The 57671-nt window shown below is 22.9% G+C and carries 44 protein-coding genes, 13 tRNA genes, 1 other RNA gene and 1 pseudogene (1 of these 59 running past the window's edge); 16 read left to right on the top strand and 43 right to left on the bottom strand.

Going from position 1 to position 57671, the window contains the following annotated elements; all coding sequences use genetic code 11:
• A protein-coding gene (locus tag SMPYRVIR_RS00295; RefSeq protein ID WP_246980442.1) for a branched-chain amino acid aminotransferase crosses the window boundary here: on the top strand, positions 1-920 show its 3' portion. It extends 139 nt beyond the left edge of the window; 920 of the gene's 1059 nt are visible here — the last part of the coding sequence; its start codon lies beyond the left edge, outside the window; the stop codon is at positions 918-920.
• Here the strand turns inward: SMPYRVIR_RS00295 and mnmA are convergent, their stop codons facing one another.
• Genes mnmA through SMPYRVIR_RS00280 form a run of 3 tightly spaced genes read right to left on the bottom strand, consistent with a single transcriptional unit; the run spans position 921 to position 3828 of the window.
• Positions 921-2093 (bottom strand): tRNA 2-thiouridine(34) synthase MnmA, encoded by a 1173-nt coding sequence (mnmA, locus tag SMPYRVIR_RS00290; protein ID WP_246980440.1) that lies wholly within the window; start codon positions 2091-2093, stop codon positions 921-923.
• Positions 2094-2146: 53 nt separating this feature from the next.
• The gene (locus SMPYRVIR_RS00285; RefSeq protein WP_246980438.1) at positions 2147-3235 is read right to left on the bottom strand and encodes a DnaJ C-terminal domain-containing protein; all 1089 of its coding nucleotides are present in this window, start codon (positions 3233-3235) and stop codon (positions 2147-2149) included.
• Positions 3236-3243: 8 nt separating this feature from the next.
• A complete protein-coding gene (locus SMPYRVIR_RS00280) occupies positions 3244-3828 on the bottom strand; it encodes a nucleotide exchange factor GrpE (RefSeq protein ID WP_246980436.1) in 585 nt (194 codons plus the stop codon).
• A 721-nt stretch (positions 3829-4549) separates the two neighbouring features.
• On the opposite strand from SMPYRVIR_RS00280, the gene ileS reads away from it, so the two are divergent.
• Positions 4550-8044 (top strand): isoleucine--tRNA ligase, encoded by a 3495-nt coding sequence (gene ileS, locus SMPYRVIR_RS00275; protein ID WP_246980434.1) that lies wholly within the window; start codon positions 4550-4552, stop codon positions 8042-8044.
• A 24-nt stretch (positions 8045-8068) separates the two neighbouring features.
• Here the strand turns inward: ileS and SMPYRVIR_RS00270 are convergent.
• From SMPYRVIR_RS00270 to SMPYRVIR_RS00240, 7 genes are all read right to left on the bottom strand, one after another.
• Positions 8069-8143 (bottom strand) — tRNA-Asn (locus SMPYRVIR_RS00270).
• A 33-nt stretch (positions 8144-8176) separates the two neighbouring features.
• Complete coding sequence (gene lepA, locus SMPYRVIR_RS00265) at positions 8177-9973, bottom strand: translation elongation factor 4 (protein ID WP_246980432.1); 1797 nt, start codon at positions 9971-9973, stop codon at positions 8177-8179.
• Positions 9970-11061 carry a DNA polymerase III delta subunit-related protein gene (locus tag SMPYRVIR_RS00260; protein WP_246980430.1) on the bottom strand — a complete coding sequence of 364 codons (1092 nt, stop codon included), beginning with the start codon at positions 11059-11061 and terminating at the stop codon, positions 9970-9972. Before SMPYRVIR_RS00260 ends, lepA begins: the two co-directional genes overlap by 4 nt.
• 45 nt (positions 11062-11106) lie before the next feature.
• A complete protein-coding gene (gene glnS, locus SMPYRVIR_RS00255; protein ID WP_246980428.1) occupies positions 11107-12726 on the bottom strand; it encodes a glutamine--tRNA ligase in 1620 nt (539 codons plus the stop codon).
• Positions 12727-12729: 3 nt separating this feature from the next.
• Positions 12730-14577, bottom strand: a complete 1848-nt coding sequence (gene mnmG / locus SMPYRVIR_RS00250; RefSeq protein ID WP_246980426.1) for a tRNA uridine-5-carboxymethylaminomethyl(34) synthesis enzyme MnmG — start codon at positions 14575-14577, stop codon at positions 12730-12732.
• A complete protein-coding gene (gene ybeY, locus SMPYRVIR_RS00245) occupies positions 14558-14956 on the bottom strand; it encodes an rRNA maturation RNase YbeY (protein ID WP_246980424.1) in 399 nt (132 codons plus the stop codon). Before ybeY ends, mnmG begins: the two co-directional genes overlap by 20 nt.
• 35 nt (positions 14957-14991) lie before the next feature.
• Positions 14992-15062, bottom strand: a tRNA-Cys gene (locus SMPYRVIR_RS00240).
• A gap of 56 nt (positions 15063-15118) precedes the next feature.
• Here SMPYRVIR_RS00240 and SMPYRVIR_RS00235 point away from each other — a divergent pair.
• Positions 15119-15928, top strand: a complete 810-nt coding sequence (locus SMPYRVIR_RS00235; RefSeq protein WP_246980422.1) for a 50S ribosomal protein L25 — start codon at positions 15119-15121, stop codon at positions 15926-15928.
• A gap of 207 nt (positions 15929-16135) precedes the next feature.
• Here SMPYRVIR_RS00235 and gltX read toward each other — a convergent pair whose 3' ends face one another.
• The 10 genes from gltX to frr all read right to left on the bottom strand — a co-directional run bounded on the left by gltX (position 16136) and on the right by frr (position 21632).
• Complete coding sequence (gene gltX / locus SMPYRVIR_RS00230; RefSeq protein ID WP_246980420.1) at positions 16136-17641, bottom strand: glutamate--tRNA ligase; 1506 nt, start codon at positions 17639-17641, stop codon at positions 16136-16138.
• Entirely contained in the window at positions 17638-18093 is a 456-nt protein-coding gene (gene rplI / locus SMPYRVIR_RS00225; RefSeq protein WP_246980412.1) for a 50S ribosomal protein L9, read from the bottom strand. Before rplI ends, gltX begins: the two co-directional genes overlap by 4 nt.
• A gap of 4 nt (positions 18094-18097) precedes the next feature.
• A complete protein-coding gene (gene rpsR / locus SMPYRVIR_RS00220) occupies positions 18098-18367 on the bottom strand; it encodes a 30S ribosomal protein S18 (RefSeq protein WP_246980411.1) in 270 nt (89 codons plus the stop codon).
• Positions 18360-18716 (bottom strand): 30S ribosomal protein S6, encoded by a 357-nt coding sequence (gene rpsF, locus SMPYRVIR_RS00215; RefSeq protein WP_246980410.1) that lies wholly within the window; start codon positions 18714-18716, stop codon positions 18360-18362. Before rpsF ends, rpsR begins: the two co-directional genes overlap by 8 nt.
• 38 nt (positions 18717-18754) lie before the next feature.
• Positions 18755-19065: a transfer-messenger RNA gene (gene ssrA, locus SMPYRVIR_RS00210) on the bottom strand.
• A gap of 5 nt (positions 19066-19070) precedes the next feature.
• Entirely contained in the window at positions 19071-19328 is a 258-nt protein-coding gene (gene rpmA / locus SMPYRVIR_RS00205; RefSeq protein WP_246980409.1) for a 50S ribosomal protein L27, read from the bottom strand.
• A complete protein-coding gene (gene rplU / locus SMPYRVIR_RS00200; RefSeq protein ID WP_246980408.1) occupies positions 19318-19650 on the bottom strand; it encodes a 50S ribosomal protein L21 in 333 nt (110 codons plus the stop codon). Before rplU ends, rpmA begins: the two co-directional genes overlap by 11 nt.
• A 30-nt stretch (positions 19651-19680) precedes the next feature.
• Positions 19681-19755, bottom strand: a tRNA-Ile gene (locus tag SMPYRVIR_RS00195).
• A 23-nt stretch (positions 19756-19778) separates the two neighbouring features.
• Positions 19779-21098: an asparagine--tRNA ligase gene (gene asnS, locus SMPYRVIR_RS00190; RefSeq protein ID WP_246980407.1), complete on the bottom strand. Its 1320-nt coding sequence runs from the start codon at positions 21096-21098 to the stop codon at positions 19779-19781.
• On the bottom strand, positions 21099-21632 hold the full coding sequence (frr, locus tag SMPYRVIR_RS00185; protein ID WP_246980406.1) for a ribosome recycling factor: 534 nt from the start codon (positions 21630-21632) through the stop codon (positions 21099-21101).
• Between the two features lie 139 nt (positions 21633-21771).
• Between frr and trpS the strand changes: the two genes are divergently transcribed.
• The 3 genes from trpS (at position 21772) to SMPYRVIR_RS00170 (ending at position 23277) form a co-directional block, all read left to right on the top strand.
• Positions 21772-22728, top strand: coding sequence for a tryptophan--tRNA ligase (gene trpS, locus SMPYRVIR_RS00180; protein ID WP_246980404.1), 957 nt, complete (start codon positions 21772-21774; stop codon positions 22726-22728).
• Between the two features lie 378 nt (positions 22729-23106).
• Positions 23107-23190: transfer RNA gene (locus SMPYRVIR_RS00175), tRNA-Leu, on the top strand.
• Between the two features lie 4 nt (positions 23191-23194).
• Positions 23195-23277 (top strand) — tRNA-Leu (locus SMPYRVIR_RS00170).
• 188 nt (positions 23278-23465) lie between these two features.
• On the opposite strand, the gene SMPYRVIR_RS00165 is transcribed toward SMPYRVIR_RS00170, so the two are convergent.
• Both SMPYRVIR_RS00165 and SMPYRVIR_RS00160 read right to left on the bottom strand, forming a co-directional pair.
• Positions 23466-24095 (bottom strand): peroxiredoxin, encoded by a 630-nt coding sequence (locus SMPYRVIR_RS00165; RefSeq protein ID WP_246980402.1) that lies wholly within the window; start codon positions 24093-24095, stop codon positions 23466-23468.
• Between the two features lie 377 nt (positions 24096-24472).
• Positions 24473-25255, bottom strand: a complete 783-nt coding sequence (locus SMPYRVIR_RS00160; RefSeq protein WP_246980400.1) for a hypothetical protein — start codon at positions 25253-25255, stop codon at positions 24473-24475.
• 27 nt (positions 25256-25282) lie between these two features.
• On the opposite strand from SMPYRVIR_RS00160, the gene lipA reads away from it, so the two are divergent.
• From lipA to SMPYRVIR_RS00130, 6 genes are all read left to right on the top strand, one after another.
• Positions 25283-26131, top strand: a complete 849-nt coding sequence (gene lipA, locus SMPYRVIR_RS00155) for a lipoyl synthase (RefSeq protein WP_246980398.1) — start codon at positions 25283-25285, stop codon at positions 26129-26131.
• Between the two features lie 222 nt (positions 26132-26353).
• Positions 26354-27688, top strand: a complete 1335-nt coding sequence (gene der / locus SMPYRVIR_RS00150) for a ribosome biogenesis GTPase Der (RefSeq protein ID WP_246980396.1) — start codon at positions 26354-26356, stop codon at positions 27686-27688.
• 253 nt (positions 27689-27941) lie between these two features.
• Positions 27942-29195 carry a malic enzyme-like NAD(P)-binding protein gene (locus SMPYRVIR_RS00145; RefSeq protein ID WP_246980394.1) on the top strand — a complete coding sequence of 418 codons (1254 nt, stop codon included), beginning with the start codon at positions 27942-27944 and terminating at the stop codon, positions 29193-29195.
• 6 nt (positions 29196-29201) lie between these two features.
• Positions 29202-29282 (top strand) — tRNA-Ser (locus tag SMPYRVIR_RS00140).
• A gap of 9 nt (positions 29283-29291) precedes the next feature.
• Positions 29292-29366: transfer RNA gene (locus tag SMPYRVIR_RS00135), tRNA-Pro, on the top strand.
• Positions 29367-29370: 4 nt separating this feature from the next.
• Positions 29371-29443: transfer RNA gene (locus SMPYRVIR_RS00130), tRNA-Arg, on the top strand.
• Between the two features lie 59 nt (positions 29444-29502).
• Here SMPYRVIR_RS00130 and SMPYRVIR_RS00125 read toward each other — a convergent pair.
• The 3 genes and pseudogenes from SMPYRVIR_RS00125 to rplS all read right to left on the bottom strand — a co-directional run bounded on the left by SMPYRVIR_RS00125 (position 29503) and on the right by rplS (position 31682).
• On the bottom strand, positions 29503-30936 hold the full coding sequence (locus tag SMPYRVIR_RS00125; RefSeq protein ID WP_246980492.1) for a glycine--tRNA ligase: 1434 nt from the start codon (positions 30934-30936) through the stop codon (positions 29503-29505).
• Positions 30937-31269: 333 nt separating this feature from the next.
• Positions 31270-31317: pseudogene (locus tag SMPYRVIR_RS00910) on the bottom strand (ferredoxin); the annotation flags it as partial.
• Positions 31318-31328: 11 nt separating this feature from the next.
• Positions 31329-31682: a 50S ribosomal protein L19 gene (gene rplS / locus SMPYRVIR_RS00115; protein ID WP_246980392.1), complete on the bottom strand. Its 354-nt coding sequence runs from the start codon at positions 31680-31682 to the stop codon at positions 31329-31331.
• Positions 31683-31775: 93 nt separating this feature from the next.
• Here rplS and SMPYRVIR_RS00110 point away from each other — a divergent pair, with 93 nt between their 5' ends.
• On the top strand, positions 31776-33281 hold the full coding sequence (locus tag SMPYRVIR_RS00110; RefSeq protein WP_246980390.1) for a MiaB/RimO family radical SAM methylthiotransferase: 1506 nt from the start codon (positions 31776-31778) through the stop codon (positions 33279-33281).
• Here SMPYRVIR_RS00110 and htpG read toward each other — a convergent pair.
• The gene (gene htpG, locus SMPYRVIR_RS00105; RefSeq protein ID WP_246980388.1) at positions 33269-35071 is read right to left on the bottom strand and encodes a molecular chaperone HtpG; all 1803 of its coding nucleotides are present in this window, start codon (positions 35069-35071) and stop codon (positions 33269-33271) included. The genes SMPYRVIR_RS00110 and htpG overlap by 13 nt on opposite strands.
• Positions 35072-35214: 143 nt before the next feature.
• Positions 35215-35299, bottom strand: a tRNA-Ser gene (locus tag SMPYRVIR_RS00100).
• Between the two features lie 474 nt (positions 35300-35773).
• Between SMPYRVIR_RS00100 and proS the strand changes: the two genes are divergently transcribed.
• Positions 35774-37231, top strand: a complete 1458-nt coding sequence (gene proS / locus SMPYRVIR_RS00095; RefSeq protein WP_246980386.1) for a proline--tRNA ligase — start codon at positions 35774-35776, stop codon at positions 37229-37231.
• Here the strand turns inward: proS and SMPYRVIR_RS00090 are convergent.
• Positions 37228-38361, bottom strand: coding sequence for a cysteine desulfurase family protein (locus SMPYRVIR_RS00090; protein WP_246980384.1), 1134 nt, complete (start codon positions 38359-38361; stop codon positions 37228-37230). The two genes, proS and SMPYRVIR_RS00090, sit on opposite strands and share 4 nt — an antisense overlap.
• Positions 38336-39232 carry a tRNA lysidine(34) synthetase TilS gene (gene tilS / locus SMPYRVIR_RS00085; RefSeq protein ID WP_246980490.1) on the bottom strand — a complete coding sequence of 299 codons (897 nt, stop codon included), beginning with the start codon at positions 39230-39232 and terminating at the stop codon, positions 38336-38338. The genes SMPYRVIR_RS00090 and tilS overlap by 26 nt, the downstream gene beginning before the upstream one ends.
• A 158-nt stretch (positions 39233-39390) precedes the next feature.
• Here tilS and SMPYRVIR_RS00080 point away from each other — a divergent pair.
• Positions 39391-39463, top strand: a tRNA-Lys gene (locus SMPYRVIR_RS00080).
• A gap of 5 nt (positions 39464-39468) precedes the next feature.
• Here SMPYRVIR_RS00080 and SMPYRVIR_RS00075 read toward each other — a convergent pair.
• The 9 genes from SMPYRVIR_RS00075 to SMPYRVIR_RS00035 form a co-directional block, all read right to left on the bottom strand.
• Positions 39469-39542: transfer RNA gene (locus SMPYRVIR_RS00075), tRNA-Asp, on the bottom strand.
• Positions 39543-39603: 61 nt separating this feature from the next.
• Entirely contained in the window at positions 39604-43029 is a 3426-nt protein-coding gene (gene dnaE, locus SMPYRVIR_RS00070) for a DNA polymerase III subunit alpha (protein ID WP_246980382.1), read from the bottom strand.
• A 521-nt stretch (positions 43030-43550) separates the two neighbouring features.
• Positions 43551-43625 (bottom strand) — tRNA-Val (locus tag SMPYRVIR_RS00065).
• A complete protein-coding gene (gene mnmE / locus SMPYRVIR_RS00060) occupies positions 43626-44981 on the bottom strand; it encodes a tRNA uridine-5-carboxymethylaminomethyl(34) synthesis GTPase MnmE (protein ID WP_246980380.1) in 1356 nt (451 codons plus the stop codon).
• Positions 44982-45419: 438 nt separating this feature from the next.
• The gene (locus SMPYRVIR_RS00055; protein ID WP_246980379.1) at positions 45420-45998 is read right to left on the bottom strand and encodes a zinc-binding metallopeptidase family protein; all 579 of its coding nucleotides are present in this window, start codon (positions 45996-45998) and stop codon (positions 45420-45422) included.
• Positions 45999-46273: 275 nt separating this feature from the next.
• Positions 46274-47647 (bottom strand): replicative DNA helicase, encoded by a 1374-nt coding sequence (dnaB, locus tag SMPYRVIR_RS00050; protein WP_246980378.1) that lies wholly within the window; start codon positions 47645-47647, stop codon positions 46274-46276.
• Between the two features lie 123 nt (positions 47648-47770).
• A tRNA-Met gene (locus SMPYRVIR_RS00045) sits at positions 47771-47843 on the bottom strand.
• Between the two features lie 83 nt (positions 47844-47926).
• On the bottom strand, positions 47927-48688 hold the full coding sequence (gene rsmA, locus SMPYRVIR_RS00040) for a 16S rRNA (adenine(1518)-N(6)/adenine(1519)-N(6))-dimethyltransferase RsmA (RefSeq protein ID WP_246980377.1): 762 nt from the start codon (positions 48686-48688) through the stop codon (positions 47927-47929).
• 5 nt (positions 48689-48693) lie between these two features.
• Positions 48694-49755, bottom strand: a complete 1062-nt coding sequence (locus SMPYRVIR_RS00035) for a PCRF domain-containing protein (protein WP_246980370.1) — start codon at positions 49753-49755, stop codon at positions 48694-48696.
• A gap of 258 nt (positions 49756-50013) precedes the next feature.
• Here SMPYRVIR_RS00035 and rho point away from each other — a divergent pair, with 258 nt between their 5' ends.
• Positions 50014-51189 carry a transcription termination factor Rho gene (gene rho, locus SMPYRVIR_RS00030; RefSeq protein WP_317224498.1) on the top strand — a complete coding sequence of 392 codons (1176 nt, stop codon included), beginning with the start codon at positions 50014-50016 and terminating at the stop codon, positions 51187-51189.
• A gap of 52 nt (positions 51190-51241) precedes the next feature.
• Here the strand turns inward: rho and SMPYRVIR_RS00025 are convergent, their stop codons facing one another.
• From SMPYRVIR_RS00025 to lipB, 5 genes are all read right to left on the bottom strand, one after another.
• The gene (locus SMPYRVIR_RS00025) at positions 51242-52363 is read right to left on the bottom strand and encodes a 30S ribosomal protein S1 (protein WP_246980368.1); all 1122 of its coding nucleotides are present in this window, start codon (positions 52361-52363) and stop codon (positions 51242-51244) included.
• Between the two features lie 46 nt (positions 52364-52409).
• Positions 52410-53519, bottom strand: a complete 1110-nt coding sequence (dnaN, locus tag SMPYRVIR_RS00020; RefSeq protein WP_246980366.1) for a DNA polymerase III subunit beta — start codon at positions 53517-53519, stop codon at positions 52410-52412.
• Between the two features lie 368 nt (positions 53520-53887).
• Entirely contained in the window at positions 53888-54220 is a 333-nt protein-coding gene (gene rsfS, locus SMPYRVIR_RS00015) for a ribosome silencing factor (RefSeq protein ID WP_246980365.1), read from the bottom strand.
• A gap of 132 nt (positions 54221-54352) precedes the next feature.
• Positions 54353-56944: a valine--tRNA ligase gene (locus SMPYRVIR_RS00010; RefSeq protein ID WP_246980364.1), complete on the bottom strand. Its 2592-nt coding sequence runs from the start codon at positions 56942-56944 to the stop codon at positions 54353-54355.
• 34 nt (positions 56945-56978) lie between these two features.
• Positions 56979-57671 carry a lipoyl(octanoyl) transferase LipB gene (gene lipB / locus SMPYRVIR_RS00005; protein WP_246980363.1) on the bottom strand — a complete coding sequence of 231 codons (693 nt, stop codon included), beginning with the start codon at positions 57669-57671 and terminating at the stop codon, positions 56979-56981.

Raw genomic sequence — 57671 nt, 5'->3', positions numbered from 1 at the left:
CATTTAGTAATTTTAGTTTTTCTCCAATTACTTTAGTTTTTCATTATGGTCAAGCAATTTTTGAAGGGATGAAAGCCTTCAAAGATAAAGAAAAAAATGTTTTTTTATTTAGACCTTTAGAAAATTTTCATCGTTTTAATATTTCGGCTAAACGTTTGCAAATGCCAACTATTCCATATAATATCTTTTTTGAAGGATTAATTAATTTATTAAAATTGGATAAGGATTGGATTCCAATTAAATATGGATATTCATTATATATAAGACCATTTCTGATAGCAACAGATGGTCTATTATCAGCCAAACCAAGTTCAAATTATATGTTTTTAGTTATTTGTACCCCTGTAAATAATTATTATTCAAGACCATTAAAAGTTAAAATAGAACAAAAATACAGTAGATCTTCTAATGGTGGAATTGGCTTTATTAAAGCAGCAGGAAACTATGCAACTTCATTTTTTCCAACTCAAAAAGCAAAAGAAGAAGGTTATGATCAAATTTTATGGACTGATTCAGGGACACATTCCATTATTGAAGAATCTGGTACTATGAATGTTTTTTTTTATATTAAAAATTGTCTTATTACTGCACCAGCTGACGATAAAATTCTTAATGGAATAACTCGTAAAAGTATTATAGATATAGCAAAAAGAAATAAAATTAAAGTAGAGGAAAGATACTTAACTGTTGAAGAATTAAAATACTATTTAAAAAAAAAATTAGTTAATGAAATATTTGGGAGTGGTACTGCTGTAATAATTAATCCTTTAAAATTAATTAGTATACAAAACAGGAATTATATATTACCTTCTTTAAATAAGAAAAAAAGAATTTCTTATTTTTTTAAAAAATCTATCTTAGATATACAGCATAATTTATCCAATGATCCTTTTAAGTGGCGATTTAAAATCTCAACTTAATCAACTATACAAGCAAGAACAAATTAATTCATTTCTAAAATACAATACTATATATTGTCCTTCTGTTAGTGCTCGTTGAGGTGAATGAAAATAAATATATATCCCTTGTTTAATATTATATAAACTTGCCATTTGAAAGCTTTGTCTTGATCGTATCTTAGTTTTTACTTTAAAAGGATTGTTTTTATCAACTAAATTTTTATATTTTTTATAAATCCAATTAATATTTTCTTTTTTTATAAAAATTACTGAATTAAATAAGCCAGGATGGTTATTCCCTAGTCCGACATATAATATATTTTGTTTTAAATCTTTCTCTATAACAAATATTGGTTTACTTAAGCCTCCAATTTTGAGACCCTTTCTTTGTCCTTTTGTAAAATAATATACACCTTTATGATAGCCTATTATTTTTCCGTATTTAGGTCTATATTTTATTTTTTGTGATAAAATATATAATTTTTCAATAGTAGATAAACCATATAATATCTTTTTTTTATAAACTTTACATTTTTTATTTATAATTATAATTTTTCCTAATTTATTATTTATTTTTTTATTAATAACTGTAGCCAAATTAATTTTTCCTAAAAAACAAATTCCTTGAGAATCTTTTCTTTTAGCATTAATTAATTTAGCATATTCGGCTATTTTTCTAACCTTTTCTTTATTAAGTTTGCCAAGTGGAAATAATGATTTTTTTATTTGATTTTGATTTAAATTACATAAAAAATAAGATTGATCTTTTTTATTATCTAAAGCAGTAAATAGTTTATAAATGGTTTTTCCGGCTATACATGTTTTTTTTTTTCTTACGTAATGACCCGTAGCAATATAATCTGCTTTTAAAATTACTGATTTTTTTATAAAAATATTGAATTTTATTTTATTATTACATAAAACATCGGGGTTAGGGGTTTTCCCACCAATATATTCATTAATTGTATAATCAAAAATTAGTTTTTTATAATAATTAGTTATATCAAATATATAAAATGGTATCCCAAGCTGTTGAGATACCATAAGAGCTGATATACTTTCTTCTTCCCAATCACAGAAAGAATTTTTATAATTAAGATATATTCCTATTACTTCGTATCCCTTTTTCTTTAATATTAAGGCTGCAACACTTGAATCAACGCCTCCAGATAAACCAACAATTACTCTTTTCATATTTAATATTTAATCTTTAACATTTATTTTTTCTTTTATTTTACTCGTTTTACTCAAAAAAAATACTCTTTATTATTTTTAGTTTTTGGTATAAAATTAGGATCATTTTTAATTTGTTTTAAAAAAAGTCGTTGTTCACTATTTATTTTTTTAGGAATCCAAATATTTATATTGACAAATAAGTCTCCTCTTCCAAATCCTTTTATTTTTGGTAGTCCTTTTCCTTTTAATCTTAAAATTTTTCCTGGTTGAATTCCTGGTTCTATTTTCACTCTGGCTTTCCCAGTTATTGTAGGGATATATTCAAATGTTCCTAATATTGCTTTGGGGATTGATAAATACAAATCATATGATAAATTATCCCCATCTCTATTTAAGTTTTTATGTGGTATTTCTTCTACTATAACAATTAAATCACCTGGTACACCAATACCAAAAACTGGATCGTTCCCTTTACCTAATATTCTCAGGTGCATTTTATTCCTTGCACCAGCTGGAATTTTAATATTTATTAATTCTTCAACTTTCTTTAGACCTTGATTATTTACGCCTAGTGGAGTATTTTTTATTATTTTACCTAACCCTAAACATTGATTACAAGTTATACTAGTTTGTATTCTACCTAAAAAAGTACTAGTATATTTATTAATATTGCCTGTTCCTTCACAATAATCACAACTTTTAAAGTTTAAATTTTTGTAAAATTTAAGTCGTTTAACTTTTACTTTTGTTTTTACGCCTTTATAAATTTCCCATAAATCTAATTTAATTTTAATTCTTAAGTCTTCTCCTCTATTCCTATTTTCAGGATTTTCTTCTTCAAATTCTGTGAAACCACCACCTAATGTATCATTAAATATATCTCCAAAATTAGATAATATATCTTCTATATTTATATTATTACTTTTATTATGATATTCTTGATGATGTCCATATTGATCGTATGTATTTCTCTTATTTTTATCACTTAATACATTATAAGCTTCTGCAGCTTCTTTGAATTTTTCTTCAGCCTCTTTTTTATTTTCTCTATTTTTATCTGGATGATATTTTAATGCTAATTTTCTGTATGCTCTTTTTATTTGATCAAGAGTTGCATCTCTATTTACTCCAAGTATTTCATAATAATCTTTTTTATTCATTTATTTTTTTATTTTCCTACAATTACTTTAGTATATTTAATTATTTTGTTTTTAAAACTATATCCTGATTCTATTATGTGTAATATTTTTCCTTTCAATTCAGTTTTTTTTATAGTTTGTATTGATACGGCTTCATGAATATCTGTATTAAAAACATCTCCTTTTTTCGATTTGATTTTTTTTATCCCTTCTTTTTTTAAAAGGTTCCATAATTTTCTATTTATTATTTTTATTCCTTCCTTATCTTTCTTGCTATCTTTCTCTTTCTTGCTATCTTTCTCTTTCTTGCTATTAAAGCATCTATTAAAATCCTCTGCTAAACTTAGCAATTCTAATAATAAGTTTTTATTAGCATTTTCTATTATTAGCTTTTTGTTTTTTTCTATACGTTTTTTATAATTTTCAAATTCAGCAAGAATTCCTATTAATTTATTAATTTTCTTTTTTTTATAATTATTAAAGTTTAACATTAATTTTATGATTTTTTCTTTGTTTTTAATATTACTATGTTCAATATATTTAATTAGTTTTAATAAAAGTGATTTTTTTTTGTTGTTCTTTTTAATTTGATGATTCTTGTTATTCATTTGCATTTGTTTCTATTTTTTTGTTTTGTTTTGTTTTGTTTGTTTCAACTAAACTAAACTAAACTAAACTAAACTAAACTAAACTAAACTAAACTAAACTAAACTAAACTAAACTAAACTAAACTAAACTAAACTAAAGGAAAAAAACTAATTCCTAATTCCTAATTCCTAATTCCTAATTCCTAATTAATTAATTAATTAATTAATTAATTAATTAATTATTATAATAATTCTAATAATTAATTATAATAATTATAAGAATTCTAATAATTCTAATAATTATAAGAATTCTAATTCTACTTCTAATTATCTTTATCTTTCTTTAATTATCTTAGTCTAGACGTAAGTACAAGTACAAGTACAAAGTAAAGTACAAACATAAGTAAGTAAGTAAGTAGAATAGAAAGTAAAGTAGAATAAGTAAGTAGAATAAGATAAGATAAGTAAGTAGAATAAGTAAGTAGAATAAGTAAGTAGAATAAGTAAGTAGAATAAGTAAGTAAGTAGAAAGTAAAGTAGAAAGTAGAATAAGTAAGTAGAAGACAGAGACAGACTTAGAAGACTTAGAAGACAGACTTAGAAGACAGACTTAGAAGACAGACTTAGAAGACTTAGACTTAGACTTAGAAGACAGACTTAGAAGACTTAGACTTAGAAGACAGACTTAGAAGACAGACTTAGAAGACTTAGACTTAGAATAAGAAGAATATATAAATAAAAATAAAAAATGGCAAAAATATTCAGAGAATACAATAAGTTAAAAATGTATGAAATTTCAAACGAAATAAAAAAATTTTGGAAAGAAAAAAAAATCTTTAAAAAATGTTTATCCAAAAATTATAAAAAGAATATTGTATTTTATGAGGGACCACCATCAATAAATGGTAAACCAGGTTTACATCATTTATTTTCTAGAACTATTAAAGATATATTCTGTAGATATTTTACATTAAACAATAATAAAGTAAATAGAATAGCCGGTTGGGATACTCATGGGTTGCCAGTAGAATTAGTAGTAGAAAAGAAAATGGGGATATCAAAAAACGATATTAAAAAAAAAATTGGAATAAAAACATTTAATAAAAAATGTAAAAGTCTGGTAAACAAAAATGTTAAAAAATGGAATGAAATTAGTAAGAAAATTGGTTATTGGTTAGACTTCAAAAAGGCATATTTTACTTATGATACAAAATATATAGAAACAGTATGGTGGTTATTAAAAAAAATATATAATCAAAATAATCTTTATAAAGATTTTAAAATTCAACCTTATTCTCCAATTGCTGGAACTGGTTTAAGTACACATGAATTAAATTACCCAGGTTGTTATAAAAACAGAACAGATACTACAGTAATAGCTCAATTCCAAATTAAGAAAAACACTCTATCTTGTAAATTTGATGATATTAAAGATGATATATATATATTATCATGGACGACTACACCTTGGACACTACCATCTAATACTGCATTAGCAATAAGAAGAAATATAGAATATGTTTTAATAAATACTTATAATCCTTATACATTAAAAAAAATAAATATAATTCTTTCTAAGAAAACAATATCTAAAACTTTAGATAGTGGCTTTTTTTTTCTAAGAAATAGAAAGAAAAAAATTACTTTATTTAAAAAAAAGAATAATAAAATTCCATATAAAATTATTAAAACCTTTAAGGGGAAAGTACTTTTGGATACAAAGTATGAGCAACTTATTACTTGGAAAAAACCTTATGAAGGTTGTGAAAAAGCTTTTAAAATCATAGATGGAGACATAGATGGAGATTTCGTCAGTGAATCAGAAGGGACAGGAGTTGTGCATATTGCTCCGTGTTTTGGTGAAAAAGATTTTGAATTGGCTAAAAAAAACAAAATTCCTATGATGATGATAAAGGGGAAAAAAAATACTTTAATCCCTTTAGTAGATAATAAAGGTAAATTTATAAAAAATTTACATCCACTATTTAGTGGAAAATTTATTAAAAAAGAATATGAAAATAATAAAGAAAAATCATTATCAAACGATTTATCAACTGATTTTAAAATCGCTTTATATTTAAAAAAAGAAGAGAAAATTTTTCTAATTGGCAAGCATATCCATTCTTATCCACATTGTTGGAGAACTAAAGCCCCAATATTATATTATCCAATAAGTTCTTGGTTTATTAAAACCAGCAAATATAAAAACAAATTAATTAAATTAAATAAATTAATTAATTGGATACCAAAAAGTACAGGGATTAAACGATTCGAAAATTGGTTAAAAAATTTAAAAGATTGGAATATTTCTAGAAGTAGATATTGGGGAATTCCATTACCAATTTGGCGTTCAACTGCAAATAAAGAAGAAAAAATAATAGGCTCAATTGAAGAATTAATTAAGGAAATAGAGAAATCAATTGATGCTGGATATATGAAAAAAAATCCATTTGAAGATTTTAGAATTGGAAATATGAAAAGAAAAAATTATTCAAAAATAGATCTTCATAAACATACTTTAGATAAAGTTATCTTAGTCTCTAAAAAAAAAATACCACTAAAAAGAGAACCCGAAATTGTGGATGTTTGGTTTGATTCCGGGGCAATGCCTTATGCACAACTACATTATCCTTTTGAGAATAGAAAATTAATAGAAAATAAAATAAATATTCCAGCTGACTTTATTTGTGAAGGTGTAGATCAAACTAGAGGGTGGTTTTTTACTTTGCATATTCTTTCTACTCTAATTTCGAATTCTATTGCATTTAAAACGGCCATTTCCAATGGTTTAATTTTAGATAAATTAGGTAAAAAAATGTCTAAAAATCAGGGAAATACAATTGATCCAATAAAACTATTAAAAAAATATGGTTCTGATCCTATTAGATGGTATCTAATCTCTAATTCTAAATCCTGGGAAAATATTAAATTTGATGAAAAAGGAATAAAAAAGGTAACAAAAAAGTTTTTTGGTACTTTATTTAATTCATATTCTTTCTTTGCTTTATATGCAAATATAGATAATTTTTTCCCCAATGAAATAGAACTTAAAATAGAAAATCTAAAGTTATTAGAAAAATGGATAATTTCTAAATTAAATACTTTAATAAAAGATATATCAATCTATTATAAAAAATATAACATTTTTAAAGTAGCAAAAAAAATAGAAAAATTTGTAATTTTTGATTTAAGTAATTGGTATATTAGGCTTTCTAGAAGAAAGTTCTGGAAAAATGATTATAATGAAGATAAGATTAACGCTTATAAAACCCTTTATACTTGTTTAATTACTATATTTAAAATCTCTTCACCTATTGCCCCATTTTTTATGGAAAAATTTTATAATAATCTCAATATAAAAAAAAAAGAACCTTATGAAAGTGTACATCTAGTTAAATTTCCTCTTTATAGAAAGAAATTAGTAGATAAATCTCTAGAAAAGAGAATGAAATTAGCACAAAATATTACTTCAAAAATATTATTTCTTAGAAAAACAAATAATCTTAAAGTTCGACAAAAATTAACCAAAGCAATTATTCTACTTAAAAAAGAGTCTAATAATATCTTATTATCTAAAGATATCTTAAATTTAATTAAAAATGAAGTTAATGTAAATAAAATTAAAATAAAACAAAATCTTAATAAGATAGCAACAATTGATATAAAACCTAATTATAATTTATTAGGAAAAAAATATAAAAGAGATATTAATTTGATAAATTCTTATATAAAAACAAATAAGAATAAGTTAGAAATAAAAGAAAATATAGATATAAATATAAATAATAAAAGATTTAAGCTATCTATAAAAGAATTTATAATAGATTACAAACCCAAAAACTTCTGGAAATTAAGTATTAATCAAGATTTCATTGTTGGAATAGACTCACAACTCACGAAGAAATTAATTTTAGAAGGCTTATTAAGAGATTTAATAAAAGTAATTCAAAATTTGAGAAAGAAAAAAGGCTTTACTGTTACTCAGAGAATAGTCGTGTATATTAACAGTGAGGATGAGATGTTTTTAATAACTATAAAAAAATATTATAAAAATATAAGCACTGAGGCTTTAGTTAAAGAAGTAATCTTAAATAAAAGAAAGATAAATTTCTATTGTTATGTAAATAACAAAAAAGTTTACATAGCAATTAAAAAATATATTCCAGGTATTAGGTACCAGGTACCAGGTATTAGGTACCAGGTACCAGGTATTAGGTACCAGGTACCAGGTATTAGGTGGTAGGTATTAATTATACCAGGTATTATACTCCTCAGGTTGGATTTGAACCAACGACACCCTGATTAACAGTCAGGTGCTCTAACCAAACTGAGCTACTGAGGAAATATTTAATTTAAATATTAAATATTAATTTTTTTAATTTACTTTTTTAAAAATAGAAATATAAGTAGATTTAGGTAAAGAAAGATTTCCAATTATTCTCAATTTTTTTTTTCCGATTTTTTGTTTTTCCAAAAGCTTGCGTTTTCTAGAAATATCTCCACCATAACACTTGGATATTACATCTTTTCGAAAAGGTTTTATATTAATTCTACAAACAACCTTTTTTTCTATTGTGGCTTGTATTGGAATTTCAAACTGCTTTTTCGGAATTAATTTAGATAAATTATTACATATTTTTTTAGCAAAAGTCAATGCTTTTTTTCTTTCTATTAGCATTGAAAAAGCATCAATTAATTTTCTATTTATTAGAATATTGATTTTTACTAAATCAGACTTTTTATAATTAATGGATTCATAATTAAAAGAAGCATATCCCTTAGAAATACTCTTAAGTTTATCATAAAAATCCATTATTATTTCAGAGAAAGGTAATTCAAAGAGTAATTCAATTTTATTTGCAGTTAAATATCTTTGAAAAAGTAATTTCCCTCTTCTATTGAGGACTAATTCTATAACAGGACCTATAAATTCAGATTTTGTAATTATATTAGTTATCACATAGGGTTCTTCAAAAAACAAAATGTTTTTCTTATCTGGTAATGTACTCGGTGAAGTAATAAATTTTACTTCGTGATTTTTTAAAGTAATTTTATATTTTACATTAGGTATAGTCAGTATAACTTTTAAATTATATTCTTTTTCTAATCTTTCTTTTATAATTTCCATGTGTAATGAACCTAAAAAACCACATCTAAATCCTAACCCAAATGTAGAAGTAGTTTCAGGTCTAAAGAATAATGAAGAATCGTTTAAATATAATTTTTCTAAAGAATTCTTTAAAGATTTATACTGATTTGGTTTACTTGGATATATTCCAGCATATACCCTTGGTTGTTTTTTTTTAAATACTTTAATTAACTTAAAATTTGGATTTACTGCATCCGTTAATGTATCTCCTATTTTAATTTCAGATGGATTTTTTATTCCAGGTATTAAATAACCAACATTTCCAGTTGAAAGTATATTTTTAGAAATATTGGTATTTTTAAATACTCCAATTTCATTAGCATAATAATTTTTATTGTTAGACAAAAATTTAATTTTCTGTCCTTTATATATCTTACCATTTATTATTCTAAAGTATATTTGTACCCCACGAAAAGAATTGTATACTGAATCGAATATTAAGGCTTGTAATGGTTCATTTTTATTACCATTAGGAGCAGGTATTTTATTAATTAAACTATATAGAACCTTTTTTATACCAGTCCCTTTTTTTGCACTAATACACAGGATATCTTTCCAATTACATTTTAATAAATTTATAATCTCTTTTTTTAGATTATCTATATTAATAGTAGGTAAATCAATTTTATTAATTATCGGTATAATGATTTTTTGTTTTCTTACTGCTAAAGAAATTTTAGAAATAGTTTGTGCTTGTATTCCTTTAGTCGCATCAACTAATAATAACACTCCTTCACAAGCTGAAATAGATCTTTCAACTTCATATGAAAAATCTACATGACCTGGTGTATCTATTAAGTTAAGAATATATTTTTTATTTTCAGTAGTGTATTCCATTTGAATTGGATGACTCTTAATTGTTATTCCTCTTTTTCTTTCTATTTCAAGGTTATCTAAATATTGATTTTTTTTTAAAATATTTTGTCTCGATATAGTATGAGTATACTCTAATAATCTATCTGCTAGTGTACTTTTTCCATGATCAATATGAGCGAGAATACAAAAATTTCTAATAAATCTCATAGTTTATTAAATAATATTTTATTAATATTAAAAGACAAATATAAAAAATTAAATAAGAAGAAATAATATCTGTCAATACCTTTAATTACATCACTTATTAAGTAATTTATTATACTGACTTTTTTAGTATTTATGTATATACAAAATTGTTTCCAATTAAAATTTTTATAATTAAAAAATGGATTTCTGTAATTTTTATCATATTTATATCGATGTGCAATTCTAAAAATCTCTAAAGAAAACAAAAGAAAACTTTTTTTTTTGTCCCTATTCCAGGAATTAATTTGGGAACTCCATATCAATAATGAATCTATTTTATTTTTTAAATTGAATAACATTCTCATCCAAAATATAAAATTAATATTTAAAAAATTAATATTTAAAGTATTTTTTTTATTTTTTAAAATTTTAAAGATAGTATTAAGATTACCTTCTGAAACAGAAACTATATTTTGAGCTCGTTTTTTAGATAAGTTAAACTTTAGAATTAAATATTTTTCAATACTTTTATTATAAATTAGTTGGAATTTTATTATAAGTAACCTAGATTTTAGAGTTGGTAAAATTAAGTTTTCATTTTCTCCAATAAATAAAAAAAAAACTTGCTTTGGTGGTGAATCTAAAACATTTAATAATTTATTCGCTGCATTAATATTTAAGTGTTCTAACATCCAAAATATTACAACCTTATGAGAAAGTTCATAAGATTTTAAATTTATCATTTTTAAAGCCTCTTCAAGTTGCTCTAAGGAAATTTTGCAATCTTTATTTTCATAATGTATTTTTTTTTTCCAATCTAAGAAACTACCATAAGGTTGATTAACTAAAAAATTATGCCATTTATTATAAAAATAATCTGTTAACTTACTACTTTTAGGTAAATTCGGTAAAGGAAAAAGAAAATATATATCTGGATGTGTTAAAATATCAATTTTTAAAAGCTTTTTTATAAATTTTATTCCTAATTTAAACTTTCCACAGCCTTCAGGGCCAAGAAGTAAAATACCCGTTGGTAATCTATTAAATTTACAAAGATTATATAATTCCCCTTTTATTTTTTCGTGTTCAATAAAAGATTCAATATTCATTTTCTTTAATTCTTTAGGAGATAAGCTATAGAAAATTATAAAAATCTAATATTTTTTTTGTAACGAAACGATTTGATTAAATATTAAATTTTTACTACTACTTTCTTTATCAAGACAAAAATAACCACTTCGTATAAATTGATATTTATTTTCAGGTTTAGCATTTTTTAAATAAGGTTCTGCATAAGCTTTTGCTTGGAGTTTGGAATTTTCATTAACATAATTACTAAAATTTTTTACTTTGTTAGGAAATTTAATGTTAAATAATTTTCCATATAAATTTATGTTAATAGGGAAAGAATATTTTTTAGATACCCAATGTAAAGTTGCCTTATTATTTGTTTTCTTTATATTATTGTATAATTTGCACAATATATATTTGATATTACCATTATTATTTTTTATTATAGATTTAGCTTTTATTATAAACGCAGATTTTAATCTTACTTTTTGACCAATCGATAACCGAAAAAAGTTATCTGTTTTAGTTTCTAAAAAGTCTTTGCTTTCTATATATATTTCTCTAGAAAATGGAATTTTACGATATATATCAGAATTAGGGTTGGTTTTTTCTATTAACCATTTAGTTTTAGTTTTATTAAAATTTTCTATTATTAAAGTGAGAGGATTAAATACGACCATTACCCTATCAGCAATTTGATTTAAATGTTTCTTTAGATGAAATTCTAATAAAGAAATATCAATATTATTTTCTCTTTTGGAAATTCCTATTTCTTTTATAAAGTTACAAATAGATTTAGGAGTAAAACCTCTTCTTCGAAGCCCAGAAATTGTTGGTAATCTTGGGTCATCCCAATTATCCACCATTTTGTTTTTAATTAAAATTTGTATTTTTTTTTTACTCATTATAGAATAATTTAAATTTAATCTAGAATACTCATATTGTTTTGGCAAAATTACATTATTTTTATTTTTAATTTGAAGAATAAACCAGTTATATAATGGATTATTATGTTTAAATTCTAACGTACATAAAGAATGTGAGATTTTTTCTAAATAATCATTTTGCCCATGTGCCCAATCGTAAGTTGGATATATTACCCACTTATTTTTAGTTTTGTAGTGCTTTTTCTTTAGTATTCTATACATAATAGGATCTCTAAGTTTTAGATTAGGGGAATTCATATCTATTTTAGCTCGTAATACACATTCACCTTCGTTAAAAAAACCATCTTTCATTTTTTTAAATAATTTTAGATTTTCCTTTTTTGACCTATTTCTAAAAGGACTTTTTATCCCAACTTCATAAGAAGTTTTTCTTTGTTCTTTAATTTCCTTTTTGTTTTGGCTATCTACATAAGCTTTGCCTTTTAAGATTAATTTCTTAGCTAGTTTATAAAGCTCAAAAAAATAATCTGATGCATAAGTTTCTTTAACCCATTTAAACCCTAGCCATTTTATATCTTTTTTAATTGCTTTAATGAATTTTGATTCTTCTTTAATAGGATTAGTATCATCAAAACGCAATATAAAAGGACCTTTATATTTTTCAGCAAGGTAAAAATTTAGATATATTGATTTCACATGCCCTAAGTGTAAATACCCATTAGGTTCTGGAGGAAATCTAAAGGATAAATTTTCTTTCGGAAACCCTTTTTTAATATCTTTATCAATAATTTTTTCTAAAAAATGTTTTTGATACATATCTCACGATCTTATATAGAATAATAAATTATTTAAATCTGAGTGAGAAATTCCACTAATTTTTAAAGCTTCCCCAAGATTTTGAGGTTTAAAATTAAATAATTTTTCCCTTGCTTCTATAGATAAAGATTTAATCTTATCATAATTAAAATTTTTAGGAATTATTAAATTTTCTAATTTTAAAATTCTTTTAACATTTTCTTCTTCTTTTTTTAAATAGACTTTATATTTGAGAAGAATATAAAGTTTATTTAAAATATTATTAGATATTTTATTCTCTTTTATAAAGTTTTTAATTAATGAAATTTTAATTAGATCTTTAATTGGAACTTTTGGTAAAGAGAAAAAATGACTAATTTTTATATATTTTTTTTTAAAAGAATTTGTTTTTATTTTTCTAGAATTAATTCGATTATTAAAAAATTTAATACAGAGATTAATTTTTTTGTTTTGATTTCTTAATTTATATATAATATTATTAGAAATTAATCCTAATTTATAAGCTATAGGCATTAATCTTTGATCGGCGTTATCTTGTCTTAATAAAATTCTATATTCTGCTAGTGAAGTAAACATTCTGTATGGTTCTTGAGTTCCTTTATTTATTAAATCATCTATTAAAACGCCAATATAGGCTTCATTTCTTTTTAAGATTAAAGGTTTTTTTTGATGAATTTTTAAATGAGCATTGATTCCAGCCATTAAACCTTGTGCTGCTGCTTCCTCATATCCAGTAGTCCCATTAATTTGCCCTGCAAAAAAAAGGTTTTCAACTATTTTAGTTTCTAAATTTTTTTTTAATTGAATTGGATTGAAATAATCATACTCGATTGCATATCCAGGTTTTAAAATTATTGCTTTTTCGAAACCAGGTATTTTTAATAAGGCTTTTTTTTGTATCTCGATTGGTAAAGATGTTGAGAATCCATTTATATACATTTCTATAGAATGGTTACCATCAGGTTCGACAAATATTTGATGCCTAGTTTGATTTGGAAATCTATATATTTTTTCTTCAATAGATGGACAATATCTTGGACCTTTGCTTTTAACATTTCCATTATACAATGGAGAAAGGTGAATATTATTTATAATTAAGTCATGAATTTTATCATGGGTATAAGTAATATAACATTTCTTTTGTTTAAAATATTTTTCTTTTTTCTTAAAAGAAAAATATTCAATTGGAAGATCTCCATTTTGAATTATCATTTTATTATAATTTAATGATCTAGCATCAACTCTTGGAGAGGTACCAGTTTTAAGACGGCCAGAACAAAAGCCAAGGTTTGTAAGCTTTTTAGTTAATCCTAAAACGGCTTTTTCTGATAATCGTCCACCGTATGTTTTTTTGTTTCCAATATGAATTCTACCATTCAAAAAGGTTCCAGCAGCTAAAATTACGGAATTTCCAAATATCTTTTTACCTACTAAAGATTTAACACCGATTATTTTATTATTACGAATTATCAAGTCAATTATAGTATCTTGAATAATAGATAAATTACTAATTGTTTTTAAAGCCGATTTCCAATTTCTTGTAAATTTTCTTCTATCACATTGTGCTCTTGGGCTCCACATTGCCGGACCTTTAGATTTGTTTAACATTCTAAATTGTATCATACTTCTGTCAGTTATAATTCCTGATAGGCCACCTAATGCATCTATTTCCTTTATTATTTGCCCTTTGGCTATACCACCAATGGCTGGATTACAAGACATTTTAGCTATGTTATCTATATCAGAAGTAATTAACAATGTTTTGGAGCCTAATTTTGCACATATAGCAGCTGCTTCGGCCCCAGCATGTCCTGCCCCTACTACAATTACATCAAATCTTTTTGAGGACATAATGAGGACATAAATAAAACTTTTCTTTTTCAGCAATTTGCTTATTATTATCTTCGTAACCAATTAAATGTAATACTCCATGTATCATTACTCTTTTTAATTCCTCATAAAATGTTTTTTTAAAGACAATAGAGTTAAATTTTATCATATCAATATTTATATAAATTTCTCCTACTTTTTTTTTGTTGCGATCCGTCTTTTTTAATGTAATAACATCAGTCAATTTTGTTTTTTTGAAAACAAAAAAATTTAGAGTAGAAATATATTTATTATTGCAAAAAATATAAATAATTTTTATAAAATTACTTTTTTCATATCGTAATATTTTTTCTATTTTTTTTTTAAATGAAAACTTATAGTAAAAAGAAAAATATATCATCTCTCCCGTTAAATAAAAGGTACTAAGCAAATAAAAGGTACTAAGCAGAATCGAACTGCTGTGAAAGATTTTGCAGACCTTTACCTAACCACTCGGCCACAGTACCAATAACAATAATATAATTTCTTTTCTTTTTTCTAGATAGTAAATATTGTAGTTTAAATGAAAAGAATCATTTTAAAAGTAGAAAAAAGAGTAATTGTAAATAAAAAACATATAAAAAGTTTAAGAGAATCTGGTTACACGCCTGGAATAGTGTATGGGAAGAATAAAAACATTAAATTTGTTTTGGATACTTATTTAGTAGAAAAAATAATTAAAAATAACACATTAAGCCAATTTATAGTATCTATAAACAATAAAATCAATATTACTACTATATTAAAAGAAATCCAATATAACCCAATTACAGAAAAAATCCTGCATTTAGATTTTTTGGAATTAAACCCTAGAAAGTATATTACTTATGAAGTGCCTATTAGACCAATAGGGAAAGCCAAAGGAGTTTATAAAGGTGGGGAATATATATCGAAAATCCGAAAATTAAAAATTAAGGCTTTACCTAAGAATATGGTAGATCATATAGAGATTAATATTGACAATTTAGATATAGGAGAAAATTATTATGTAAAAAATATACCTCCAAAAAAAATAGTAATATTACATGACTCTAATACAGTTATCTCTACAGTTAAACAGATTATTGAAACTCCTCAATCAAAGACTCATACTCAGTCTCAGACTCAGACGTCTCAGAAGACGTCTCAGACTCAGTCTCAGTCAAATACTCAGTCAAAGACTCAGACTCAGTCAAAGACTCAGTCAAAGTCAAAGACTCAGTCAAAGACTCAGTCAAAGACTCAGTCAAAGACTCAGTCAAAGACTCAGTCAAAGACTAAGTCAAAGACTAAGTCAAAGACTAAGACTAAGAAGTCAAATACTAAGAAGTCAAAGACTAAGAAGTCAAAGTAAAGTCAGTAAAAGAAAGAAAGACTAAGACTATTCATATGAATATGGACCTTTTCATATGAATATGGACCTATGGGAATAAATCCCTAAAGACCTTTAAAGCAATATATTTTGTTCCTAACAAATATAGAATACAGTACTTTTCCTCATTAAACCAGGTATTAAATTATTATTTAATATTGTTCCTGATTATGAGATTAAAAAAAGGCATTAATTTAATAAAAAGATTAGATTTAGTATTCTTTTCATCAGAACATTTGTTTTTAATATTTTAATTATAAAATAAAGGTCTAACCCGACTAATTTTCCAACTAAACTTACTCGTAAGATTTTAAATAAATAAGAGATCTTAATCTTTTTGTTAATAGCTAATTTATAAAAGAAAGTTTTTAGTAATTTTAAATTATTTTTATCATTATTTTTTAACCATTCTATTATTAGAAATAAAATGTTTTTATTTATATTTTTATTTAATAAAACTTTACTTATATAAGTTTGATTTAAACTTGGTGTTTTAAAGAAATAAATTGACTTTTCTATGATTTGATAGACAAAAGTACATTGAGATCTAATTCGTAAAATAATTTTTTGTAGCTTTTGATCATTATTAAAATAAATTTTTTTCTCTTTCAAACTTCTTTTAACTAACCGAGTCAAATCAGAAACCGATTTGCATTGTAGGTGTCTATGATTAATCCATTTCATTTTTTCTTTATCAAATCTAGCCGAAGTAAAATTAATATCTTTTAATGAAAAGGTAGATATTAATTCTTTTAATGAAAAAATTTCTTTCTTTCCACCTGGATTCCAACCAAAAAAGGCTAACATATTAAGCAAAGCCTCTGGTAAATATCCTAATTCACGATACCCAAGAATAGTCGTTAATTTTATAGGATCTTTCCATTTTAGTGGCAAGATAGTAAAATTGAATTGGTTCGAATTTCTTTTACTTAATTTCCCTTTTCCAAAAGAATTTAAGATCAAAGGCAGATGCAAAAAATTAGGCATTTTCCAATTAAAAAAATTATACAACAATTGTAGTATTGGAAAAGAAGAAATCCATTCTTCTCCTTTAATGACATGTGAAATTTTCATAAGATGATCATCAATTACATTGGCTAAATGATAGGTAACATTGCCATCAGATTTTACTAATACCTTATCATCTAGTGAATTGGAATTTATGTAAATATTTCCACGTAATATATCCTTAACTTTAATCGTTGTGGAGTCTGGGACTTTTAATCTTATTGTAGCCTTTTTTTTCTTTATTTTTACTTGCTTAAAATAAAACTCATTCAATGAATTTTTTAGTTTACTTCTAGTTAAAGAATTATATATAAATAATTTTCCTTTTTCTTTATACTCATTTCTTATTTGTTTTAAATCCTCTTTTGTTTCAAAAGCATAATAAGCATATTTATTTTTCAATAAATATTTTATATATTTTTTGTATATATGTTTTCTTTTAGATTGACGATAAGGCCCATATTTTCCGTTGTCTGGACCTTCATCAGGAATAAGCCCACACCATTTAAGAGAATTTAAAATATGTTTTTCAGATTTTTTAATAAATCTTTCTTTATCTGTATCCTCAAATCTTAGTATAAAAGATCCTTTATTCTTCTTTGCAAATAAATAATTAAATAATGCAGTTCTTAAATTTCCTATATGTAATGGGCCAGTAGGACTGGGAGCAAAACGAACTCTTATCATTTATTTTGTTTAGGAATAATTATTATATTAAACTGCTTAAATATTTTTTTACTAAATTTAACTTCAAATTTAAATTTACCGATTTTATTAATTCCTTTTTTTTTAAAATTGATTTGATCAATATTAATATTAATTTTTTTTTCTAAAAAAATCTTAAAAATATCTTTTTTCGATAAAGTCTTATACAAAAAACCCGATTTACTGGCTTTTTTATAAAAGACCCAATTTAATTTTTTAATTTTAATAATTTCTTTATTAAAGTTATTAAGAATTTTTTTTTCATTATTTATATTTTTATTTAAAATATTAAAATATTTTTTTTTAAGTGAATCAGTAAATAAAATTGCTAATTTTTGAGGAAATAACAAATTTTTAGCGTACCCTGGTTTAACATCAACTATATCATATTTAATTCCTAATTCTTTAACATCTTTAATTAAAAGAATTTTCATATATTTATTTAAAATTATCAGTAGTAAAAGGCAATAAACCAATATGTCGACATCTTTTTATAGCAATTTTAAGTCTTCTCTGTTTTTTAGCAGTAGTACCAGTTGCTCTGCGTGAGCAAATCTCTCCTCTTTCATTTAAAAATTTTTTTAAAAGGTAAAAGTTTTTATAATCTATAAAATTAATTTTTTTATTTTGGAAATAACATTTTTTCTTCTTATGTTTACTTTCTATATTTAATGGCGTTAAATATTTAAGTTCCGTTTTTTTATTCATCTAATTTATTATTTAAAGTTATATTAAATTTTGACTCTAAATAATTTAGAGCTTTCTTATTAATTTTAAGAATTAAAAAACGAATTATATTTTCATCTTGATTTAATTTTTTTTCTAAGTTTTTTACTGAGCTTTTTAGGATCTTCCAATAAAATATATGATATATGCCAAATCTCTTTTTATTTATAATATATGCTAATTTTTTTTTCCCCCAGTTAATTTGATAAATTATTCTTCCTTCTCTTCTTAAGAGGTTTTCATAGGAAGAAATAATTTGTTTTTTTTCTTCTTCTGAAACCGTCGGAGAAATCACTATTAAGGTTTCATAAAATGCTGATTTTAAATCCATCTTTATCTTTATGGGACATTTTATCTTTATGGGACATTTTATGGAGCTGACGGGAATCGAACCCGTGTCCAAACAAGTAATATAATAAGAGTTCTACATATTTAGCTTATAAAGTTAGCTTATAAAGTTAGCTTATAAAGTAGTAAGTTCTAATTTTAGTTATAAGCCCTAAAATTAGACACAACAAAATTAGAACAAAATTAAATTAGAACAAAATTTTTAAGCTGCAAGCTTAAGAGAGTAATTTTTGCCATTTAGTTTTTTGTAAGGAATTTTTTACGTGATTACATTACATTTCACGATATGCTATCTTATTATATTTACTTGATGTCAAAACCAAATCAGCCCCTTCAGTTATTTATCTAACGATAAAACTGATATAAATTTTTTTATTCCTTTTTTTTTAAAAAAAACCTTTCCATAAATATAAGAATGTATAGAATAATCTTTGCTCATGTAAACATTTTGTAGAGGTAAAAATTTCGAACCACGTTGTTTTACAATTATATTTCCTGGTTTAACTATGTGGCCACCATATTTTTTTACCCCTAAGCGTTTACTTCGAGAATCACGTCCATTTCTCGAACTTCCAACTCCTTTTTTATGAGCCATGTATTCTTTTTTTTACTATCGAAATAATTTTTATTTTAGTCATCTTTTGGCGATGACCTTTTTTCAGTTTATACCCTTTTCTTCTTTTTTTTTTAAAAACAATAATTTTTTTTTCTTTCCTATGACTAATTACTTCTGCTAAAATGTAAATATTCTTCAAATATGGTCTTCCTATTTTAACCTTGCCATTATTCATAAATAATATAATTTTTTGGAACAAAATTTGTTGGCCTATTTTTTCTAATTTTAAAAAAGGTATATATAAATCTTTCTCTTTTATGGCCACAAACTGGTTACCTAAAGCTTCAAAACAAGCTTTCATAAAGTTCAGTAAAATTATTTCGACATTTCGTGGTCTCAGCTGGATTTGAACCAACGACTTCTTGATTATGAGTCAAGTGCTCTAACCAAACTGAGCTATGAGACCTATCAAAATTTCCCTAGTCTGAATTATGTATAAATATTTTTGGGAGATCTTGGAAATGGTATTACCTCTCTTATATTTTTCATATTTGTAATGAATTGAATTAGTCTATCAAAACCTAATCCAAAACCACTGTGTGGAACAGTTCCAAATTTTCGAGTATTAATATACCATTCTAGATCTTTTTTTTTTAATTTAAAATATTTAATTTGTGATAATAGTATTTTATATCTTTCTTCTCTTTGTGAACCCCCAATAATTTCACCAACAGATGGAAAAATAATATCCATTGCTGATACTGTTTTCTTGTCTTTATTTATTCTCATATAAAATGGTTTTAAATCAATTGGATAATCAAATATAATTATCGGGGAATTAAAATAATTTTCTACTAAAAATTTTTCATGTTCTGACTTTAAATCTTTTCCCCATTTAATTTTATACCCATTTTTACTTAGAATTTTAATGGCTTTTGAGTAAGTTATTCTTTTAAATTCTTTCTTTAATATTAAATTAATATTATTAAATATTTTATTTTCTTTATCCAAAAATAATAAATCCTCATAAGATAATTTAATAATATTTTTAAGTATATATTTAATAAAATGCTCAGCTAAATACATATTATGTTTTAAATTAAAAAAAGCTACTTCTGGTTCTACCATCCAAAATTCTGCCAAATGTCTAGGAGTATTTGAATTTTCGGCTCTAAAAATAGGGCCAAAAGTATAAATTTTTCCTAAACCTAATGCAGCAGATTCACCATGCAATTGTCCAGAAACTGTTAAAAATGCCTTTTCTCCAAAAAAATCTGACTTTAAAGTAGTTACCTTAAAAAGGTTACTATGCCCTTCTGTATCATAATTAGTAATTATAGGGGTTTGAATATTATAAAACCCCCTTTTATTGAAATATTTATGAATTAGGTAAGAGACATTATGTCTAACCCTCATTATTGTACTAAATAAATTAGTACGAAATCTTAAATAAGCTTGTTGTCTTAATTTATTAAAACTATGTTTTTTCGGTTGCAATATGGTCTTTTGAAAATCTTTCTTTTTGAATAAGCCATAGATTATTATGTTTTTTGCTAAAAGCTCAATAATTTGTTTATTGCCTTTGCTTAATACTATTTTGCCTTTTACTTTTAAAAAAGTCCCTCTATTAAGTTTTCGGTTTTCAGTTTTTACTATAATTTGTAAATTTCTTATGGTTGAACCATCGTTTATTATCACAAACTTTTTTAATTTATTTGATCTTATATGTTTTACCCACCCATTTACAACTATTTTTTTGTTTATTAAATTCGTATTTTTTTTTAAAATAGATCTTATCGTATTGCACATCTATATTTTAAGTATTTCTTTATTTTTATTTTCAAATATTTTTTCTATTTTATAAATAGATTCTTTAGTTGCTTCATGCACCTCATTTTTATATTTTTCAATTAAATCTTTTTCAGTAAACTCTTTCATTATTTTCTTATTATAAGCTTTTCTTATATTTCTTAAACTAATTTTAGCTTTTTCTAATTTTAGATTATTACTTTTAATTATTTCTTTCCTCCTTTCTTCTGTTAAACTTGGAATTACTAATTTTAGTAATTTCCCCTTATTAATTGGAATAATACCTAGGTTTGATTTAATTATACTTTTTTCGATTACAGACAATTTGTTTTTTTCCCATGGCTTAATTAATATAGTTTTTGAATTTATTACTTCTATGCTTGATAAATGATATAAAGGAACTTGATTTTTATAATATTCTACAGTAATATCGTCTAACATCTCTGTATTTGCTTTTCCTATTCTAATTTTAGAAAGTTTGTTTTTATAATAATATAAAATTTTATTCATTTTTTCTTTAATTTCTTTTTTCATTTCTCTTTTTTTATTTTCTATACTATACACTATACACTATACACTATACACTATACACTATACACTATACACTAATATTAGTTTTTTTTTTAACAAAACCATTATTTTATCTTATTAATTTTCTAATGTAAGAAAACCAATGTATAATTTTTTAACTGGTATTAAAAGTACTGGTCGTCCACATTTGGGTAATGTGATAGGAGTTATTTACCCTACTATATTTTTAACAAAGAATGAAAAGTTTAAAAATCAATTTATTTTAATTGCTAACCTTCATTCTATTACGAATTTAAAATATATTAAAAATAATAAAAAAAATGCCTACAAAATTTTAGCTGTTTGGTTAGCTTGTGGAATAGATTATAAAAAATTTCTTTTTTATCGACAATCTGATATTCCAGAAGTTACTGAATTATTATGGTTTTTTAGTATTATATATCCATATAATAGATTAAAATTAGTACATTCTTTTAAAGAAAATGTAAAAAAAAAAAAAACAATAAATACAGGAATATTAACATATCCAATTTTAATGGCTGCTGATATATTAATAAGTAAAGCAGAACTAGTATTAGTAGGAAAAGATCAACTACAGCACTTAGAAATAGCTAGAAAAATAGCAAAAAAAATAAATAATATAAAAAAAATATTTCCACTTCCTCAAGCAATAGTAATTGAAAATTTAATACCCGGTACAGATGGATCAAAAATGAGTAAAACTAAAAATAACATTATAGATCTTTTTGCCTCTAAAAAAGAAATAAAAAAACAAATACTGAAAATTAAGACACAAAAAAACTTTTCAACTAATAAAAAAGAACTATTAAAAGATAATTTATACAATATATATATAAGCTTAGCAGGGAAAGAAAAAAAAGAAAAAATAAAAAATAATTTTAAAATGGGATACGAACATGCAAAAGAAGAATTATATAGGTTGATAATCAATAAATTTAAAAGAGAACGTAATTTATATAAATACTACATAAAAAGAAAAAATAAGTTAGAAACAATTTTTAAAAAAGGGGCTAAAAAAATGAAACAAATAGTCAATTCTACTATTTCTGAAGTTAGAAAAGCTTTCGAATGTAATTAACTGATTGGTAAACAATTTCCCTTATTCTTTAAATTCTTAAATTCTAGTAATTAATTATTAAATTATAGTAATTCTTTAAAGTCATCATCTGAATTTACTTCATAAATGTAAATAAAGACTTTGTAAAAAGTAGTGATAGAAGAAAATACTGGACAATTTTCTAAAATAAATAAATTTATTATTAACGTAATTTAAATTAATAAAATTAAAGCTAGTCAATTTACAGTAGTTTAAATAGTAAATAAAATTAAATAATTAATTAATAACTAAAAATTTTTTATTAAAATGCCAAATGGCAAAAAAAGAAAAAGAAAAAAAATAGCAACACATAAAAGAAAAAAACAAAGCCGAAAAAATAGACATAAAAAGAAATAATTTGCGGATATGGTGAAATGGGTAGACACGCTAGACTTAGAATCTAGTATCTAAAAAGATATAAGGGTTCGAATCCCTTTATCCGCATATAGCCTGGATGGTGAAATGGGTAGACACGCTGAACTCAAAATTCAGTGATTAAAAATCTTGTGGGTTCAAATCCCACTCCAGGTATAATTAATTATTCCAATAATTAATTATATAATATAATATTCATTACAATACAATACAAATACAATACAATACAATAATTAATTATTCATTACAATAATTAATTATTCATTACAATAATATAATATAATATTCATTACAATACAATACAATAATTAATTAATTATTCATTACAATAATTAATTAATTAATTATTCATTCCAATAATTAATTATTCCATCTTTAGTAGGTTTAATACCTTTTTCTCCCGTCTTCCAGTTTGCAGGACAAACTTCACCATGTGTTTCAAAAAATTGCAAAGCATCTATTATTCTAATTACCTCGTCTACATTTCTTCCTAAAGGGAAATCATTTATCAATTGATGTCTTATAATTCCTTTTTTGTCTATTATAAATAAACCTCTATAGGCGATTAACTCACCTCCTTTAACTTTTAATTCAGCTTTTTTATTAATTTTCCAATTACCACTTAAAACACCATACGAATAAGAAATAGTTTTATTTATATCAGAAACTATAGTAAAATTTACTCCTTTAATTCCACCTTTTTTTTTCGAAATTTGTAACCAAGCTAAATGGGTATATTCAGAATCTATAGAAACGGCTATTAATTTAACATTTTTTCTGCAAAAAATATCCTTTTTTTCTTGAAACGAATGTAATTCAGTGGGACATACAAAAGTAAAATCTTTAGGATAAAAAAATAAAACTACGTACTTGCCTATAAAGTTTTCTAAAGTAAAATTATTTACTATTGAATTTCCATTTAAAACTGCTGTCGCCTTAAAATTTGGAGCTTTTTTTCCTATTAAAGTATTCATATATAATTAATACTATTTATAGTAATAGTAATAGTATACTATCTATCTATTACTATTACTATTAGTCTTAGTCTTAGTAGTCTTAGTATTACTATTAGTATACTATACTATCTATTATAATGTAATGTATTATCTATTATCTATTAGTATTAGTATTAGTATTAGTATACTATACTATCTATTATCTATTAGTATAATTAGTATTAGTATACTATACTATAGTATTCTATTTATTTATAGTATAGTATAGTATAGTATAGTATAGTATAGTATAGTATAGTATAGTATAGTATAGTATAGTATGAAACGTACATATAATCCATCCAAAATAAATAAGAAAAATTGGCTTTAGAGTTTTAAAAAGAAAAAAAAAAGTTCTAATAAAAATTAAATAATATTTTCTTCATATTATTATTTTCTTTATTAGCTAAATAAAAATCTATTAGTATTCTCCCACTAATTTCTTCAATAATTATTTTTTTTCTTTCTAATAATTCATAATATTTTTGTTGAGTAATTAATATATATGTACCAAATGGTATCTTTTTATAAACTGGGACTACTGCTATTCCACTTATAGAAATAATCTGTTTATATCTTTTTAATAAATTGTTATTAATCTTTTTTTTTATTTTCTTTTCAATTTCTTTTAAAAAGATAATCTTTTTATTAATTTTTTCTTTTTTTTGTTTATAATTTATAATTTTACTTTTAAATCTGAGTTCTTTAATCCTAATATATTTTTTAATTTGTTTGATTTTTATTGAATTAATAATCAAGTTATTCTTTTTCTTTAAATTTCTTCTTTTTTTTAAAAGAAAATTAATATAATTATATTCTATATCCATCTCCAACTTCTTTAGTTTTAGTTTTTGCTTTGGAAGTAATTTTTTTTGCTTTGGAAGTAATTTTAAAAGTTGTATAATTTTTTTTTTATATATATTTAATTTTGAATTACTTCTTAAAAGTTTTTTTTTATTTTTTAGTCTTTGTGTTAAAAAGAATAGATATCTTTTTTTTTGTTTTAAAAACAAAAGAAATCTTATAATAAAGACTGGAAATCTATTTATTATATAATTTAAATATTTCAAACGCAAATGAATTAATTGTAATCTATATATGTATTTTAATTGGGATTCAATCCTTGAATTAGTTTTCATTTTTCTTATTATGAGGTTTTATTTATTATGAATTTTAATAAAAATAAACCAATTTGGTTAAAAGTTAGATTACCGATTGGAGGAAAGTATGATAATATTAATAATTTACTAATAAAAGAAAGCTTAAATACAATTTGTAAAAGTAGTGATTGTCCTAATCTTGGAATTTGTTGGAAAAATGGAGTGTTAAGTTTTCTTTTATTAGGAAATATATGTACTAGATCTTGCAAATTTTGTGCGATAAAAACTGGAAAACCTAAAAAAATAAATGTGTTAGAACCTTATAAAATTGCAAAGACAGTAAAAAAAATGGAAATTAAACACGTTGTTTTGACTTCAGTTAATAGAGATGATTTAAAAGATATGGGAATAAAAATATGGATTAAAACAATAAGAGAAATTAAAAAAATCTCTAATTCGACTATAGAAGCCTTAATACCAGATTTTAAAGGGCATAAAAAAAAAATTGCACTAATAATTAAGGAACACCCAGAAATTATTTCTCATAATTTAGAAACTGTACCTAGATTAACAAAAAAAGTACGTATTCAGGCTAAATATGATAGAAGCTTATCTATTTTAAAATATATAAAAAAAAAAAGCGACATAAGAACTAAAACTGGTATTATGCTAGGATTAGGTGAAACAGAAGTAGAAGTAATAAATACTTTGAAAGCTATAAAAAAAGCCAATATTGATATATTAACAATAGGTCAATATCTAGCCCCTACTTCAAAACATTACCCAGTTCAAAGCTTTATTACGCCTCATAAATTTAAATACTACAAAAATCTAGCTTTAGAAATGGGCTTTTTATATGTTGAAAGCAATCCATTAGTTAGAAGTTCTTATAATGCCTATAAACATATTATTTAAATATTATCTAATTAAATTCTTTATTAAGTTTTAATTCAATAATATTCCTTTTTTTACTCAAATTACTGGGATACCTAAGAAAACATTATTTAAACCATATTCTAACAAAATAATATTATTAACTATATCCTTAGCAGCTATTAAACTTGCACAAGCACCACCAATATTCCCAGTACCTACAATCGGAATTTTAATTTAAATTATTAATTTTTTCAACTAGTCATGAAAAAAATAATTTCTATAGTAGGCCAGCCTAATGTAGGAAAATCTACCCTTTTTAATTATTTAGCAGGCTACCGTAAAGCAATTACTCATTATTCGAGTGGAGTTACCAGAGATAGGATATATTGTGATTGTAAATGGAAAGGTAATAAGTTTACTCTGATAGATTCTGGAGGATATGTAATTGGAAAGAAAGATTTACAAATTAAAATATGTGAGCAATTTTTATTTGCTATTGAAGAATCAACCGATGTAATATTTGTAATAGATATTTTATCTGGAATATTACCTATAGATTATAAGATATCTAATATCTTACAAAGATCAAAAAAAAAAGTTTTTCTAGCTGTTAATAAAATTGATCAATATAAATCAGATATTTATGAAATACAAGATATTTTAAAATTAGGATTTAATGATTATTTTTTTTTATCTGGTTCAACTGGACAAGGGGTTAACGAATTATTAAATTATATTTTTTCTAATAAAAAAGAAATATTAATTAAATTAAAAAATTACAATTTACCTAGGATTACTTTAGTAGGAAGGAAAAATGTAGGCAAGTCATCTTTAATTAATACCTTATTAAATAAAAATCAAAGCATAGTCTGTGATCTTCCAGGTACTACTAGGGATTGCATAGAAGTAATTTATAATAAATTTAATTTTAAATGTATTTTGATTGATACTGCTGGGATAATAAAAAAGAAAAGAAAAAAGGAAGATCTCGAATACTTTTCATTTCTTCGAACGACTCAAGCAATTTACAATTCTGACTTATGTTTTTTAATAATAGATACTAAAATAGGGTTTCAAAAACAAGATATAAAGATATTTAAAATTATTAAAAATACCTTTAAAGGTATTATTATATTAATTAATAAATGTGATCTTATTAAAAAAAAGAGTATTTTACAAAATTTAAAACAAAATATTATTAAAAAAATTTATCCATTTACAGATCTGCCAATATATTTCACATCTAATTTTTCCAAACAAAATATTATTAAAGCTTTTAATCAAGCAATAAGTATAATAAAAAAGCAAAAACAAAAAATAAATACAAGTTATTTTAATAAAATTATGCTTCCGATATTAAAAAAAAAAACAATAAATTTAAGTAATGGTAGAAATCTTTCTATAAAATATTGCGTACCAATTTTAAAAAAAGGTATTAAGAAATTCCTTTTTTTTAGCAATAATCCTAAACTTATTCCTAGGTCTTATAAAAGATTTCTAGAAAAAAAAATAAGGTCTAATTTTGATCTAATTGGAATCCCGATTCAAATTAAATTTAAAAACAAATATAAAGTAAAGAATCAAAGAATCAGTTAGGTATGTTCACTTTAACCGATATAAAATATAAAATATATTATATATAATTATATCATATTATTATATATATTATTATATTATATATTTTAATATTAATATAATATTATATTATATATTATATATTCTTATAAAGAGTTCTAAAAAATACATAAAAAATAATAATATCGTACCTAATTCAATATTTATTTCTTTTAAAAGAATAATTTAACTAACTATAAAATAAAGTTTATATTAATAAGTATATATACAAACAATGAAACAAAAAGCTTTATACTATCATAGTAAATATCCAGCTGGCAAAATTAAAATAATTCCAAGTAAAAAATTTTACTCACCTAAATATTTATCTTATGCTTATTCCCCTGGAGTAGCTGAACCATGTAAAGAAATAATTAAGAATAAAAACAAAGTATATAAATACACAAATAAAAAAAACTTAGTGGGAGTTATTACTAATGGGACTGCTGTATTAAGTTTAGGTGATATTGGACCAAAAGCATCTAAACCAGTTATGGAAGGTAAAGCATTATTATTTAAAATTTTTGCTGATATAGATGTTTTTGATTTAGAAATTAAGGAAAAAGACCCAAAAAAGTTTATTGAAATTGTAAAATCAATTTCCCCAACATTTGGTGGTATAAATTTAGAAGATATTAAATCTCCTGAAGCTTTCAAAATAGAAAAAGAATTAAAAAAAATAAATATTCCAGTAATGCATGATGACCAACATGGAACTGCCATAATTTCCGGTGCTGCATTAATTAATGCTTTAGAATTAGTAAATAAAAAAATAGAAAATATTAAAATGGTTATTAATGGAGCAGGAGCTGCAGCAATTTCTTGTGGCAGAATTTATAAGAAACTTGGGGTTAAACACATTTTTATGTGTGATAGTCACGGAGTACTAAATAATAGTAGAAAAAAATTGACAAAAGAAAAATTAGAATTTTGTGTTAAAACTTCTTATACCAAATTAGAAGAAATAATTATCAATTCTGATGTATTTATTGGTTTATCTGTTGGTAATATATTAACAAAAAAAATGTTAATGAGTATGTCGAGGAACCCTATAATATTTGCTTTAGCAAATCCAAATCCAGAAATTAAATACCACAAAGCTCTAAAAACACGTTCAGATATTATTATAGCAACTGGTAGAAGTGATTATCCAAATCAAGTAAATAATGCTTTATGTTTTCCTTATATCTTTAGAGGGGCTTTAGATGTTAAGGCGACCTCAATAAATGAAGAAATGAAATTAGCGGCTCTATATTCAATAGCTAAGATAGCTAAAGAACCTGTACCTAAAAAAGTAAGTCTTCTTTATAATGAAAAAAATATTAAATTTGGGAAAAATTATATAATTCCTAAACCATTTGATCCTCGACTTATGATAAACGTGTCAATTGCAGTAGCTAAAGCAGCAATTAAATCAGGTGTAGCTAAAAAGAAAATAAATAATTGGAAAAAATATTTGGCTGAATTAAAAAGTAGAATCATTATTTAATATTATGGAGAGTTGCCGGAGTGGTTAACGGAGCAGTTTGCTAAACTGTAGGTTTTTACCTCGTGAGTTCGAATCTCACACTCTCCGTACAATAAACGGGATGTGGCGTAGAAAGGTTATCGCACCTGGTTTGGGACCAGGAGGTCATAGGTTCGAATCCTATCATCCCGATATTGGTCACATAGCTCAATGGATAGAGCAACTGCCTTCTAAGCAGTAGGTTGCAGGTTCGACTCCTGCTGTGATCATATCTAAGTAACTGAAACAGTTGCTAAGTAACTGAAACAGTTGCTGTGATCATATCTATCTATCTAAGTAACTGAAACAGTTTTTTCATACTGGTTTCTTTTTTAATTTCCCTCTTTAAATCTTTAATTAATACCCTTTTTTGCAACATTTTATCTCTAAATCTCATAGTTACACATTTATCTTTTAAAGTTTTGAAATCTATTGTTACACAAATTGGAGTCCCTATAGCATCTTGTCTTCTATATCTCTTACCAATCGAATCCTTTTCTTCATATATTAAAATAAAATCTAATTTTAATTTTTTATAAATTTCTTTAGCTAAAGAAATTAACCTTTTGTCTTGAATTAAAGGAAAGATAGCAGCTTTAATTGGAGATAAAGCAGGATTAATTTTTAATATAATTCTTTCTTTTTTTGTGTCTTTAATTGTTTCCTTCTTTAAAGATGAAGAAAAAACTGCTAAAAAAATCCTATCTAATCCAACAGAAGTTTCTATTATATATGGAATAGAAAAATTGTTTTTTTCTTTATCAAAAACTCTAAATCTTTTTTTGCTATATTTTTCATGATTTTTAAGATCGAAATTTGTTCTTGAATGAATCCCTTCTAATTCTTTAAAACCAAAAGGAAATTTAAATTGAATATCATATGCCTTTTTAGCATAATGTGCTAATTGTTCATGTTCATAAAATCTATATTTTTTTTCACCTAATCCTAATGATAAATGCCATTTTAGACGGTTGTTTTTCCAGTATTCCAACCATTTCTTTTCCTGATTAGGAAAAATAAAAAATTGCATTTCCATTTGTTCAAATTCTCGCATTCTAAAAAGAAATTGTCTAGCTATTATTTCCTTTCTAAACACTTTTCCTATTTGAGCTATCCCAAATGGGATTTTCATTTTACTAGTATTTAGGACATTTAAAAAATTGGTAAAAATTCCTTGTGCTGTTTCTGGACGTAAATAAAAATTTTTCTTTTCATGTTCTTTTAATGGTATTTTGAACATTAAATTATACTCATATATTTTAGTCCATTTCCTTAAGTTTTTCTTACTCTTAATTTTATTTATTAATCTTAAGATTTTCTCTTTATCATTTTCTTTAAATTTTTTATATATATATTTTATAAGATTATTTTTTAGATTTTTTTCTTTATTTCTAATATTTTTTTCTTGGAAATAATTTTCGAGAAATAAATCAAGTCGGTAACTATATTTAGTATCTTCATTATATAAAAATATTTCTTTGAATTTATAAACATGACCGGAAGCTTTCCAGATATTAGGATGCATTAATATACTAGTATCCAATCCAATTATATTTTCATTAATTTGTATCATTGATTTCCACCAGTATTCTTTAATATTATTTTTTAAATATATTCCATATTGACCATAATCATAAATTGCATTTATGCCATCATAGATTTCACTACTAGGAAAAACAAAGCCATATTGTTTTGCATGTGATACAATTTCTTTAAAAGAAATTTTATTATTTTTCTTTTTTCTTTTTTCTTTTTTTATACTTTTATACTTTTTTATACAATTAACTGGACATACTGTCACACATTGAGGCTTTTCATATTTACCAATACATTCAGTACATTTCTCTGGTACTATAAAATACCTATTCTTCTTCTCTTTCTTCTCTTTACTTTCATAAATGGCATCATTATTGGCATTAATGGCATTATTAATGGCAATGGCATTATTAATGGCAATGGCATTATTAATGGCAATGGCATTATTAATGGCAATAGCATTATTAATGGCATTATTAATGGCATTATTATTAATAATGGCATTATTTGGACATTCTAATTCACAAGCTCCACAATTTATACATTCATTAGTAATTTGAAAAGCCATATTTTATTATTTTATATGCTTTTTATTTTAGCTTGTTTTCCTCTTAAGTTTCTCAAATAATAAATTTTTGATCTTCTAACTTTTCCAGAACTAATAATTTTAATGTTTTTAATAATAGGTGAATTTATGGGAAATATTCTTTCTACACCAATTGTTCCACTAAATTTTCTAATTGTAAATGTACTATTTGCTTGCTTTTTAATTATTATACCTTTAAAAGATTGTATTCTATTTTTATCACCTTCTTTAATTTCGTAATCTACATTTACTGTATCTCCTGCTTTAAAGACATATTTTTTTTTATATTTTCCTGATTTTACTGATAAATATTTATTAATATTAATATTAATATTAATATTTTTCATTATTTTTTTATTTTTTATTTGCTTCTTAATCTATTAATATTAATCTTAATATTAATATATTAAGATTACCTTTTTTCACTTACTTACTTAGAAATGGAAAAATTAAGATTCTCTTTCATTACTTACGGATGTAAACTAAATTATTCTGAATACTCTACAATAAAGAGAAATTTATTAAATTTAGGCTATCAATACGTATCTTGGGATACGTTTGCAAATATTTATATAATAAATACGTGTACTATTACTGAAAATGCAGAAAAAGATTTCTTTCTTTTAATTAGAAAGATTAAAAAAACAAATAAAAATGCATACATAATCCTATTGGGATGTTTTCCGCAGAAATTATATAAGACAGAGACAGAAAATATTTATAAGACAGAAAATAATACAGAAAATACAGAAAACATTTTAAAAAATGTTAATTTGATACTTGGAACTAAAGATAAATTTTATTTACCTTATTATTTAAAGTTAAAAAATAAAACTGCTCTTGCTCTTAATGCTAAGGCTAAGACTAACTCTACTAACTCTACTTCTTATTCTAACTCTAACTCTACTTATTATAACTCTACTTCTTATTCTAACTCTAACTCTACTTATTATAATTATAACTCTACTTATTATAATTATAATTATAACTCTACTTATTATAATTATAATTATAACTCTACTTATTATTATAATTCTTCAGTTTCATTGAATGAAACACGTACGAGATCTTTTCTAAAAATCCAAGATGGATGTGATTATAAATGTAGTTATTGTCCTATTCCAAATCTTCGAGGGAAATCTAGATCAGAAAATATTTATAATATTATAAAGACTATAAAAAAACTAGCTTTACTAAATATTAAAGAAATTGTTCTAACTGGTATAAATATTGGAAATTTTGTAAATTTTGGATTTAATAAAAAAAAATACGATTTGTTTTATTTGTTAAATAAAATTGAACAAAAAATAAATTACAAAATTCGTATAAGAATTTCTTCTATTGAACCTAATTTATTAAATAATCGAATAATAAATTTCATTTCAAAAAGTAAGATCTTTGTTCCTCATTTTCATTTACCACTACAATCAGGTAGTAATTATATCTTAAATAAGATGAAAAGAAGGTATAATGTAAAAATATATATTAAAAAGGTTAACAAAATATTAAATATTATACCTGAGGCTTGTGTAGGGACTGATATAATCGTAGGCTTTCCGGGCGAAAAAGAATCTAACTTTTTAGAAACTTATAATTTATTAAAAAGTTTAGAATTAGCTTATATTCAAGTTTTTCCATATTCAGAAAGAGAAAATACAGACGCATATTTTATGAAAGAAACTATCCCAAAAATTCTGCGTTACAAACGCAGTAAAATTATTAGATTACTTTCGAAACAAAAAAATAAAAATTATTGTTTAAAAAATCTTTTTAATCATTATAGAGTATTGTTTGAAAAAACAAATAAAAATGGGTATATTTTTGGTTTTACAGATACCTACATTAGGTCAAAAATTAAATGGAAACCTAATCTTATCAATAAATTTAAAGAAGTAAAACTTATTAAAATCGATAATTATAATAATATGGAATGTCAAATCTTATAGCAAGTACATATATTTTCTAATATTTTCTTTATTAAACGATTTTTGTTCTTTCTTTTTAAAAGATTATGACAAAGTAATATAAATTCTAGTGAGTCTCTTATTATTTTGTTTTTAATTTCCTTTTTTTTTTCTATCAATATTCTTTTTATAATTTTATTATTGGTATTTACAACTAAATTATAATTAGAATAGTTTTTTTCTTTTCTCATTAAATTCATTTCATTTATACGGCGTATAAATTCTGGTATATTTATTATAAAAGGTAGATAATTTTCATTTAGGTTTTCGAATTTAATTTTAAATTTTTTTTTGTCGATGGTTTTCCCTATTTCCTTTTTCAAGGTATTTTTTTCTTGCTGAGTAAGATTAGTACATTTTTTTTCCATAAAAAGATTATCTATATTTTGTGAATCCACTCGGACAAAAGAAAGATTATTAATATCCGTTTCTAGTTTTTGTATCAAATGAACTGTTAATTGACTATCTAGTAATAATACTTTATAACCTTTTTGTAAAACATTTTCTATATAAATATTTTGCTCATCTAAATTAGTAGCATAAAAGCAAATTATTTTATTTTCTTTTGATTTTTGCTTTTTCTTTATCTTTTCTAAGAATTCAGAAAATAAAAAATATTTTCCATTGATATCACTATATAATGCAAAAGCTTTAGATTTTTCATAAAATATTGGTTCACTTATCATACCATATTCTATAATTAGTTTTATATTTTTCCATTTTTTTTCAAAAGACTTTCTATCTTTTAAGAACATTTTCGTGAGTCGGTCTGCAATTTTCCGAGTAATATAATTAGAAATTTTTTTTAAAGTTATATTTGATTTTATATGTGATCTTGAAACATTAAGTGGAATGTCTGGAGAATCTATTACACCTTTTAAAAAAGTTAAAAAATCTGGAACTATACCTTCCAAATGTTCAGTAACAAAAACTTGATTTTGATATAAATGAATCTTATCTTTTTTAAGATCCATTGGATTAGTTAGTTGAGAAAAATACAAAATGCCTGTCAACTTAAAAGGATGTTCAATATTCAAATGTATCCACAATAATGGATCCTCTAAAATTTCTGGAAATAATTCTTTATAAAAAGATCTATATTCTTTCTCCTTAATTTCAAGAGATTTTTTTTTCCATAGAGGTTGTGTATTATTTATTATTTTATTATTAAATTTTATAGGAATTGGGATAAACCTACAATATTTTTTTAACAATTCAAGTATCTTATAATCTTCTAAAAATTCTTGGAATTTTTCATTTAGGTGTAATAAAATTACAGTACCTATTTTTTCTTTTTTTGCATCTCGTAATATAAAATTAGGTGTTCCATCACAAAGCCAATGGACTGGGTTAATTCCTTTTTGGTATGATTTGGTAAGTATTTCTACTTTATCTGAAACAAGAAAAGAAGAATAAAAACCTAAACCAAAATTACCTATAATTGCATCCTCAGTCTTATATTTTTTAAGAAATTCTTCGGCACTTGAGAAAGCTATTTGGTTAATATATTTCTTTACTTCTTCTCTTGTCATTCCTATCCCATTATCTTCTATTCTTAATATTTTATTATCTTTATCTACTTTTACTTCTATTTCTAGTTTATTAACTTGAATCTTTAATTTTCCTAAATTAGCTAAAGTTTTTATTTTAACACATGCATCAACTGCATTACTTATTAGTTCTCTTAAAAAGATTTCATTATATGAATATAAAAATTTTTTAATTATAGGGAATATATTTTCTGCTGTAACTTTTATTTTTCCTTTTTCCATATTTCTTTTTTGTTATGCTATTAAGCTTATAATACAATCTATATAATTAATCTATATAATTAATCTATATAATTAATCTATATAATTAATCTATATAATTAAACATCTATATAATTAAACAAAAACTAAAATACCCAAATAAACGGAGAGAGAGGGATTTGAACCCTCGGAGTATTAATACTCAACGATTTTCAAGACCGCCGCATTAAGCCACTCTGCCATCTCTCCCTTACTTCCTATTCCTATTATATACTTTATTATATACTTTACTTCTTAATTAGTTAGTTAGTTAGTTAGTTGGTTAGTTTTAGTTGTTAACTCAACTCAATTAGTTAATTAGTTTACTTTGAGTTGGTTAACTAAATTCAATTCAATTAGTTTCGTTTACTTTGAGTTGAGTAACTAAATTCAATTAGTTTCGTTTGAGTTGAGTAACTAAATTCAATTAGTTTCGTTTCCTTTGAGTTGAGTAACTAAATTCAATAACTAAGTTTAGTTAACTAAATTCAATTAGTTAACTAACTCATTTGTTAATTAATTAATCTAATCTATCTATATCTAGATCTAAGATATCAGATCTAAGCTATCAGATCTAAGATATCTATCTATCTATATCTAGATCTCCTCTATCATCTCTCTCTAGATCTCTATCATATCTAGATCTAGATCTAAATATAAATATAAATCTAATATATCTATATAATGGGCTTAAGGTCTAAAAATTGGTATAAAGATATAATTTTAACAGCTAATATAGCAGAAGATTCAGGTATAAGAGGCTGTATTATCTTTAAACCTTATGGTTTAGAGATATGGGAAAACATTAAAAAAAAATTAGATTATATTTTAAAAAAAACTGGACATAATAATTTTTATTTTCCATTATTAATTTTGAAGTCTGATATAAAAAAAGAATATAATCATATTAAAGGTTTTGCAAAAGAATGTGCAATTGTAACACATAGTCGTTTAAAATTTAAAAACAATCAATTGATTCTTGAAAAAGAATCAAAACTAAAAAATGAACTAATTATTAGACCTACTTCTGAGACAATAATCTGGGATTCTTTTAAAAGATGGATAATATCTTATAGAGATTTACCTATATTATTAAACCAATGGTCTAATACAATTCGTTGGGAAATACGACCTAGATTCTTTTTAAGAAACTCAGAGTTTTTTTTACAAGAAGGACATACAGCTCATTCAACTAAAAAAGAAGCTATAAGGCATTGTAAACAAATTTTGAATTTGTATAAATATTTTATTGAAGATATTTTATCAATTCCAGTAATAAAAGGTAGAAAAACAAATCTTGAAAAATTTGCTGGAGCAAAAACTACATACTGTTTAGAAGCTATTATGCCTGATGGTAAAGCCTTGCAAATCGCAACTTCTCATTTTTTAGGGAAAAATTTTTCAAGATCTTTTAACGTTAAATATATTAATAAAAAAGGAATATATAAACATGTTTGGGGGACATCATGGGGTATTTCTACTAGATTAATTGGAGCTGTCATTTTAACTCATTCAGATAAATATGGATTGATTATTCCACCTAAAATTGCTCCAATTCAAGTAGTTATTATACCTATCTATCAAAAAACTGATTCTTTTAAAATTTTAGAAATAATAGTTTCTAAATTAATGATTTTCTTAAAAAAAAAACAAATACCATTTAAATATGATAACCGCAAAAATTACAGACCCGGATGGAAATTTAATGAATACGATATTCAAGGAATCCCTATTAGGTTAACTATTGGAAAGAAAGAAATAGAAAAGGGCAATATTGAAGTTTTCAGAAGAGACACTAGAAAAAGAAAAAAATATAAGATAAGAAATATCAAAAATAAAATAATTATTTTATTAAAAAAAATACAAAAAAACCTTTTAAAAAAAGCTGTAAAAATACAAAAAGATTTTATTATAAAGGTTGATAATTATAAAGATTTTAAACAAATAATTAAGACTAAAGGTGGTATAGTATATTCACATTGGGATGGTTCTACCACCATTGAAAAAAAAATAAAAAAAGAAACGTCAGCCTCTATAATATGTATTCCAAGTAAATCTTATATTAAGAAGAAACAAAATGGAAGATGCATATATAGTAAAAATTCTTCTAAACAAAGAGTATTTTTTGCTAAATCTTATTAAAAAAAACTTAATAAGAGTTTTAAAAATTTTTTAATTTCTTTTTTTTTATTAAAAATTCCAAAAGAAATTCTTAAAAATGTAAGATCTTGTATATATATCTTTGTCTTTTTATACAAAGCTTTAAAAACATGTGAATATTCACTTGAAATACAGGCACTAGATTGAGATATTATAACTCCTTTTAAATCTAAATTAAGACTTATAAGATATTTTTTAGGAAAAGCTATACTAAGTATAGTATAGATACTTTGGTTTATATTTTTAGATAAACCATTAAAAATTAAGTTAGGAATATTATTCTGTAATTTTTTTATGCAATATTTTTTTATATTTTTAATATAATTTTTCTCATAATTTAAATTATTATAAGCTAATTTAAGTGCTTCTGTCATTCCAATTATTCCATATATGTTTTCAGTACCAGCTCTTCTATTTTTTTCTTGAAGTCCTCCAGTAATAAAAGATTTAATAGAAATATTTTGTTTTATATAAGCAAAACCAATTCCGTAAGGCCCATAAAATTTATGAGCACTTGCACTTGCAAAATGTATATTTAATTTATTAAGATTTAAATTTAAATGACCTATCGCTTGAATAGTATCGGAATGTAAATATGTATTAAACTCCCGACAAATTTCACTTACTTTTTTAATATTTAAAATATTTCCTATTTCATTATTAACATACATTAAACTGACTAATGTAATTTTAGTATTTTCTTTTAGTAATTTTCTTAAATGATTAAGATCTATTTCTCCCTTACTATTAAAAGTTACAAATTTAACAATAATGTCATATTGTAAATATAAATCATAAACTGTTTCTAAGACAGATTTATGTTCTAATAATGAAGTTATTATACATTGAACTCTCAAGTTTTTAACACAATTTCTTAAAATCAAGTTATTAGCTTCAGTCCCACTAGAAGTAAATATTATTTCTTCTGCTGAAATCTTTAAAATTTTTGCAATTTTAATTCTAGAATATTCAATATTATATTTATTATATACACCTAAACTATGATTAGAAGAAGGATTACCAAATCTTTTTAGAGTCTTTAAAAGACTAATATAAACTTCCTTTCGCAAAGGAGTCGTTGAGGCATTATCTAGAAATATTTTTCTTTTCATATTTTTTATTTCGATATAAAATTAATTGTTTATTTTTTTTTTTTATAGAAAAATAGGATTTTTTTGAATTTATTTTCTTCCCAGATTTAGAAATTATTATTTTCATCAAATTTCTAATATTATTAAAATAATAATCTTTTAAGATTTTATATAAATAAATTTTCATGGGATGAAGATTAAATAAGTTTTTTAAGCTTAAAGTTTTTTCTTTTATATTTTTTTTTAAAAAAATATATTTTTTAATAATATTTAGATGATTATTAATCATTAAACATTCATCTTTTAAAATATGAAAAGATTTTTTTATTCCCAAATAAGCTTCATTACTTAATAGTTTATTAAGTATTTTTCTTATTTTATTTCTTAGAAATTTTTCATTTATATTACTACTGTCTTCTATCCAACTTATTTTCTTGGTTTTTGCATAAGATAAAATCTCTGTTTTAGTAAAATCTAATAAAGGTCTTATTAAATATTTTTTCTTAAAACCTATTCCTTTTATCCCTTTTATCCCTGTACCTCTGATCAGATTAATAAATATTGTCTCTATTGAATCATTAAGATGATGACCTAAAGCAATATAATTAAAATAATTTGTTTTTAACATTCTTTTAAACCATAAATACCTTAATTTTCTAGCCAAAATTTGCTTAGATGACTTTTTTCTTATATTAAAACTTTTAGTATGTAAAAGTATTTTTTTTTTTTTACAAATTTTTTTTATTAAATTTTCTTCTTCTTCGGACTCTGCTCCTCTAAGTTTAAAATTACAATGTAGTACTTCTATTTTAAGATCTTTTATTCTAAGATCTTTTATTCTAAAAAAAAGATCTAATAAAACTAAACTATCGACTCCACCACTTACTGCTATATATATTTTTTTTTTTTTAAATCAATTTTGTCCTTAAGTTTTTTAAGGAAAATTTTAAAATTTAGCATTGCTATGTCTTAATATGAAGATTAGCCCTAATTTAGTATTTATAATATTAAATCTATATTCATAGATTTTTTATATTATCTTTTAATAAAGGCTTGATAGCTTAGTTGGTAGAGCATTACACTTTTAATGTAAGGGTCCTGGGTTCGAATCCCAGTCAAGTCATTTAACGGTCTGAACGGGTTTCGAACCCGTCACCTCATGCTTGACAAGCACATATTCTAACCTACTGAACTACCAGACCTAATATTTAGGTATTTTTATTATAATAATAATAATAATATTATTATATAGTCTTTAGAATATCAATTAATATTTTGTATTGATATTATTTTATAGAAATATTTTTGTAAATAATTCTTTTTAATGATTAAATCTATAATCAAAACCTTGTTTAATTTAATCTTCTTTTTATAAAAAGAATACTTTTTTCCAATTAACAAAAAGTTTACAAAATCTGATTGATCCTCAATTGTAAATAATAAATATTTTCTATTATTTATAGATTTCTTTATTTCTATATGAGAAACCATTCCACAAATAGTAAATTTAGTTTCACTTGGTTTTAGCTTTTTTATATTTATATTTATATTTAATTGTTTTAGCTTTTTTATATTTAAATCGGTAATTTTTTTTATCTTTTTTTTATATTTCTCTATGGGATGAGAAAATAGATAAAAACCTAAAACCTCTTTTTCATTATTTAGTTTTTCTAAATGATTCCATTTTCTACATTTTTTAAACTTAGGTTCTAATATATCTATATCACATATATTATTAAATAATGTACTTTTTCTATGTTTCTTTAACTTTTGGTATTTTATACCAAATTTTATTATTTTTTCAATCATATTACTATGATTTTTTTTATCTTTTACAAAATACTGTGCTCTATGAATTTCTTTGAAGACATCCAAGGCACCAGAAAGAACTAAATTTTCTAAGACTTTTTTGTTAACTAATCTTAAATTAACAGATTTTACAAGATTGAAAATTGAAGTAAATTTTTTTCTTTTTTTTCTATATTTTAAAATATTTTTTATAGAAGTCTTTCCTATTCCTTTAATCGCACCTAATCCATATCTTATGGATTTTTTTTTACTTACTCCAAATTTATAATTGCTTAAATTTATATTCGGTATTAAAATTTTGAATCCCATCCTTTTACACTCTTTTATTAATAAAGAAATTTCTTTTATATTTTGCATGTTATGACTTAAAACAGATGACATATATTCAACCGGGAAATGACTCTTCAAATAACCTGTTTGAAATGATAAAAAAGTATAACTTGCTGAATGAGATTTATTAAATGCATAAGATGCAAAATTTTCCCAAGCATCCCAAATATTATATAATATCTGTTTAAAATGACCTTTTTTAATTCCTCCTTCTATAAATCTAGCTTTCATTGAATCTAATAGATCTTTATTTTTTTTAGAAATTGCTTGTCTTAAGATATCAGCTTCAGCTTTATTAAAATTGGAAACTTTTTGTGTTATAAGCATTACTTGTTCTTGATAAATAATTATACCTTTAGTTTCCTTTAAATATTCTTCTAATTCTGCTAATTCATATATAACTGGTTGTATTCCGTTTTTTCTATCTATATAATTATATAAGTTTTTCAAGGGACCAGGACGATACAAAGCAGTCATTATTATTAAATCCTCAAAATTCCTTGGCTTTAATTTCTTTAAATTTTTTTGGATTCCTGATGATTCATATTGAAACACTGCTGTTGTTTTTCCACTTTTAAATAAGGATAAAGTTTTTTCATCTGTAAGAGGAATATTATTTATATCGTATATATTATATTTCTTTTTATTAATTATCTTTAAAGCATCTTTTATTATACTTAAAGTTTTTAACCCTAAGAAATCTATTTTTAATAGTCCTATTTTTTCTATTATTTTATTATCATACTGAGTTACTAAACAATTAGAATATTTAGAACAAATAATTGGTAAATATTCCCGAATATCATATTGAGTAATTAAAATACCACAAGCATGTATTCCAAATGTTCTTATATTTCCTTCTATTTTCATAGCTAGATCGAATATTTTTTTTAAACATTTATTTTTTTTAATTTCTTTTTTTATTAATAAAAGATTATTATACTCTCTATTATTTAATAGACTTATTAAGTCTTTATTTTTTGTTCGAAATAAAAATTCCAAACTAAAATTCGGCATTAATTTTGACAGGGTATTTATTTCTTGAAAAGGATAATTTAATACTCTTGCAGCATCTCTAAAAGCTGATTTTGCTCCTAAAGTTCCATAAGTTATTATTTGAGACACTTTAATTCCACTATATTTATTAATTAACCATTTAATTATTTGCTCTCTTCCTTTATCATCAAAATCTATATCAATATCAGGTAAAATTAAGCGACTTTTATTTAAAAATCTTTCAAAAAGTAAATTGTATTTAACTGGATGTACTCTAGTTATATCTAAGCAATAAGCCACTAAAGACCCAACTACAGAACCTCTTCCTGGACCAACCAATATTCCTATTTTTCTAGCTTTTTTTATAATATCTCTTACAATTAAAAAATATCCAGGATAATTTATTCTTTCTATAATTCTCAATTCAAAATCTAAACGAGTTTTTATTTTAGTAGTTACAACTTTTAATTTAGCTACTTTTAATTTAGCTACTTTTAATTTAGCTTTAACCTTTTTTAGAGTGAGTTCTTTTAAATATTTATTTTCAAAATATTCTATATTTTCTTTTAATGTATTATTATAATGATATTTAAGATTATGAAAATAATATTTTGGAAAATTTCTACTTTCTGCAATTTTAAAGCCTTCAATCTTTGTAAAAAGTTCATTCAAGTTTTTGAAACCTTCTGGAAAATTAGAAAATAAATCATACATTAATGATTTGGATTTTACATAATGTTCTTGACTCGTTAATCCAATTCTCATTCCCGGTTTTTCTCCATATTTAAGACATAGTAAAATATCTTGAACTTCAGCTTCTTTTTTATTTAGATAAAAATTATTATTTTGTATAATATAAGGTATATTATATATATTAGAAAACTTTAATAAAATTTTATTAATTTCATTTTCGACTTCTAAGCCATGTCTAAAAATTTCTATATAAAAATCCTTACCAAATTCTTTGAACCACCATTTAATTTTATTCTCGGCTGCTTCAAGATACTTATTTTTAATAAAAAAAGAAATTTCAGACCTGCTATCACTACTTAAAGCTATTAAGTTAGCTTTATATTGTTTAATTAAATTAATATTTATTGTAGGTCGACCTACAGAATAGCCTTCTATATAACTTAAAGAACATAACTTAACTAGATTGTAATAACCTTTTAAATTTTTAGCTATTAAAACTTGATGATGATATTTATCCTTCTCTTTATTATGATCTTCTTTCTCTTGATCTTTATTATATATATAAAATTCACATCCAATTATAGGTTTAATGTTTAAATTAAAGATTTTATTATAATTTTCTATAGTGTTTATAAATTGTACTACCCCCATCATATTTCCATAATCAGTTAAACCAATAGCTTGCATCTTATATTTCACTATTTTTCTTACTAAAGAATCTATATCTATACTAGAATTTAATATCGAATACGATGAATGATTATGTATATGATAATAATATTTTTTAATATTAATATTATTACTTGTATATTTTTTAGCTAATATAAAATTTTTAGTTGATGTTGGTTGTTGTTCTGACAATTGTATTTTTTTTATATATCTTGTCTGATTAAGAATTAATTTAAAAAAACATTTAGCAGTTATTAGTACTCCAGTTATTAGTGATGATTTAAATAGTAAATTATAAATTTCAGATAATTTAGGCCATCTAATCTTATTATTGTAAATACTAAAAAGCCTTATGGAAAGACTTTGTAGATCAATAATATATTTATTCTTTAATATAGTATCTCTTAATAGATTATCATTAAGAAATAATTCCTTATTTCTGAATTGGTTCAGGAATTGTAATAATAAATAAATATTATAACCAATAATTACTTTACTTATTTTTATGTGATCAAGAAATTTAATAAGATACTTCTTTAGAGACTTCCCTCTGAATTTAGATTTAAATTCTAAGATCTTAAAATCTAGACTATAGATTATCCAGGATAATCTGTTAATTATATTATATTTATAAAATTCTATATTGAATATTAAAAACATAAACAAACATTATTTGGGTGAACATGATACATTTGGGTGATGATACATTTATTTGGGTGATACTGGAGTCGAACCAGTGACCCTTTGCTTGTAAGGCAAATGCTCTGAACCAACTGAGCTAATCACCCTTATTTTCCTATACAAAACCTATCAAAAATATTAACTAATATTTCTTCATTAGTTATAGTCCCAATTATTTTCTCTAAACTATAATTAGCTTCTTTTAATAGAAGAGATAAAATTTCAGGTTCAATCCCTATTTGAATATGGTCTTTAATTTTATTTAATTTAAATAAAGCTTTTTTTAATTCTTCGTAATGTCTAACATTTGTAATTATTGTTTTATTATTATTTTTTAGAAATCTTTCACTAAGAGTTTTAAGTTTATTTAATAAATAATTTATTCCAATTCCATACTTTGCTGATATTAGTATTGGACTAGATTGTATCTTTATTTTTTTTTTTAACAAATCACATTTGTTAATAATAAATATTATTTCTTTTTTAAAGAAATATTTATAATATTTTTGTAAATGTAGATATTTAGTATTTATATTATTAGTTATATACATTATAATATCGGATTTTTTTATGTTTTCAATTGTTTTTTTTATTCCTTTTAATTCTAATTTATTTAGAGTATTTTTTTTAATGCCAGCATTATCAATTAATCTATATTTGATACCATCTATATAGAGATTTTCTTCAATATAGTTTATGGTAGTACCAGATTTATTAGATACTATTGATCTATCAGATTTTAATAAAAAATTAAATAATGTAGATTTGCCAACATTAGGTTTACCAATTATTGCTATAGCAATCCCTTTTTTAAAAAAAAGCCCTAATTTAAATGAATTAATTAAATCTTTAATCTTGGTTATTAGATTTAATAATAATTTCTTAAAAGCTAGTAGATGTTTTTTATTAATATCTTCCTCTGAAAAATCTATACAAAATTCAAGAATAGTATTTAGAGTTAATATTTTTTTTCTTATCTTTTTTATAATTATAGAGACCTTTCCTCTGAAATTATTTAAGGCTAAGTTATGGTCTAATTCATTCTCTGAATGAAATAATTCTAATAATGATTCTACCTGATAAAGGTCTAATTTTCCGTTTTTAAATGCCCTAAACGTAAATTCACCCCGAGTAGCTAATCTAGCTCCATTATTTATTATTAAATCTAAGATTTTATTTTGAATATATATAGATCCATGACAAGATATTTCTATTATATCTTCTCCAGTATATGAATTTGGGGATTTGAATATATTTATTAATACTTTATCAATTAAAGTATTTTTTGAATATATATAACCCAAATATATTCTTCTGCTTTTTATATTTTTTATTTTTGGTTTAAATATGAAATCAATTATCTTAAAACTTAATTGTCCTGAAATTCTTATAACAGCTAGAGCACCTACTCCAAGTGGAGTTGCTATAGCTGTTATAGTATCGTTATTATCTATATTAAACATTAACCTTTAACCTTTAACCTTTTCACCTTACCTTCCTTTTCCTTAACCTTCACCTTCCCTTTCCCTTCACCTTCACCTTCACCTTCACCTTCACCTTCACCTTCACCTTACTTACTTACTTACTTACTTACTTACTTACTTACTTCCTTCACCTTCCCTTTCCCTTAACCTTCCTTAACCTTAACCTTAACCTTAACCTTAACCTTAACCTTAACCTTAACCTTAACCTTAACCTTAACCTTAACCTTAACCTTAACCTTAACCTTAACCTTAACCTTAACCTTAACCTTTTTTTTTAGAATAAGTCTACTTATTAGAATTAAAAGTAATTATAATTATAATTATAATAATTAATTAGAATTATAACTAGAATTGGAATTTTAACTCTAATAAGAATAATAAGAATAATAATAATAAGAAGAATAGAAACATATTATATTATATTAATATAATTATTAAATTAATTATTTTTTCTATTTCTGACTTTAAAATCATTTCTATTGGGGTTTTTAAATATTTGATATTTATATTTATAATATAATGTATCTTTTTTATTGTTTTCAAGATTTGAATCTTTATATGATTTGTTTTACAACAATCTATTAATTCACAACCTAGAGGTTTTTTGAGAAACAAATCGATAATTTTTAATTTGTTATTTCTTAAAAAACTTAAGTAATTCATGAAGTATAATTTAGTATTTTTATCTTTTATAAGCATAAAATTTATTTTTCTTTTGTTTTTTAAACTTAGAAGCTCCCAAAGAATAAATAAACCAATTTTATTGGTAATTTCATTACTTAATAAATATTTATTAAATATTGAAAAATCTTCTTGTAATACTACTTTAGCTCCTAAATTAATACCTAAAGAATATACTTCTTTTAAATCTTTAGTTCCAATATCTATTTTCATTTGTTTTTTTTTAGTAGGAATTAATACCCCTGGAATTAGATTCCCTTTATTATTATATATAAATATTTTTTTATATAATAAATACTTTCGATTTCTATCCACTCCTTTCTTAATAAAGATAAACCCAGATTGAGAGATATATTTAATATTCAAACAATTGTTTCTTATATAAGTTATATATATAGGTGTTAATTTAAGATTTTTTACTAAGATATTCCCATTATTTTTTATACTAAAATAATCGCTAGATTGTTTGATATAATCTATAAAGATATTATTTAAGAAGGAATCATAATTTAAAATTTTAAAAAATAAATATTCTGAGTTTGTTGTAAATTTAATTTATACATTGTTGTAAATTTAATTTATACATTATCTTATACATTATCTATCTCGACAAATTTAATTTTATCCTGAGAAAATTTCATTCTTATATTATCGATTTTTCCATTTCTATTTTTTGCTATTATTATTTCAGCTTCTCCTTGACATTCTTCTCTATTTCCAGTATCCCAATTAGTAAATCCATAATATTCTGGTCGATAAATAAAAGCTACAATATCTGCATCTTGCTCTAATGCTCCTGATTCTCGTAAATCTGAAAGAATTGGTCTTTTTCTACCTCCTCTAATTTCAACTGCTCTAGATAATTGAGATAAAGCTATGATAGGAATATTAAACTCTTTAGAAATAGCTTTCAAATTTCTAGAAATATAGGATACTTCTTGTTCTCTTTGAAGATTTTTATTTTCTAGTTTACCATAATTCATTAATTGTAAATAATCTATAATGACTAATTTTATTTTATTTCTTAAAATTTCTCTTCTACATTTTGAACGTAATTCAAATATAGATAAATGATGAGTATCATCTATAAATAATGGAGATTCTCCTAATACTTTTATTTTACTTTTTACAAGATCCCATTCTAATTTAGATAAATCAGACATTTTTAATCTATCTGATGGAATACCTGTTTCTGAAGAAATTAATCTAGTTACTAGTTGAACAGAAGACATTTCTAATGATAAAATTAAAGTTGGTATTTTAAAATTAATAACTATATTTCGAGCCATTGATAAAGCAAAAGATGTCTTTCCCATACCAGGTCGAGCTGCAATAATTGTTAATTCTGATTTTTGCCAACCGCAAGTAACTTGATCAAGACATTTAAAACCAGAAGGAATTCCACTTAATTTACCTTTATTATCTTTCATATTTTTTATTGTATTATTTAATAAATCGGTTATAGATTTTGTGTTGTCTTTGATATTAGTTTTATTATTAATTTCGAATAATCTTCTTTCAGCATAATCTAATAATTTAAACACATCACTTTTTTCTTCATAAGATAATTTAATAATCTCAGAAGAAGTTTCTATTAATTTTCTTAAAAGAAATTTATCTTTTAGAATTTTACTATGAAACTCTATATGAGCTGGAGATGCTATTCTTTGTGTTAATTGTGTTAAATAAAACTCCCCTCCAACTATTTCTAATTTCCTATTTTTTTTTAATTCATTATAAACTGTATATATATCTATAGGCTCATATGAATTATATAATTTAATTATTACTTTAATAATTTCTTTATGTTTTTTTTTATAAAAAATATCTGGAGAGATGATATCAATTATCTCGTCTAAACAGTTTTGATCTCTTAAAATACCCCCGATTACTGCTTCTTCTAAATTTAATGCTTGTGGTGGTTGTGGAATAATTTCTTTCTTCTTTTTTAAAAAATTACTCATATTTGTTAAAACATAAGTCTATTTACAATAAGAAGAAGAAGAAGAAGAATATAATTATAATTATAATTAATTCTAATAATTATACTTCTATTAGTTCCTTATTTTTGATTATTCTCTTAAATGTTGCGGGGATAGGATTTGAACCTATTCGCTCCGGGTTATGAGCCCGACGAGCTACCATTTGCTCTACCCCGCTTGAATATTAAGATATCTTAAGATATCTTAGATCTTAAGATATCTTAGATCTTAAGATATCTTAGATCTTAGATAAGATCAAGATCATTTTCTAATTACTTTTCTACTAATATAAGTAAAATCTTTTACTGACAATTGTTCTACTCTTTTTTGAAAAATGGGATTATTCCTAAAGTTTTTTTGAAATAAGATATATTTCAAAGAATTTTTTAATTTTTTTCTTCTTTGGTTAAAGGCTGTTTTTACGACTTTGTGAAGAATAGAATAATTTATATTTTTTTTATTTTCTCTTTTTATTATTTTAATAACAGCAGATTTTATTTTTGGTTTAGGACTAAAAACTGAGTTATTTACTGTAAATAGATATTTCGTTTTAAAATAGCTTTTTATTAAAATTGTTAATCCACTTAGATTTTTTTTATTTACTATTCTCTCCCCTATTTTTTTAGGAAACATTCCTATGCATTCTGATATAAAATCTTTATATTTAAGTATATAAAATAATATTTGAGAAGATATACTATATGGAAAATTTCCTATTATTATAAAATTGGTCAAATTAAAATCCAATGGATTAAATTTTAGAAAATCTACATTTAGTATTCTTTTTTTTAAATTTGGAAATTTCTTCCTTAATAAATTAACATATAGACTATCTATTTCGATTATTAATAAATTTGAGTCTAATAAATATTGTGTCAATATTCCTTTTCCTGGTCCTACCTCAATCACATTGATGGATTTTTTAGTCTTTTTGTAATAGAGAGCATTTACTATTTTTTTTGCTATATTATTATCTCTCAAAAAAATCTGTCCTAAGTTTTTAGCAGTTTTAGCAGATTTCATACTTTTTAATCTTTTTTTTTTAAGTATTTAAACGAATTTATTAAATTTTCTATTTTTCCATTCATAAATTCTTCTAAATTATAAAAAGATTTTTTAAGTCTGTGATCTGTTACCCTACCTTTATGAAAATTATAAGTCCTAATTTTTACCGATCTATCTCCAGTAGAAATTAAAAGTTTTCTTTTAGTATAAATTTTTTTTATTTGTTTACTTATTTTTAAGTTGAAGATTCTATCTTTTAACACTTTCATAGCTTTTTCTAAATTTTTATGTTGTGAACGTTCTTCTTGACATTCGGCAATTATACCAGTTGGTAAATGAGTTAATCTAATTGCGGTTTCAGTTTTATTGACATTTTGTCCACCAGCACCTTTTGATCTAAAAGACTCTCTTTTTATTTCTTCTGGATTAAGATAAATATTAATTTTTTTATTTATTTCTGGTAAAACTGCAACAGTAATAGCAGAAGTATGTAGTCTACCTTGGGCTTCAGTTTCCGGTATTCTTTGAACACGGTGTACTCCAGATTCGTATTTTAAAATATTATATACATTTTTACCATATATTTTAATTATAACTTCTTTATAACCTTTATAACTATTAGTGGTATAATTTAAGAGTTTAAATTTCCATGAAACTTCTTTAAAATACATAGTATACATCCTCAAAATTTCTTCAACAAATATACATGCCTCATTTCCACCTGTTCCAGCTCTTAACTCTATAATTGCACTATTCTTATTTATTTCTTTTTCTTTTAAAGACTTCTTTATTTTTTTTAAAGACTTCTTTATTTTTTCAATTAAAAGACTAATTTCTAAATTAATTGATTTTAATAATTGTTCATCTTGAGATTCGCTAGCTAATTCTATTAAATCTAATATATCATTTTTCTGAGTTTTATATTGTTTATATATATCCATTATATTATTATATAATTTATATCTTTTTAAAATAAAGAGATATTTATTCTTTTTTTTATAATTATTGTTCAATAAAAAAGATTCATTATTTTTTTTAATTTCGATTTTTATTTTTTTTACTTTTTTTAAAGTTTTGATATTCATATTATGATATGATATTATATTATGAGATTAGATTAGGAGATTAGGAGATTAGATTAGGAGATTATTAGATTATTATTATTATATGAGAATTCTAATTCTTTCTAATTCTATTATAATAATTCTAATAATTCTATTCTATTATAATAATTAGAATTATAATTATAATAATTATAAGAATAATAATTATAATTCTAAGAATAATTATATATTATATTTATATAATCTTAACAAATTTTATATAAAATAAATAGATTGAACTTGTTAAAATACCCAAATAAAAAAAAAAGAAAATATAGAATCAAAAGAAATTTGATAGTTTGTGAAGGAGTATTAGAAATAGTAAATAAAAACTTTGGTTTTTTGAGATCTTCTAAGTTTAATTATTTATCTTCTAATGAGGATGTATACATAACTTATACACAAATTAAGTCTTTTTATTTAAAAAATGGCGATACAATAAAAGGATTAATCAGATTTCCAAAAAAATGGGAAAGATATTTTTCTTTAAAAAGAATTTTCCGAATAAATGGAAGGAAGCCTTTATTATTAATTAATAGAGTATCTTTTAAATTTTTAACCCCTTTATATCCTAATGAAAAATTTAAAATTTCTGGGAGATTAAGTACTTATTCAACTAGAATAATTGATCTTTTTGTCCCAATTGGAAAAGGACAAAGAGGAATGATTGTTGCTCCACCTAAAACAGGTAAGACTACTTTATTAAAAGAGATAGCTAATACTATCTCATTTAATCATCCGGAAGTATATTTAATAATTCTTTTAATAGATGAAAGACCAGAAGAAGTAACTGATATTAAAAGAAATGTTAATTGTGAAGTTATTTCTTCCACTTTCGATGAACCTTACCAAAAACATGTTAAAATTGCTAATTTAGTTTTAAATAAATCTAAAAGATTAGTTGAATGTGGACATGATGTGGTTTTATTATTAGATTCCATTACTAGATTAGCTAGGGCATATAATACCCTAACACCATCTTCTGGAAAGGTCTTATCAGGAGGAGTAGAAGCTAAAGCTCTACATAAACCCAAAAAATTTTTTGGAGCTGCTAGAAATATTGAAGGTGGTGGATCATTATCAATCTTAGCTACTGCAATAATAAAAACTGGTTCCAAAATGGATGAAATAATTTTTGAAGAATTTAAGGGAACAGGTAATCTAGAACTACAATTAGATCGAAAAATTGCTAATAAAAGAATATTTCCAGCGATTAATTTATTAAAATCTAGTACTCGGAAAGATAATTTGTTAATTGATTTAAAGACTTTAGAAGCAGTTTGGATTATAAAAAGAAACCTTTTTTTAACTGCTCGGTCTCCTTCAGATGCTATTAAGAATATTAGAGAAAATCTTCGACAGACAGCTAATAATGATGATTTTATAAAATTGATGTATAAAAAAATAAAAAATTAATCTGCTATACTATTAATTATCTGCTATACTATTAATTTCTAGACGTCTTTTTTTAAATAATCTTAAAACTAAAATAAATTTTTTTATGTTTTAATTTTGAACCTAATATTAATATATTTATTACATTCCCAATTTTAAACATTTTTTTCGGGTATATTTTATAATGGAATTTAAATTCCTCTTTTTTGTGTAATAAACCTTCAAAACATGGGTATATTTCTACTAAAATACCAAAATTTATTAAAAAGTTAATTTTTCCTTTTATTATTTTTCCAGAAACAAAAATCTTTTTTATCACACTTTTCCAATTATCAATTATCATTTGTTTAATACCTAATTGTACTCTTTTTCTATGTCTATCTACTGATAAGATTAAAAAATTTCTTCTTTCTCCCAAATTTATTTTTTCTACTGGATGTTTAATACGCTTCCAACTTATATCTGATATATGACATAATCCATCTAAACTACATCCTAAATCAACGAAACCTCCATAATTGGTTATATTTTTTACTACTCCTTCAACTATTATTCCTTTATTTAAATTACTAATAATTAAAGCTTTTCTTTTTATATTTTGTTTTTCTATAATTATCTTATGAGAAACTACAATATTTTTAGTGGTTTTATTAATTTTTACTATTTTCCCTATCAATATTTTCCCTACATAATAATCAAAATTGGTAACTTTTTTATATTCTATTTGGGAGCCAGGTAAAAAACAGTCTATATTATATAATGATACAATCAGTCCTCCTTTTGTTCTAGATAATACTAAAAAAGATACTAGTTCATTTTTTCTATATGCAGTCTTTATGCGATTCCATGATTTAATTTTATTGGCTTTTATATAGGATAAAAAACATTTACCTTTATAATCTAATTTTTCTACAATTACATCTATTAATTCGTTAATTCTAGGATTAATTTTTAGTATTTGTAATTCCTTTTTTGATAATATACAATCATATTTAAACCCGATATCAATTAGTATTATCTTAGCTTTTATTTTTAATATTCTTCCTTTTTTAAGATCATATTTTTCTAATTTAGGGATAGTATAACTATATAATTTTATAATTTTTATTTTTTCTTTTGATTTAATTTGATTTTTTAAATCTTCATTTTTCTTCTTTATTACAAAAAGACTACTTTCACCTCTTTCAAAATTCATTTAATGAATTATATTTTTGTTATATTAGCAACTATAAATATATCTTTTAACTTAAAGGAACAATTAAGCGAAAACTCTTTTCTGTTTCCAAAGAAGATATTGGCCTTATTAATGCTGGACTATATCTTTCTTGAAGTTTTATTTCAATTTCTTCGCATTTTAAATTATATAATCCTTCTATTAAATCATTATATTTGAAACTAATTTCTAAATTTTCTCCAAAATATTTACAAACTAATTCTTCATACCCCTTATTACTTGAATCTTTATTTTCTGCATATATTATAGATTTGTTTTTAGATAAACTAAAATTTATTTTATTATCTATTTTGTTAGAAAATAAATTAATTCTTTTAATTGAAGTTTTAAATTCTTTCATAGCAATTCTTAATTTGTTCTTTTTATTATATAGTGGCAGTATTTTCTTATAATTTGGAAATTTTCCTTTAATTAAAGATGTAATAATTATATTATTAGTAAATATAAAATATGTATTATATTTATTATATTGAATTTTAATTATATTGGTTTTATTGTTAAAGTTTTTTTTTAAGACTAATAAAGTTTTTTTAGGAATTATAAACTTCATTTCTGCTTTAGTATTAATACTATTAATAGAATATTTTGCTAATATATTATTATTTGTTGCAACAAAAATACCTTTTTTTTTCTTTATTTCAAAACAAACACCATTAATTACTGGTCTAAGATCATCATTACCTACAGCAAATAAAGTGTTATCAATAATATTTATTATTGTTTTTTTGTTAAGAACACAAACTTGTGTTCTTTTTATTTTCTTATATTTTGGAAAAAGTTCGTGATTTAAAAGAGATATATCGTAATTTCCTTTAAATGAAATAATTCTTATTTGATTAAAATTTCTTTTTTTTATTTTTAATGGCTGTTCAGGTATATGTTTTAATATATCCATTAATAATTTAGCCGGAACTGCTGCTTTCCCTTTTTGTTTACTAAATACTTTTAACGTAGTTTTAATAGAAATTTCTGAATCTGAGGCTTTAATTTTTAACATATTATTTTTAACATTTAAAATAAAACAAGTAAATATAGAGATATGATGATTTTGATTAATAACACTATAAATTGACTTTAAACTTTTAAATAAATAATGACAATTTATTGAAAAATTCATTTTTTTAAAAATTCCATCTTATTACTAGGATTAATTTTTTTACTAATATTTTTTCTAAATCTTATAAATCATAAATCAGAAAATATTATTTTAGAAAATCTTATTTGATATTTGATTTTCTAAAATATCTTTATTATTATACAATATTTATATATATTCTTTTTTAGAATCTTAGATAATTTATATTTTCATAATATTATAGTTTTTGACTAAAAAACATAAAATCTCCTATTTTAATATGATTGGTCGTTTTTATATACCTTATTATTTTTATTTTTAAGTAATAAGGTTTTTATTTTATATATTTTATTCTAAGTAATATATTTTATTAATATAATTATAAATAGTACACCTCATAAAACATTTTTTTATTCATAAGATAAAATATGAAGCCCTTGATAGATTTTTTCAATTTGATAATAATTTCTTATTTCTTTTAAAAAAATATGTACTATTATATTTATATAATCCATTAATATCCATTTACTTTTTCTTATCCCTTCTGTATGACTGGGAGATGTATTTTCTTTTATTTTTTCATAAAGTGAAAAAACATGTTTATTCGATCTACCATTACAAATTATAAAATAATCATATATTCTGTTTTTTTTTTTATAAAAATTTAATAAAGTAATTTCTTCTCCAGAATTTTTTTCCATTATTTCCAATATAGATTTTAATAAAAAGTTTTTATTATGCATTCTTAGTCTTAGTTTTTATTATGCATTCTTAGTCTTAGTCTTAGTATTAGTATTATCACTTTCTTAGTATTATCACTATCACTTTCTTAGTATTAGTATTATCACTTAATTATTTTATAACTTAATACTTAATTACTTAATACTTGTCAGGTTAAATTTTAATAAATTAATCTTATTAAGACAATACCTTTTTTTTTGTTTTTCTAAATTTATGATTTTTTGGGGGGCTTTTTTCAAAAAGCTTGAATTTTTTAACTTTAAAATAATCTTATCTAAGTAATTTTTATAATATGATAATTCATGTTTTATTTTTTTTCTATCAAATATTTCTTTAGGTCTTTTAATTAAATATATTTCATCATCTAATATAAAAGTATAATATTTATTAGAATTCTTATTTTTTTTTAAACATTTAATACTTTTTAGATTACCTAATAAAATTAAAATATTGTTTTTAATTTTATTGTATTTTTTCTTACAAACAACTAAAAGTTTTAGTTTTTTTGATACTTTATATATCTCTCTAAATTTTCTTATTTGTAAAATAATTTTATTAATTCTTTTAAATTCATTAAGTATATTTATATTTAACTTTTTTTCAGTAGGCCATTTTTGAATTAATAAAGGTTTTTTATTATGGAAAATATTATTTTTAAGTTTTAATATACTCCAAATATATTCAGTCATAAAGGGAATAAAAGGATGGAAAATAATTAGTATATTTCTAAATAATTTAGATATTTTTTTTAAAAAAGAATATGTTAATTTATATGAATTAACTCTTTTGGTACTTTCTAAAAAAAGTGAACAAAAATCTTTCTTAAAAAAAGTAGAAATTATAATTAATACTTTGCTAAGTTTATATTTTTTAAATAATTTATTTATTAGTTTTACTAATAAATAGAATTTATTTTTTATCCATGAAAAAAGATAATTATTAATTTCTATATTATTTTTTTGGGGAGTTATATTAAATGTAAGTATTAACTTAAAAGCATTCCAAATTTTATTTTTAATCTTGTTTCCTATTAAGAAAGTCTCAGGATTAAATACCATATCTTTCCCAATAGGTGCCATAATCAAAATTCCACATCTAACCGAATCTGCTCCATATTTATTAAAAATTTTATTTATATTAGGAGAATTACCTAAAGATTTAGACATTTTTAATCTATTACTATCTTTGACTATTCCATTAAAATAAATATTCTTAAAAGGTTTTTTTTTAATAAAAAAAAAACCAGCAATGATCATTCTTATAACCCAAAAAAATAAAATATCATCACCAGTAACTAATTCTGTAATAGGATAATAATATTGTAATTCATAATTATTATTATTATTATAATTATTATTATTATTATAATTATTATTCATTATTCCATTAAAAATTACTATTGGCCAAATCCAAGCAGAAAACCAAGTGTCTAATACCTCAACTTTTTTATCGGTTTTACAACATTCAGGAATTCTATGTCCCCACCATAATTGTCTAGAAATATTCCAATCTTTAAGATTGATAAACCAATCTTTTATTTTCTTTTTAATTTTTTTAGGATATAATTTGATTATATCTTTTTGATGAATATTATGTAAAGCTTTTTTAACTAATAAATTCATTTTTAAAAACCATTGAGAAGATAATAATTGTTCTACTTCAGTATTAGATCTTTCTGAATAACCAATTTGTGAATTATATTCTTTAATTTTAAGTAAATAATTCTTTTTTTTTAAGAACTCTATAATTTTTATTCGAGCCTTTTTTACACTTTTACCAGCAAAATCTAATCCAGACTTATTAAGTTTTCCATTTTTATCAATCAAATTAATAATTTCTAAGTTATGCCTTTCAGCAATTAATTTATCATTGTAATCATGAGCTGGAGTGATTTTTACACATCCAGAACCAAATTTTTTATCTACATAATTATCTGCTATAATAGGAATTTCTTTAGAAGAAATTGGTACTATTACTTTTTTATTTATATATTTTAGATATCTTTTATCAGTTGGATTAACACATAAAGCAGTATCAGCGAAAATAGTTTCAGGTCTTCTTGTAGCTACTATAATATAATTATTATCATTTTGGATATGATATTTTATATAATACAATTTTACTCGACACATTTTATACTGAATTTCTTCATTTGAAAGAGCTGTTTGAGTTTTAGTATCCCAATTAACTATTCCATACTTTTTATATAAGTATCCATCCTTATATAAGGTTATAAAAATTTTATTTACTGATTTAGAGAAATTATCATCTAGAGAAAATTTTAATCTTTGCCAATCACAAGAACAGCCAATTTTTTTTAATTGTTTAATAATAGTTTTACTATATTTTATTTTCCATTTAGTTGCTATTTTTAAAAATCTTTTAAGACCTATTTTTTCTTTAGATATTCCTTTTTTTTTTAATTCAGTTATTAGTTTATGTTCTGTAGCTATTGAAGCATGATCTAGTCCTGGGACCCAACAGGTATTAAAGCCTTCTAATCGTGCTTTTCTTGTTAATACGTCTTGTATTGTATTGTTTAATATATGTCCCATATGAAGTACACCAGTAATATTAGGTGGTGGCATTATAACTACATAAGATAAACGATTATCAGGAAGAGAATTAAAGTATTTATTTTTTTCCCAGTAATTGTATATGATTTTATCATTTTTAATAAAATTATATTCTTTTTCTATTTTTATTGAATTTTTTATTGAATTCATCAACTTATAAACTTCATATATTTTTATATGAAAATTAATAAATTAAATTAAAAAAAGAAGAAAGTATATTATTTAATAAAGATTTAATTTTTATATAAAAAGAAAAATTATTTTCTGTATAAAGTGATGTTATTCCATATTTATTAATACCACATGGTCTAATATAATTATAATAATTTAAATTATTATTAATATTTAAAGAAAATCCATGCCTAGTAATATAATTTCTTATTTTAAGACCAATAGAACATATTTTTTTAAAATGACAGTAATCAAAGATTCCAGCTTGATTGATGATTCTAAAGCTAAGGATTTTATATTTTAATAAAATATAAATAATAATATTTTCAATAAAACGTAATAAAAGATTAATATCATAATTAAATAAAAAAAGATCTAAAATCAAATAACAGACCAGTTGTCCAGATCCATGATAAGTAACATCTCCACCTCTATCTACTTTTAATATTGGTATTGTTTTATATGTGTTAGAAAACATTAATAAATTAGTAAATTTACTATTTCTACCAATAGTATAAACATGATTATGTTCAGCACAAATAATAAAATTATATTTTTTATTAAAATCTTTCATTTTTATATCCAATATTTCTTTTTGGAGCCTATCTAAGAATTTATAATCTTGGAAAATAGAATCTTGGAAAAACCCAAGAGGCTTATTCAAGTCGTTCATCGTTCGTCGTCCAAAAGAAGAAAAGAAAATCAT

It is taken from the genome of Candidatus Karelsulcia muelleri (assembly GCF_022985615.1).
Lineage (GTDB): Bacteria > Bacteroidota > Bacteroidia > Flavobacteriales > Blattabacteriaceae > Karelsulcia > Karelsulcia muelleri_G.
The sequence above is the reverse complement of the archived record's forward strand: the minus strand, read 5'-3'. Positions and strand labels throughout refer to the sequence as shown.

Bases quoted from the DNA above. Each gene is read 5' to 3' on its own strand.
- mnmA (WP_246980440.1), bottom strand. From the start codon at position 2,093: ATGAAAAGAGTAATTGTTGGTTTATCTGGAGGCGTTGATTCAAGTGTT.
- SMPYRVIR_RS00285 (WP_246980438.1), bottom strand. From the start codon at position 3,235: ATGAATAAAAAAGATTATTATGAAATACTTGGAGTAAATAGAGATGCA.
- SMPYRVIR_RS00280 (WP_246980436.1), bottom strand. From the start codon at position 3,828: ATGCAAATGAATAACAAGAATCATCAAATTAAAAAGAACAACAAAAAA.
- ileS (WP_246980434.1), top strand. From the start codon at position 4,550: ATGGCAAAAATATTCAGAGAATACAATAAGTTAAAAATGTATGAAATT.
- lepA (WP_246980432.1), bottom strand. From the start codon at position 9,973: ATGAGATTTATTAGAAATTTTTGTATTCTCGCTCATATTGATCATGGA.
- SMPYRVIR_RS00260 (WP_246980430.1), bottom strand. From the start codon at position 11,061: ATGAATATTGAATCTTTTATTGAACACGAAAAAATAAAAGGGGAATTA.
- glnS (WP_246980428.1), bottom strand. From the start codon at position 12,726: ATGTATCAAAAACATTTTTTAGAAAAAATTATTGATAAAGATATTAAA.
- mnmG (WP_246980426.1), bottom strand. From the start codon at position 14,577: ATGTCCTCAAAAAGATTTGATGTAATTGTAGTAGGGGCAGGACATGCT.
- ybeY (WP_246980424.1), bottom strand. From the start codon at position 14,956: ATGATATATTTTTCTTTTTACTATAAGTTTTCATTTAAAAAAAAAATA.
- SMPYRVIR_RS00235 (WP_246980422.1), top strand. From the start codon at position 15,119: ATGAAAAGAATCATTTTAAAAGTAGAAAAAAGAGTAATTGTAAATAAA.
- gltX (WP_246980420.1), bottom strand. From the start codon at position 17,641: ATGATAAGAGTTCGTTTTGCTCCCAGTCCTACTGGCCCATTACATATA.
- rplI (WP_246980412.1), bottom strand. From the start codon at position 18,093: ATGAAAATTCTTTTAATTAAAGATGTTAAAGAATTAGGAATTAAATAT.
- rpsR (WP_246980411.1), bottom strand. From the start codon at position 18,367: ATGAATAAAAAAACGGAACTTAAATATTTAACGCCATTAAATATAGAA.
- rpsF (WP_246980410.1), bottom strand. From the start codon at position 18,716: ATGGATTTAAAATCAGCATTTTATGAAACCTTAATAGTGATTTCTCCG.
- rpmA (WP_246980409.1), bottom strand. From the start codon at position 19,328: ATGGCTCATAAAAAAGGAGTTGGAAGTTCGAGAAATGGACGTGATTCT.
- rplU (WP_246980408.1), bottom strand. From the start codon at position 19,650: ATGAAAGCTTGTTTTGAAGCTTTAGGTAACCAGTTTGTGGCCATAAAA.
- asnS (WP_246980407.1), bottom strand. From the start codon at position 21,098: ATGTGCAATACGATAAGATCTATTTTAAAAAAAAATACGAATTTAATA.
- frr (WP_246980406.1), bottom strand. From the start codon at position 21,632: ATGAAAAAAGAAATTAAAGAAAAAATGAATAAAATTTTATATTATTAT.
- trpS (WP_246980404.1), top strand. From the start codon at position 21,772: ATGTATAATTTTTTAACTGGTATTAAAAGTACTGGTCGTCCACATTTG.
- SMPYRVIR_RS00165 (WP_246980402.1), bottom strand. From the start codon at position 24,095: ATGAATACTTTAATAGGAAAAAAAGCTCCAAATTTTAAGGCGACAGCA.
- SMPYRVIR_RS00160 (WP_246980400.1), bottom strand. From the start codon at position 25,255: ATGAAAACTAATTCAAGGATTGAATCCCAATTAAAATACATATATAGA.
- lipA (WP_246980398.1), top strand. From the start codon at position 25,283: ATGAATTTTAATAAAAATAAACCAATTTGGTTAAAAGTTAGATTACCG.
- der (WP_246980396.1), top strand. From the start codon at position 26,354: ATGAAAAAAATAATTTCTATAGTAGGCCAGCCTAATGTAGGAAAATCT.
- SMPYRVIR_RS00145 (WP_246980394.1), top strand. From the start codon at position 27,942: ATGAAACAAAAAGCTTTATACTATCATAGTAAATATCCAGCTGGCAAA.
- rplS (WP_246980392.1), bottom strand. From the start codon at position 31,682: ATGAAAAATATTAATATTAATATTAATATTAATAAATATTTATCAGTA.
- SMPYRVIR_RS00110 (WP_246980390.1), top strand. From the start codon at position 31,776: ATGGAAAAATTAAGATTCTCTTTCATTACTTACGGATGTAAACTAAAT.
- htpG (WP_246980388.1), bottom strand. From the start codon at position 35,071: ATGGAAAAAGGAAAAATAAAAGTTACAGCAGAAAATATATTCCCTATA.
- proS (WP_246980386.1), top strand. From the start codon at position 35,774: ATGGGCTTAAGGTCTAAAAATTGGTATAAAGATATAATTTTAACAGCT.
- SMPYRVIR_RS00090 (WP_246980384.1), bottom strand. From the start codon at position 38,361: ATGAAAAGAAAAATATTTCTAGATAATGCCTCAACGACTCCTTTGCGA.
- mnmE (WP_246980380.1), bottom strand. From the start codon at position 44,981: ATGTTTAATATAGATAATAACGATACTATAACAGCTATAGCAACTCCA.
- dnaB (WP_246980378.1), bottom strand. From the start codon at position 47,647: ATGAGTAATTTTTTAAAAAAGAAGAAAGAAATTATTCCACAACCACCA.
- rsmA (WP_246980377.1), bottom strand. From the start codon at position 48,688: ATGAAATCTGCTAAAACTGCTAAAAACTTAGGACAGATTTTTTTGAGA.
- SMPYRVIR_RS00035 (WP_246980370.1), bottom strand. From the start codon at position 49,755: ATGAATATCAAAACTTTAAAAAAAGTAAAAAAAATAAAAATCGAAATT.
- SMPYRVIR_RS00025 (WP_246980368.1), bottom strand. From the start codon at position 52,363: ATGAATTTTGAAAGAGGTGAAAGTAGTCTTTTTGTAATAAAGAAGAAA.
- dnaN (WP_246980366.1), bottom strand. From the start codon at position 53,519: ATGAATTTTTCAATAAATTGTCATTATTTATTTAAAAGTTTAAAGTCA.
- rsfS (WP_246980365.1), bottom strand. From the start codon at position 54,220: ATGCATAATAAAAACTTTTTATTAAAATCTATATTGGAAATAATGGAA.
- SMPYRVIR_RS00010 (WP_246980364.1), bottom strand. From the start codon at position 56,944: ATGAATTCAATAAAAAATTCAATAAAAATAGAAAAAGAATATAATTTT.
- lipB (WP_246980363.1), bottom strand. From the start codon at position 57,671: ATGATTTTCTTTTCTTCTTTTGGACGACGAACGATGAACGACTTGAAT.